This is a genomic window from Variovorax trehalosi, assembly GCF_051216415.1.
In the GTDB taxonomy this organism is placed as follows: Bacteria; Pseudomonadota; Gammaproteobacteria; order Burkholderiales; family Burkholderiaceae_C; genus Variovorax.
Map to the genome: position 1 here is coordinate 776,603 of NZ_JBPJZG010000002.1, position 53,627 is coordinate 830,229.

The window sequence follows — 53,627 nt, forward strand, 5'->3', positions numbered from 1 at the left end:
CAGGCCGATGGTGCGGGCGGGTTCGTCGCATCGCTCGATGGCGATCTGCAGCTGTCGGCCGGCAAGCTCCTCCTGGCCTTCGGTGTGCAGGATGGCTTTCCGGACGGCATCGCCGGCATGCGCGAACGCTGGGGCACCAGCGTGCTGCACTGCCCCTATTGCCACGGCTACGAATTCAGCGGCCGCAGGCTCGGTGTCCTGGTCGAAGCCCCGCACCCGCCGGAGCACGCGATGCTGATCGCCGAATGGGGCCCGACCACGCTCTTCCTGAACGGCAACAACACGGCGGACGACGAGACGCGGGCCAAGCTGCAGGCGCGCGGCGTGACGATCGAGCCGGGCCGCATCGCCGCGCTGGAGGGGCCGGCAACGGACCTGTCAGGCATTCGCCTCGAAGACGGCCGCATCGTGCCGGTCGAGGCGCTGTTCATGGTGCCCCGCACGCGTCCGTCGAGCCTCATTGCCGAACAGCTGGGATGCGCGTTCGACGACGGCCCGGCCGGCCCGGTGATCCGCATCGATGCGATGAAGATGACCACCGTGCCCGGCGTGTTCGCCGCGGGCGATGCGGCCATGCCGATGCACAACGCCACGCTCGCTTCCGCCGATGGCGTGATGGCCGGCACGTCGATGCACCGCGCCATGGTGTTTGGCGCTTGACCCCACTTTTTTCTCGGGCTCGGGAAAAACGGGCTCCGAGCCCTCTATAATTCGACGCTCGAAATGCGGGAATAGCTCAGTTGGTAGAGCGCAACCTTGCCAAGGTTGAGGTCGAGAGTTCGAGACTCTTTTCCCGCTCCACATTTCATGCAAAAGGCCACCTCACCGGTGGCCTTTTCTTTTGCGCCGCGTCGGACGCGCGTTCAGCCCTTCGCCGGCAACACCGTGCCGCGGCTCTCGCCGAACCCGATGCGCGCATGCCCCGGCTTCTCGCACCAGCCGCGCAGCAGCACCGCGTCGCCATCCTCGATGAATGCGCGCTGCTCGCCATTGGCCAGCGCCACGGGGCTCTGCCCCGCACGCGCCAGTTCGATGATCGCGCCGGCCTCGCCTGGGCCCGGCCCCGAGATCGTCCCGCTACCGAACAGGTCGCCCGCATTCAGCTTGCAGCCACCCATCGTGTGGTGCGCCACCATCTGCGCCACGCTCCAGTACTGGTGCCTGAAGCTCGTGCGCGACAGCCGCGAAGGACCGCTCTTGTCATCGCGCGCCTTCCCGCTTTCGAGCCACACCTCCAGGCTGATGTCGATCGCGCCGCTTTCGCGATTCGCCTTGCTCTCCAGATAGTCGAGCGGCTGGGGCTCGTCGGCCGGCCGCGTCCAGGCCTGGCGATAGGGGGCGAGTGCTTCCATCGTCACGATCCACGGCGATATGGTGGTCGCGAAATTCTTCGCAAGGAAGGGCCCGAGCGGCGCCATCTCCCAGAACTGGATGTCGCGCGCCGACCAGTCGTTGAGCAGGCAGATGCCGAAGATGTGCTCCTCGGCGCGTTCGAGCGGAATCGGCTCGCCCGCCGCATTGCCTTCGCCGATCCACACGCCGAGTTCGAGTTCGTAGTCGAGCCGGGCGCACGCGTGGTACGTGGGCGCCTTCGCGCCCGGTGCCATCGTCTGTCCCATCGGCCGGTGAAAGCGCTGCCCGCTCACGCCGATGGTCGAGACGCGCCCGTGGTACGCCGTCGGAATCCAGCGGAAGTTCGGCGTCACGTCGCCCTCGGGGTTGAACAGGCGCGTGATGTTCAGCGCATGGTCGATCGATGTGTAGAAGTCGGTGTAGTCGCCGATGCGCGCGGGCACGGTGTATTCAACGTCGGTTTGCGGCACCAGGCACTTGTGCAGGTCGTCCACCGTCGCGGCGGGCGCATCGCTTCGCAGCAGCGCGAAGACCGCATGGCGCAGGGCCTGCCAGGCGGAGGGGCCGAGCGCGAAGAAATCGTTGAGGGCGGGCAGGGCGGCGACCCGCGCCGCATCGAGCGCGAGCCCGTCGACATGCGAGCCCGCGGCCAGCGCCGCGAGGTCGAGCACCTGGTCGCCGATGGCCACGCCGCCGCGAAACGGCTCGGGGCTGCCGATGCGGCGGAACTCCGCATACGGCAGGTTCTGGATCGGGAAGTCGGTGCCCGCCGCGTTGGCGGTGTCGACCCAGCTGCGGGCGCTGGCGTCGTGCGTGTGGTTGAGTTCGATCATGGGCGAGGTTTTCTTTCGTTCAGACCGACGCCATCAGCGCGTCGTCGAAGATCGCAACCGCACGCGTCCAGCCCGCCGAGGCCCCGCGGATCTTGTGCGGAAAGCAGCTGATGAAAAAGCCTGTGGGCGGCAACACCTCCAGGTTGTGCAGTTTCTCGATGTGGCAATAGCCGATGTCTCGGCCGGCCTTGTGACCTTCCCAGATCAGTGAGGCGTCGTGCGTCTCGCCGTACTTCTTCGCGGTGTGCACGAAGGGCGCGTCCCAGCTCCATGCGTCGGTGCCGGTGAGGCGCACGCCGCGCTCGAGCAGATACATCGTCGCTTCGTAGCCCATGCCCGCACCGGCCGAGACGTAGTCGTTGTTGCCGTAGCGGGAGCCCGCGCGCGTGTTGACCACCACGATCTCCAGCGGGCTCAGCGTGTGGCCGATGCGCTTGAGCTCGGCCTCGACATCCTCGGCTGTGACCACATAGCCATCGGCGAAGTGGCGAAAGTCGAGCTTCACACCGGGCTGGAAACACCATTCGAGCGGCACGTCGTGGATGGCGATGGCGGGCTTCTTCTCGCCGAGCGCCTTGTCCATGGTCGAGTGGAAGTGATAGGGCGCATCCAGGTGCGTGCCGTTGTGCGTAGAGAGTTGCACCAGCTCCACGGCCCAGCCTTCGCCGTCGGGAAGGTCCTTCTTCTTCAGGCCCGGGAAGAAGGGCTCGATCTGCTCGTAGGTCTGCTCGTGCGTGAAGTATTGGATCTTCGGCGCGAAGGCGGGCGGGTCGGAGAGCACATCGTTCTCGAGAAAGATCGAGAGGTCGACGAATTTGCGTGGCATGGCGGGGCTCCTTGTGGGGTGTTGGTGTTGGCTTGAAGGAATCGATCGGTCAGGGTTGCTGCCAGCGCAGCAGTCGTTTTTCGGCAAAGGCCAGCAGCGCATTGCTCACGAAGCCGATGAGCCCGAGCAGCACGATGCCGGCGAAAAGATCGCTGGCGCGAAAGGCACGCGCAGCCAGCAGGATGGCCTGCCCCAGGCCGCTCTGCGAGGCGATCATTTCGCCCACCACCGCGACGATGAGTGCAATGGTCAGCGCCAGGCGCATGCCGGCCAGGATGTCGGGCATCGCATTGGGCAGGCCCATCTTCCAGATGTACGCCGTACGCGACATCTGCAGGCAGCGCGCCACTTCCGCCAGGCGTGGCTCCACCGCCGCGAAGCCGTGCACCGTGGCCAGCAGCACCGGCCACATCGCGCCGAACGCGACCACGAACAGCACCATGCCGGGGTTGAGCCCGAAGATCGAAATCGCGAGCGGCAGCAATGCCGATGCGGGCAGCGGGCGAATGAATTCGAGCGTCGGCTGCACCCACGCACGCACCGCAGGCGACACGCCGATGGCCGCGCCCAGCACCACGCCGAACAGCGAGGCCAGCAGCCAGCCTTCGACCATGCGGCCGATCGTGGCCTGCGTGAAGGCGAGCAGTTCGCCATTGCCTGAATCGCCGGAGAGATTGAGCCCTTCGAGCAGGCTTGCAAAAGTGGCTTGCGGCGTCGGCAAAAACACCCGGCTGACCCAGCCCGCGTTGCTCGCGACCCACCAGAGCGCGACGAGCGCGCACAGCACGGCGAACGAACCGAGCCAGTTCAAGCCCGAGGGCGCACTGTCATTGCCGTTCATGCCATCACCCCCATGCGCCGCGAGACCGCGCGCTGCAACAGCACCATGCCCGCGTTGACCGCGAAGCCCACCACGCCGATCCAACCGAGCCACGCGAGCATCAGCGCGGGGTCGAAGCTTTGCTGCGCAATCATCATCGCGTAGCCCATGCCGTTGGGGTTGGCGGCAATCTCCACCGTCACGGCCACCACCAGCGCCACCGCCACGCCCAGGCGCAGCGCGACGAACAGGCGCGGCACGATGGCCGGCAGCACGATCTTGAACGCACGCTCGCGCGTCGAAAGGCCGAGTACGCGGCTCACTTCGAGCAAGCGCGGCTCGATCTGCTGCACCGCCGACTGCACCAGCACCAGCAGCGGCCAGAAGGTGGCGAAAGCGACGATGGCCAGTTCCATGCGTACGCCGAAACCGAAGGCCAGCATCGCGAGCGGAATCAGCGCGACCGAGGGCACGGGCCGCAGCACCTCGATGGAGACCGAGCCCAGCTGCGCCGCGCGGCGCGAGAGACCGAGCACCAGGCCCAGCGCAATGCCCAGCACGGCGCCGATCAACAAACCGAGGGCCGCAGTGCCAAGCGTGAAGCCGGTGGCATGCCAGAGCGAGCCGTCGAGCGCAGCGTTGATGAAGGCCTTGGCGGCTGCGCTGGGCGGCGCGAGCGCATCGCTGCCCAGTGCCGCAGCGCGTCGCGCGTACCACTCGAAGGCCCCGACCAGCACCGCGGGAAACACCCACGGCCGCAGCCAGCGGAAGAAGCGGCCTTCAGTCATGACCTTGCTCGATGAAGGCGAACAGCTCACGCCGCAACTGCAGGTATTCAGGATGCTCCTTGGTCGTGAGCTGGTCGCGCGGGCGCGGGATCTTCACGTCGATCATCCGCGCAAGGCTCGGCCGCCCGGGGCCGGGATTGGCCTGCAGCGCGATCACGCGGTCGCCGAGGTAGATGGCTTCTTCGAGGTCGTGCGTGACGAACAGCACCGTGAGCCCGTCGTCTCGCACCAGCCGGGCGAGCTCGTCCTGCAGGCTCTGGCGGGTGAGCGCATCGAGCGCACCGAAGGGCTCGTCCATCATCATGAGTTCGGGCTTCTGCGCGAGGCAGCGCGCGATCTGCGCGCGCTGCTGCATGCCGCCCGAGAGCTGCACCGGAAACTTCTGCGCATGCTTCGCGAGGCCGACCTTGCCGAGCACATCGGCGATGCGCGGCGCGCGTTCGGACGCGGGCACGCCGGCCGCTTCGAGCGCGAGGCTCACATTGCCCTCCACCGTGCGCCACGGCAGCAATGCACGGCCGTAGTCCTGGAACACGAAAGCCACTTCGCGCGAAGGCTCGGTCATCTTCACGCCGTTGCGGCGCACTTCACCGGCACTGGCCGTGACCAGGCCGCTGGCCGCGCGCAGCAGCGTGGTCTTGCCGCAGCCGCTGGGGCCGACGATGCAGACGAACTCGCCGCGCGCCACGTCGAACGAAGTGGGCGACAGGATCTCGCGTCCGCCAAGGCGGATGGCGACGCCGTCGAAGCGCAGGAAGGGTGTGGCTTGCATCGTGGAACTCGTCGGCGAACGCGCGGCGTTTGCGGAAAGCGCGGCGCGCGCGGTGATCGGAGCAGGAGCGGAAATCACTTGGTGATCAGCTTCGCAACATCGATGTTCGTCTTGAGCATGTCCTGCTCTTTCATCAGCCCGGTCCAGTAGCCCAGCTGCTTGTCGGTGACGACCGGACCGGGCGGCGAAACCTGCACCTTGGCCAGCACTTCGGGTGGCAGCTTGATGTACTTGCCGATGGCCGCGCGCACTTTCGCGTCGTTCTTTGCCTGCTGCATGAAGCCGGCGGACTCGACCAGCGCTTCGCGAAAGGCACGCGCCGTCGCGGGGTTCTTCGCGACCCACTCGCGCTTGGCCGCATGCACGATGGTCTGGTTGTTCTCGGGCAGGAAGGTCGAGTAGTAGGAGGCCACGTAGCCGGCACCGCTCTCGGTGATGCGGCTCATGAACGGATCGGCCGACACCACCGCGTCCACCGAGCCGCCGCGCAGCAGGTCCGCGTGCTGCGGGAACGAGGCTTCGACGAAGTTGACCTTGCGGTAGTCCACGCCGCTGTCTTTCAGCCATGCGCGGAAGGTCACGTGCAGGAACGCACCGAGCCCCGGCACGCCGATCTTCTTGCCCACGCAGTCCTGCGGGCTCTTGATGCCCGAGCCCGCGCGCGCCACCAGGCCGAAGCCGGTGAAGGTCTTGGAGGTGAGGCCGCCGCCGGCCACCAGCACCAGGTCGAGCCCGCCGTCCACCGCTTGCAGGAACACCGAGGGCGTGGGGCCGCCGATCTGCAGCGAATCGGACTGCAGCGCTGCGGGAATCGTGGAGTTGAGCGGAATGAACTTGAGCTCGACGTCGAGGTTGCGCTTCTTGAAGTAGCCCTCCTCGGCCGCGACGAAGACGGAGGCGAAGTCGCTCACGGCCGTGTAGCCGAACACGATCTTCGGATGGGACTGCTGCGCGCGCGAAGGCAGCGCAGCGGCAGCCGATGCGGCCGCGAGCGCCGACAGCAGGGTGCGTCGTTTCATCATGTCTTTTGTCTCCGGGTGGGGGTCTTCTGTGTACGCGGGGTCTTGGGCCTGGGCAGCGCGGCGCGCAGGCCGCCGACGATGAAGTTCACCAGCATTGGCGCCACGGCCGGGTCGGCACGCTTGTTCTCGCCGCGAGAGAGCCGTTCGATGCGACTGTCGTTCAGGTGGTGCAGCAGCGCGCCGAGCGCGAACTGGTAGCCCCACGCGACCTGCGCGCGCGTGGCGTGCGGCAGCGCGACGTGCAGCGCATCGATGTAGGCGGCGGCCAGCGGGTCGAAGTAGCCGCGCAGCACGCGGTCGGCTTCCTCGGTCGCGTGGTAGAGCTCGCGCGCCACCAGCAGCGCGTAGTACTCGCCCTCCGAACTCGCGCGCAACGCGAGCACGGGCGCGGTGAAGGCTTCGATGATGCGCGGCAGCGTGTGCGCGTCGTCGGGGTCGTTGTCCACTTCCGCGAGACGCGTGAGGCGCTCCTGGATGGTGTGGCTCCAGTGTTCGAAGATGGCGTGAAAGAGCTCGTGCTTCGGCCCGAAGTAGTAGCCCACCAGCGCGAGCGGCACGCCGGCTTCCTCCGCGATCTGCCGGATCGTCACCGGGTGGTAGCCGTGCTGCGCGAACAGTTTCTCTGCGGCCAGCAGGATGGCCTGGCGGCGGTCGGGCCGCCCGGCTTCGGCGGAGATGGCCGCGGCACGCGGGGCATTGCGTCTGGCGGTCGGGGTGCGGGTGTTCATGGGAGCGTATTGAACGCCTGTACAAAAATGTTGAACACACGTACAAACCCTGAGGTCAACCCTCATTGAGCACGGTCGTTCGCGGCGCTACGCTCGGTTCATGCCTGCTCCCAACATCCCCCAGATTCGTCTTTATCAAAACTGGCTGCGCGAGACACGCGGCCTCTCGTTCGACACCTACGACGCGCTGTGGCGCTGGTCCGTCACCGACCTGGATGCCTTCTGGCAAAGCATCTGGGACTACGCCGACTTGCAGTCGCCCACGCCGCACAGTGCTGTGCTCGCCGAAGCCCGCATGCCCGGTGCGCGATGGTTCCCCGGTGCGCAGGTCAACTACGCGCGCGAGGTGCTGCGCCATGCCGATGCGGCGCACGCGGCCGGCATGCCGGCCATCGTGAGCGACAACGAACTCGGAGAAGTGCGCGAGCTGTCGTGGTCCGAGATGCGCCGCCAGGTCGCCGCGGTCGCGCTCACGCTGAAGTCGCTCGGCGTGCAGCGCGGCGACCGTGTGGCGGCCTACATGCCCAACGTGCCCGAGACCATGGTTGCGTTCCTCGCGTGTTCCAGCATCGGCGCGATCTGGAGCGTGTGTGCGCCCGACATGGGCACGGCCGCGGTGGCCGACCGCTTCCGCCAGATCGAACCCAAGGTGCTGATCGCCGTCGACGGCGTGCACTACGGCGGCAAGCCCCTCGACCGCAGCGCCGTCCTGCAGGAGCTGCGCGCCCAATTGCCGAGCGTGCAGAAACTGCTGCTCGTGAAGACGCCCTTCGCCGCAAGCCCCGTCGCGCACGATGTCGACTGGACCGAAGCCACCGCGCGCAACGACACCGAAGTCGCCGCCTTCGAACCCGAGTGGTTGCCCTTCGACCACCCGATCTGGATCGTCTATTCGAGCGGCACCACGGGCCTGCCCAAGCCCATCGTGCACGGGCAGGGCGGCATCCTGCTGACGATGCACGCCTGCGGCTTGCACAACGACGTGGGCGCGAGCTACGGCGCCAACAACTTCGGCGAGCGCTACCACTGGTACAGCTCCACCGGCTGGGTGATGTGGAACTCGCAGCTCTCGGGCATGGCCTTCGGCGCCACCATCTGCATCTACGACGGCAACCCGGCGGGCAGCAAGGAGAAGCCCGACTGGAGCGTGCTGTGGCGCTTCGTCGCGCGGCACAAGGTCACCTTCTTCGGCGCGGGCGCGGCCTACTTCACGAACTGCATGAAGGCTGGCATCGTCGCGAAGGAATGCGGCGACCTGTCCCGTGTGCGCGCGCTCGGCAGTACCGGCTCGCCGCTGCCCGACGAGGTGCAGCGCTGGGGCTCGCAGCAGATCCTCGATGCGGGCTCGAAGGAGGTCTGGTGGTGCAACATCTCCGGCGGCACCGACTTCTGCGGCGCCTTCGTCGGCGGCAACCGCGAGCTGCCCGAGGTGCCGGGCCAGATGCAGTGCCGCGAGCTTGGCCATGCGGTCGAGGCGTGGAACGAGCAGGGCCTGCCGGTCATCGGCGAGGTCGGCGAGCTGGTCTGCACGAAGGCCATTCCGTCGATGCCGCTCTACTTCTGGGGCGACGAGGGCAACGCGCGCTACGTGTCGAGCTACTTCGACACCTACCCCGGCGTCTGGCGCCACGGCGACTGGATCAAGATCGGCGAGGACGGCGGCTGCATCATCTACGGCCGCAGCGACGCCACCATCAACCGGCAGGGCCTGCGCATGGGCACCAGCGAGATCTACAGCGCGGTCGAGGGCCTGCCCGAAGTGCTCGACTCGATGGTGGTCGATCTCGAATACCTGGGCCGCGACAGCTACATGCCGCTCTTCGTGGTGCTGCGCCCGGGCATTGCGCTCGACGAGGCGATGCGTACCCGGCTCAACAACGCCATCAAGACCTCGCTCTCGCCGCGCTTCGTGCCCAACGACATCTTCCAGGTGGCAGAGATTCCGCGCACGCTCTCGGGCAAGAAGCAGGAGCTGCCGATCAAGAAGCTGTTGCTGGGCCAGCCGATCGAGAAAGTGGTGAACCGCGAGGCGATGGCAAACCCCGGAAGCCTCGATTGGTATGTCGCGTTTGCTGCGCAGCGTGCCTCCGCATAATGAGCGGGATGAAAAGACGTACCAGCCTTCTCCTGCTTTCCGCCGCAGCCGGCGCCTCGTTGCTGAGCGCCTGCGCATCGCCTTCATCTGCATCGAAACCCGCACCGCCCGCAGCTTCGTCGCTGCGCGTGAGCGGCACCGTCGCGTACCGCGAGCGCATCGCCCTTGACCCCTCGGCCGAGGTCGTGGTGCAGCTGCTCGACGTGTCGCGCATGGATGCGCCTTCGGTCACGCTCGCCGAGCAGCGCATCAAGGCCAATGGCAAGCAGCCGCCCTTCGCTTACGAGCTGCAGGTTGATGCCGCGCGCATCGATCCGCGCATGCGCTACGCGGTGTCGGCGCGCATCCTGCGCGGCGAGCAATTGCTCTTCATCAACGACACGCAGTACCCGGTGCTCACGCAGGGCAACGGCACCACTGCCGACCTGGTGCTGGTGCGCGTCACACCGTCGCCGCGCTGAACGACGCTCAAGGCTTCATCAGCTCGTAGAGCACCATGCGCGTCTGGCGGCCGCGCAGTTCCACCAGCTCCTCGATGCGGCGCGTGCTCAGGCGCCCCTTCAGGCCGGCGAAGGTGTCTTCCGACACCAGCGTCTGCGTCCCCAGCTGCTTGTTGATGCCCTCGATGCGGCTCGCCACGTTGATGACGTCGCCGAACGCCGTGTACGACAGCCGGTCGTTCGAGCCCAGCACCCCCGCGATCACCACGCCGGTGTGGATGCCGATGCGGGTGCGGAACTCGGGCAGACCCCGGGCGCGCCACTTGTTGTTGAGATCGGCCATCTGCACATGCAGCTGCAGCGCGGCCAGGCAGGCGCGGTACTCCGCATCCTTCAGGTCTGCGGGCGCGCCCCACAGCACCATGATGCCGTCGCCGATGAACTTGTCGACCACGCCGCCGTAGCGCGCGAACACGCCGGTCGCGAGGTTGAAGTACTCGGTCAGCATGCCCACCAGCACGTCGATGGGCAGCGACTCCGAGATCGAGGTGAAGCCCTCCACGTCGGTGAACATCACCGTCACGCGGCGCGATGCGCCATTGGGCGCGAGCGAATGCCCTTCGGCGACGAGCTGGTTGATCACGTCCACCGGCACGAACTTGCTGAATGCCTTGAGGCTGCGCGCCGAGTCGTCCAGCGCCTGGTCCAGGTGCTGTATCTCCAGCACGCGGCTGGGTTCGCGCGGCAGGTTGTCCAGCTCCAGGAGGCCGATGCGGCGCGCGATGCGCGAGAGGTTCTCCACCGGCGAGGTCACCAGCTTGGAGAGCTTGAGCGACATGAACAGCGCCAGCGCCAGGAACATCAGCGCCAGCAGCAGCCCCCAAAGCACCGCGCGGCGCAGGTCCCCCAGCACCATGTCCTCGGGCACCCAGCTCACCAGCTCCCAGCCCGTGGACGGGATCAGCGAGGTCTGCACGAGGTAGCGCCTGCCGTCGAAGTCGACGGAGAAGGTCGCATCGCTGTTGCCGTCCGTGGTGCCATCGGCCGCCGTGTGTTCGTGCATTTGCGCATGCAGCGCGCCGAGGACGCCCGTGGGCGGCTCCAGCCGGTGCAGCACGCCCGGCGTGTCGCTGCGCGCCAGCACCTGGTGGTCGGCACTCAACAGGGCGCTGTGGCCATAGCCGTTGCTGCTGAAGAGCCGCACGAACTCCGACAGGCGCCCGAGCGAAACGTCGCCTGCCACCACCAGCGCCTTCGGGCTGCCCTCGGTGTAGCGGCGCTCGCTCGGCTCCGCGTAGGTCACGCCCAGTTCCTGCGCCGCGGCGAACACATAGGGCTGCGTCCATATCGGCCCCTGCATCTTGTTGGCCTGTCGGAACCAGCTGCGGGCGGTCGGGTTGTAGCTGCTGCGAAAGGACTCGATGCGCTGCGTGGCAAAGCGCTGCTGCGCATCCAGCTCCGCGCCGAGGGGCCGCTTGTACTGCCAGGTCTCGGTGGTGAATTCCGCGCCGAGCGCGATGTGCCGGATCGCGGGCACCGGATAGCGCAGCGCCATCAGCATCTGCCCGCTTTCGTTGGCCACGTACAGGCTGTCGAGTTCGGGGGACTGCTGCAGCAGTGTCCAGAGCAGTTCGGCGGTGCGCTCGGAATGTTCGCCCGCCGGGCTCAAGCTCGGCGCGCTTGCGACGGCGCCGACCACCGACTCGGCCTTCGCCAGGAAGGCGAGCACCTTGTCCTCGGTCCGGTCATGGGCGGCCCGGTGCGCGGAGGTGCCGATGTTCGACACCAGCCGCTGCGAGCCCCAGTAGCCGAGCGAGACCAGCAGCAGCGACTGGGCCAGGGCCACCGCGCTGACGATGGTGCCCACGTCGACCCTGAAATGGCGCGAGCGCCGGGGTGGGGCCTCGAGCCCGGCGGCCGGCGGCATGCGCACGCCAGCGGGTTCAAACGGCGGCTTTCCCGCCACATCCGGAGATCCGGACGAGTTCATGTTCATACAGCTCCCTGTCGACCACTCGAGCACATCCGCTGCGGGTCGGCCGCGGATCGGCGCCAGGATTGCCCGCCGTTCCGATCGTTGGGTGTCGGAAATTCTGGCGGACGCGCCTGGCGCGACAGGGATTTTGCGCGACTTCGGCTTTTTCGTGCATTAGTGCACGGTCGTGCGGGAGCTGGGAGTTGTCAGCGCGCGTCGTGGAAGATGAGGCCCACCGTGTGCCGGCGCCCCGAGCGCAGGCGGCTCACGCCGTGGCGCATCGTCACGCGGTAGGTGCCGCGCGTGCCCGCCACCGGGCGCTGGTTGACCGCGAAGATCACGGCCTCGCCCTGCACGAGCGACACCACCTCGGCGCGCGACTGCATGCGCGGCCGCTGCTCGGTCAGCACGAACTCGCCGCCGGTGAAGTCCTCGCCCGGCCGGCTCAGCAGCACCGTGAGCTGCAGCGGAAACTGCAGGTCGCCGTACAGGTCCTGGTGCAGGCAGTTGTAGTCGCCCTCGTCGTAGCGCAGCAGCAGCGGGGTGGGGCGCAACTGGCCCGCCGCATGGCAGCGCGCGAGATAGGCGGCGTGATCGGGTGGGTAGTCGGCTGGCTGGCCCATCGCGCTCGCCCAGGCATTGGCCAGTGGCGCAAGGCGTTCGTACAGCGCGCTGCGCCACGTCGCGATCAGCGATGGCAGGGGGTTCGCGAAGTACTGGTACTCGCCCTGGCCGAAGCCGTGGCGCTGCATGACCACGCGGCTGCGGAAATGGCCGCTCTCGTCGTACATCGCGGCGAGCTGGGCGCACTCCTTCGGGGTGAAGAGCTGGCCGGTGACGGCGCAGCCGCGGGTGGCGAGATCGGTCTCGATGCGGGGCCAGTCGAGCGCATCGATGCGGGAAACGGGGGGTGTCGTCATGTCCGCAGTGTCACGCCGCGCCGCGAGCATGGCTCGCCGTTTTCGGACGCCGGTATGTCATCGCGGCCTTTGGCACGCAGGGGAGTGGGCATCGGCGCTTTTGAGCGATCATCCGGCCATGGCAAGAGAAAAAACCACGGCACGCGAAAGTGCCACCGCGCAGCTGGTCCAGGGCCGGCCGGTGGCGACGCTGGGGCGCGGCATGACCTTGATCAAGACCGGCAGAACACCACGTCCCGTCGTCCGTCCCGAGGACAACACGACCGTGCTGCTGAAGAAGGCGGCCCGCGCGCTCAACAAGCCCGGCATCGACAGGTCGGTCGTTTTCCGCGGGCCCAACGCGGCCCGGATATTCGCCTACTACGCCGACCCGCAGGACCCGACCCGGGTCGTTCGCGAAGCGGCCGACGGCACGAAGGTCGTCGGCAGCCTGGTCGACGGAAAGTTCCGCGCGAGCAAGGCGTGAGCCGCCGTCCCCCGACGCTGGAAAAGCTCCTCGACCAGACGCGGGGTCCGCGTCCGGTGGCCTTCGTTCTGGCCGGCCACAACGGCGCTGGCAAATCCACGCTCTGGTATTCGCGCCTGGCCGGGTCGCTGCGCATGCCGCTGATCAACGCCGACCGGATGATGATGTCCATCCTGCCGGACGCCGACCCCAAGACCGGCCACATCCCCGCCTGGGCCCAGCAGCTGCGCGACGACGACGAGAAATGGCAGGTGCTGTCGCAGGAGGGCGTGCGTGCCTTCAAAAGCCTGGTGATGGACCAGCGCATGCCCTTCGCATTCGAGACGGTCTTCTCGCATTGGCAGCCGTTGCCCGGCGGCGGCCACGCATCGAAAGCCGACGACATCCGCGCGATGCAGCAGGCGGGCTACTTCGTGGTCTTGCTCTTTGTGGGGCTGGTCTCGGTGGACATGTCCGTTTTTCGCGTGAGCACCCGCAAGCAGCAGGGCGGTCATGACGTGGACCGCCAGAAGCTCGTCGAGCGATTTCCCCGCACGCAAGCTGCGGTCGGGCATGCGACGCAGATCGCGAACATGACGCTCATGTTCGACAACAGCCGCTCCGAGAAAAATGCGTTCGCGCTGGTGCGGGCGCAGGCCCGCAAGAAGATCCTGTTCGACGCGCGAGACCCGCAGTTCGACGTCGATCCGGCACTGCGGGCCGTCTGCGATCCGTGGCTCGGGAAAGTCACCGGGCCTTTCAAGGCGCGCCGAAAACCCCCAGTGAAACCACCGGCGAAAAAGGCGACACCGCCGGTTCCATCAAGCACCAAGAAGTAATCCCATGAGCACACCTGGACACACGGCCGATCAAGGCACCGACGACTGGCAACTCCCCTGGGAAGGCGGCTGCCGCTGCGGCCAGGTGCGCCTTCGCATCACGGCGCCGCCGCTGCTGTCGATGGCCTGCCACTGCACCGGCTGCCAGCGCATGAGCGCGAGCGCCTTCTCGCTGTCGCTCGCCGTCCCGACGCCGAGCTTCGAAGTCGTCGCGGGCGAGCCCGTCATCGGCGGCCTGCACGGCGACTCGCATCACTATTGCTGCCCGCACTGTAAGAGCTGGATGTTCACCCGCACCGAGGGCATGGACGAGTTCGTCAACATCCGGCCCACGATGCTCGACCGCCATGAATGGTTCGTGCCGTTCATGGAAACCTGGACCGACGAGAAGCTGCCCTGGGCCACAACGCCCGCGGTGCACAGCTTCGGCAAGCTGCCCGACTTCGAGGCCTTCCCGGCGCTGATCCAGGCCTATGCGAAAGAGGGCGCGCGGCCGATCAGCCCTGGCGCGCCTGCCCCAGCAGCCAGTCGCTGAAGAACTTGAGCAGCGGCCGCTGGTCGGCGCGCTCCGGCGTCACGAGGTAGTAGTTGCGCTCGCCCGAGAGCGGTCGCGCGCATGCCACCACCAGCTCGCCGCGCGCGAGCTCGTCGGCCACCAGCATCGTCGGCATCAGCGCCACGCCGAGACCGTGCGACGCGGCCGCGGCGAGGATGGAGAACAGCTCGTAGCGCGGACCGCCGCGCGCGTTGGGCGCATCGATCTGCTGCGCATCGAACCACTGGCGCCAACCGTCGGGCCGCGTGCTCTGCTGCAGCAGCGGCATCTTCGCGATCGCCGCGGGTGCCACTGCCTTGCCGCGCGGCAGCAGCGACGGGCTGCACACCGGCACCACGTCTTCATGCATCAGCAGCAGCGCGCGCGTGCCGGCCCAGTTCTCGACCTGTGCGGGCGTGCCGGCGTAGAGCGCTGCATCGAATTCCGCGTCGGCAAAAAGAAAAGGGCGGGTGCGCGTCTCGATGTGCACCACCACGTCGGGCTGCAGCGCGGCGAATCCCTTCAGCCGCGGCATCAGCCAGCGCGTGGCGAAGGTCGGCACCGCGGCCAGCGAGAGCGAGCCGCCTTCGCCTTGATGGGCCATGGCATCGAGCGTGTCGCGCTCCATCGCTTCGAGCCGCTTGGTGATCTGCCGCGCATAGGCCGCGCCGCTCGCGGTGAGCGCCACGCCGTGCCGCGTGCGGCGAAAGAGGGCGACGCCGAGGAAGGCTTCCAGCGTGCCGATCTGCCGCGACACCGCGCTCTGGGTGAGCGCGAGTTCCTGCGCGGCGCGGGTGTAGCTCTCGTGGCGCGCGGCGGCGTCGAAGCACACGAGGGTTTGCAGGGGTGGGATCTTGCGGCGCATGTATGCCTCGGGTGTATGTATGGAGACATGGCCTCATCAATGGAGAGGCCGCTCGAACATCTTGCAAGACATTCTACAAGCGCATATCTGGGTGAGGATTCATCGTTTGCGCCCGCCCCCTCGCGTGGCTAGGATCGCTCCCATCCCCCTCTTTTCTCTTTTTTCCCTCTTTCCGGAGACAGCACATGGCCGCCAAAGCGCAATTCCACTGGGACGATCCCCTTCTTCTCGACCAGCAACTGACCGACGAAGAACGCATGATCCGCGACGCGGCCAATGCCTACTGCCAGGAGCGCCTGGCGCCCCGCGTCATCGAGGGTTTCCGCACCGGTGAAACCGACCCCGCCATCTTTCGCGAAATGGGTGCGCTCGGCCTTCTCGGCCCGACGATCCCCGAGCAGTACGGCGGCCCCGGCCTCAACTACGTGGCCTACGGCCTGATCGCCCGTGAAGTCGAGCGCGTCGATTCGGGTTATCGCTCGATGGCCAGCGTGCAGAGCTCGCTGGTGATGGTGCCGATCTTCGAATTCGGCACCGAAGCGCAGAAGCAGAAGTTCCTGCCAAAGCTGGCCACCGGTGAATGGATCGGCTGCTTCGGCCTGACCGAGCCCGACCACGGCTCGGACCCCGGCAGCATGGTCACCCGCGCCAAGAAGGTGCCGGGCGGCTATTCGCTCAGTGGCGCCAAGATGTGGATCAGCAACTCCCCCATCGCCGACGTGTTCGTGGTGTGGGCCAAGGAAGTCAGCGAAAGCGGCACGGTCGGCCCGATCCGCGGCTTCGTGCTCGAGAAGGGCATGAAGGGCCTCTCGGCCCCCGCGATCCACGGCAAGGTGGGCCTGCGTGCCAGCATCACCGGCGAGATCGTGATGGACGGCGTGTTCTGCCCTGAAGAAAACGCCTTCCCCGAAGTGCAGGGCCTGAAGGGTCCGTTCACCTGCCTCAACAGCGCCCGCTACGGCATCTCGTGGGGCGCCATCGGTGCCGCCGAAGACTGCTGGCACCGCGCCCGCCAGTACACGCTGGACCGCAAGCAGTTCGGCCGCCCGCTCGCCGCCAACCAGCTCATCCAGAAGAAGCTGGCCGACATGCAGACCGAGATCACGCTGGGCCTGCAAGGGAGCCTGCGCCTGGGCCGCATGAAGGACGAAGGCACGGCCTCGGTCGAGATCACCTCGATCATGAAGCGCAACAACTGCGGCAAGGCCCTGGACATCGCCCGCCTGGCGCGCGACATGATGGGCGGCAACGGCATCAGCGACGAGTTCGGCGTGGCGCGCCACCTGGTGAACCTGGAAGTGGTCAACACATACGAAGGCACGCACGACATTCATGCCCTGATCCTGGGCCGCGCCATCACCGGCATCGCAGCTTTCGCGAACTAAGAAAGAATGACCAAGCCCGCAGCCCTGGACGGCATCAAGGTCCTGGATCTGTCCCGCGTGCTCGCGGGCCCGTGGTGCACGCAGATCCTCGCGGACCTGGGTGCCGACGTCGTCAAGATCGAGCGCCCCGGCGTGGGCGACGACACGCGCACCTGGGGCCCGCCGTTCATCAAGGACGCGGACGGCAATGACACCGACCAGGCCAGCTACTTCACCGCCTGCAACCGCAACAAGCGCTCGGTCACGGTCGACATGGCCACGCCCGAAGGGCAGGCGCTGCTGCAGCAGATGGCGGCGCAGGCCGACATCGTGGTGGAGAACTTCAAGACCGGGGGCCTGAAGCAATACGGCCTCGACCAGGAAAGCCTGCGCGCGGCCAACCCACGCCTCATCTACTGCAGCGTGACTGGCTTCGGCCACGACGGTCCGTACGCCGAGCGGGCGGGCTATGACCTGATGATCCAGGCCATGACCGGCATGATGAGCATCACCGGCCGTCCCGACGACGTGCCCGGCGGCGGCCCGCTGCGCGTGGGCGTGGCGCTCACCGACCTGTTCACCGGCGTCTACGCGAGCACCGCGATCCTCGCGGCGCTGCAGGTGCGCGACCGCACCGGCGAAGGCCAGCACATCGACATGGCGCTGCTCGACGTAGGCATGGCCATCCTCGCCAACCAGGCGAGCGCTTTTCTCAACACCGGCAAGGCGCCGCAGCGACAGGGCAACACGCACCCGAGCCTTGCGCCCTACCAGGACTTTCCGACGCTCGACGGCGCGATGCTGCTGGCCATCGGCAACAACGGCCAGTTCGCGCGTTTCTGCGAAGCGGCCGGTCACGCGGAATGGGCGGCCGATGCACGCTTTGCGACCAACACGCTGCGCGTGAAGCACCGCGGCGTGCTCATTCCGATGATGGAAGAGCTCACCCGCACCCGCAGCACCGCCGATTGGGTCACGCTGCTCGAGGACAAGGCCGTGCCCTGCGGCCCGATCAACGACATCGCGCAGGCCTTCGACGATGCGCAGGTCAAGGCGCGCGGCTTGGCGGTCACGCTGCCGCGCGATGCGGGCGACGGCATCGCGAGCATCACCGGCGTGGCGAGCCCGCTGCGCCTCTCGGTCACGCCGCCCGTGCTGCGCCATGCGCCGCCGGCGCTCGGGCAGCACACGCGCGAGGTGCTCGCCGAGTTCGGCATCGACGCCGCGCGGTTCGACGCGCTGCGCTCGGCGGGCGTGGTCTGAACCCCATGTAGAAAGGACGCACGCGATGACCGACAGCACGACGCACAGCCTTCCGTTCTCGGTCCTGCGCATCGACCATATCGTGCTGCGCGTGAAAGATGCCGAGCGCGCGATCGCCTTCTACCGCGACGTGCTCGGCTGTGCAGTCGAAAAGCGGCGCGATGACCTGGGGCTCGTGCACCTGCGTGCCGGCACGAACCTCATCGACCTCGTGACGCACGATGGTCCGCTCGGCAGGCAAGGCGGCGCGCTCGCCGGCAAGGAAGGCCGCAATGTCGATCACCTGTGCCTGCGCATCGAGCCCTTCGATGAAGCGGCGATTCGCGCCTTGATGGCGCAGCACGGCGTGCCGGTGCACGGCGACGTGCAGAACAACTTCGGCGCCGAGGGCAACGGTCCGTCGATCTACATCGCTGATCCCGACGGCAACGGCGTCGAACTCAAGGGCGCGGCCGGCTGAGCGCCGTCCCTTCGTCCATCCCTTTTTCCGAATCGCAGCGCGGCCCGCGAGGGCCGATTTGTACGCCACTGTGTCCAGCCGGCGAAGCGCACACACGCGCATGCAAAACGGCCCGGATCCCGACACATCGCAGATACAGCCCGCCGATGTAATTCATTCATCGCCACACGGCATCCCGACGTAGCGATGAATGTCCCGACAGATCACTGACCGACTCACTCATTTACTTCTTTTGAAAGATACCGCCATGAAGACCACCAAGCTCCTCCTCGCCGCCGCTGTTCTCTCCGCTTTCGCCGTTGGCGCGAGCGCCGAGGAATACCAGGGCGTGCTGCAGTTCCAGTCGACCGCGAGCCGCGCCGCGGTGCGCGCCGATGCGGTCGTTGCATCGCACAGCCCCGACCAGTACGCCGAAGGCGCATCAGCCGGCGTGCCCGTCGCCATCGCGAGCGCCACCGATCGCGCCGCGGTGCGCACGCAGGCCGTCGCCGCCGCCCGCGCCGGCGACCTGTATGCCGAGGCCGCGTCGGCTGGCACCGTGCCGCGCCTGTCGAGCACGCTCGACCGCGCCACGGTGCGCGCCCAGGCCGTTGCCGTTGCGCACGGCATCGACACGCTCGGGCTGTAAGCCGATTGGTGTCATTGCATCTCCATGCAGAATCGGACGCGTGCCCCCAGAGGCGCGTCCGATTCACGAGGGAGATCACCGATGACCAATCACCTGTTCGCCGCGCGCATTGCCGCGCGGCTTTCCTTTGCAGTCGGCGCCGCCGCACTGCTCGCCGCCTGCGGCACACGCCAGCCGGCGCCCCCCGAGCCCCCGCCGCCTGAAGCCACCGCGCGCAACAGCGTGGTCATGCCCGCCGTCACCTATGGCACCACCGCCAAGGGCATCCAGCTGAAGAAGGAAGACGACGCGTGCGACGTTCCCGCGTCGCTCAAGCAGGCCGTGCAGGACCAGTTGCTCGAACCCTACGAATACCTTCTTGTTCCGCCGCCGGCCGCCAACGCGGAGGGCGCGCCAGTCCTCAAGGTCGAGATCACCGACCTGCTGGCCAATGCAGGCGGCCTCTACGGTGGCCCGAAGATCGTGCAGCTGCGCGGCACGCTGGAACGCAAGGGCGAAGCGCCCGCGCGCTTCACCGCCGAACGCCAGATGTTCATCTACTTCGGCATGCCGCGCAGCACCTGCAGCATGGTCGGCGTGGTGACCTATGCATTGGGCGAAGACATCGCGAAGTGGCTGCAAAAGCCGGTCGACGGCGCCCTGCTCGGCGAACTGGGCAGCGCCTCCAGCAAGCGCTGAGAGGCGTTAGCCCGCGCGTCCGATGGTCGCGACGGCGAACACCACCACGCCGAGCGCGAGGTTCAGGCTCACCAGCTTGCGCACCGTGTTGAGCCGCGCGGCCGCCACCGGCCACGCGCTCTCTTCGACCGCGCGGCGCAGCGCCTTGAACACCGAGGCGCGGATGTACACGTAGATGCCGGTCATCACGATGGCGATGCTCATCATCGCCTCGATGCGCCAGTGCAGGCCGCGAAAGCCGCCCGTCAGCAGGATCATCGCGACGCCGCTCACGAACAGCAGCGTGACGGACGCGTCCACCCCCACGAAGAAACGCCGCAGCGCCGCGGCCATGGTGCGCAGGCGCAGCGGCGGCTCCAGCGTGGCGACGGCGGCGGGGCGCACCGCGAAATGCATCGTGGCCATGCCGCCGACCCAGAAGGCGGCGGCGACGAGGTGAATGAAAAGCAGGATGGCGTAGGGCATGGGGGTCGATCAGAACACCGAAGGGCGCGAGCGCGCAACATCCGCGCCGTTGCGTTAAAACCCATCCTCCGCACAAAGCAAGAAAGATGAGGCCCCCATGACCCGCACCGTCGCCCAGAAACGCGCTGACTTCCGCGCGCTCCACGAACAAGGCTGCTTCGTCATCCCCAACCCCTGGGACACGGGCAGCGCGCGCTACCTGCAGGGCCTGGGCTTCAAGGCGCTGGCCACCACGAGCTCGGGCCATGCGTGGTCGCAGGGCCTGGCCGACGGTGCGCAATCGCGCGACACCGTGCTTGCCCACCTGCGCGACATCGTGGCCGCCACCGACCTGCCTGTGAACGCGGACTTCGAGAACGGCTTCGCCTCCGATGCGCAGGGCGTGGCCGAGAGCGTGCGCCTGGCGGTCGAGACCGGCGTGGCGGGCCTGTCGATCGAGGATTCGACAGGCGACGCGGCGAATCCGCTCTTTCCCATCGACGTTGCGGTCGAGCGCCTGCGCGCCGCGCGCCAGGCCATCGATGCGGCGGGCGGCGACACCTTGCTCGTGGGGCGCGCCGAGAACTTCTTCGCGGGCCGGCCGGACCTGGACGACACCATCGCGCGGCTCAAGGCCTATGCGGAGGCCGGGGCCGACTGCCTTTATGCGCCCGGCATCAAGACGCGCGAGCAGATCGCTGCCGTGGTCGCGGCCGTGGCACCGAAGCCCGTCAACCTGCTGGTCGGCGGAGTGAGCGAACTCACCATGAAGGACATCGCCGATCTCGGTGTGCGGCGCGTCAGCGTGGGCGGCGGACTCGCGCGCGCGGCATGGGGCGGCTTCGATCGCGCGGCGCGCGCGCTCGCCGAACACGGACGCTTCGACGGCTTCGAGGGGGCCGCCGCGGGTGCGGATCTCAATGGGTTCTTCGGCCGTTTCTCCAGTTAGCGGACCGGGCGGCGCCATGGACGCGCTGCTCACGGAAATCCGCAACTGCCGCGCCTGCGCCGCGCACCTGCCGCTCGGGCCGCGTCCCGTCGTGCAGGCCAGCGCCACGGCCCGCCTGCTGCTCGTCGGCCAGGCGCCGAGCATGACGGTGCACACCACCGGTGTGCCGTGGAACGACAAGAGCGGCGAGCAATTGCGCCGCTGGCTCGGCATCGACCGCGAGGTGTTCTACGACGCCGCGCGCGTCGCGCTCATGCCGATGGGCTTCTGCTACCCCGGCCGCGGCACCAGCGGCGACCTGCCGCCGCGCAGGGAGTGCGCCGAACTCTGGCAGGCGCGCCTGCTCGCAGAGATGAAGCAGGTCGAGCTCACGCTGTTGATCGGCCAGTACGCGCAGCGCCACTTTCTCGGCGAGACGCGCAAGGCCGGCGTCACCGAGACCGTCGAGGCCTTTGCGGAGTACGCACCGCGCTTCATCCCGCTGCCGCATCCGTCGCCGCGCAACACGGGCTGGTTCAAGCACCACCCGTGGTTCGAGAGCGATGTGCTCCCCGTGCTGCGCGAGCGCGTGCGGCAGGCGCTCGCGCCATCCTTCGTTCCATAGCGAAGCGAGGCGGCGCCGCGGCCGGCATCATCGAACGCATCTCTTTGCAGAAAGCCGCGTTCATGAAGAAAGAAGTCATCCGTGTCGAGCCCCTGTCGACCTACCTGGACAACCTGAAGGCGCCGACTTCAGTCGTCACACGGCATGGCGACACGGTCTATGTGTCGGGCCTCCCGCCGTTCGACCCGGCCACAGGCCGGGTGGCCGACGCGCCGATCGAGCGCCAGACTGAAATCGTGCTGGACCAGCTCAAGCTTTGCCTGGAGACGGCCGGCTCTTCGCTCGACAACGTGCTCAAGTGCAACGTGTATTGCACTTCGGTCGAGAAGTTCGCGGCCGTCAATGCGATCTACGCGCGCTACTTTCCGAAAGACCCGCCCGCGCGCATCTTCGTCTGCGTGCCCGCGTGGTTCGGGCCGTTCGACATCGAGATCGACTGCATCGCCGCCTGCTGATCAGCGGGCCGGGTGCGCGGCCTTCTTGCGTGCGCTGGGCCGCCGTGGCGGTTTCGCTTCCAGCACCAGTTCCGCGGGCAGCGTGTCGTTCCACGACTCGGTGAAGTACGCACGGTCGCTCGGCACGAGCTGCGGCAGTGCTTCGCGCAGCGCGCCCAGCGACTGCTCGGCCGTCTGCAGCTCGCCCGCGTGCGCCGCATACCAGGCGTGCTCGAACAGGAGGCTGCAATGCTGCAGGCCCGGGTAGCGCCGCCGCCCGGCCTGGTGATCGGCCAGCCGCGCCTGCGCCACATCGACCCAGCGCGCTGGCCAATGCGTGGCATCGAAGGCATCGGCCAGCGGCCCAGCGAGCTTCGAGATCGCAGCCGGGTCCAGCGGCTTCTGCGCGCGGAACTGCGCGAGCGTGGGTTGCTGCTCGGGCTTGCAATGGCCACGCGCGATGCGCATCAGGTAGATCGCGTTCCATGCCGAGCGCCCTTGCCCGTCGGTGTGGCCGCAAAGCCATTCGCTGAAGGCGATCCACTGCACCGCGCGGCGCGTGGTGTCGGCGTGACCGTCGTGTGCGAGCGCCGGAAGATCGGAGAGCCCCACGCGGTCGAACAGCCACGCGGCCATGCCCATGTTCGCGGCCACGTGCTGCGCCGCGTCGAACGAATGCGATTCGAAGGCCGCGGCCAGTGCCTCGCCAAAGCGTTGCAGCGACTCCTCGGCGAGCGCCGCGGCGGCCGGCTTGTCGTCGGCAGAAAGGCCGAGCGCGCGCGAGCGGCACACCAGCGCCCAGAGGTTGCACCACTCGAAGCGCACGTCGGGGTGATGCCGCAGCACCAGCCCGCGTGCCGCGTCCTCGGCCATGCCGCTCAGGAGCGACTGCGCGAGCGGCAGGTCGCGCGCGGTGTAGGCGCACCAGGCCGAGACGATGCATTCCATCGCGCCCAGGTAATCGTTGCCCGCCACGTGGTGGGCCAGGCGCTGCTTCTTGAGCGCCTGCAGTCGCCGACGCGCCTGTTCGTTGTCGCCGAGCCGGCGCCACAGCATCGCCTCGTTGAGCGTGACCAGTGCGCGCTGGAAATCGGTGGCGGCCAGCGTGCCGGCCAGGCGGATCGATTCCAGCGCGCTGGCCGGCAGCCCGGTCGCGCTGCCGCCAGCCGCGGATGCCACCGGCGTCATGAGCCGGCCCTGCCGCGCCGCCTGTTGCGAGGCGACCAGCTGCTTCCAGAACGCGGCGTCCTGCAGGTGCACCGCATCGGGCGGCGGCGAGCCGGGTTCCGCCGCACGGCGCTTGCGCGAGCGCAGGCCGAGAAATGAGGCCACTTCGGCGGCGGTGGCTGCGCGTCCGCCCACCAGCATCCGCACGCGCTTCGCCTCGGCGGCCGGCAGCCAGAACGGCCCCTGGCTGCGCCGCTCTGCGTTAAGGAAGCGCGGCTCGCGCTGCGTGTCCTCGCCCCAGCCGACCTCGATGTTCCACGCCTTGAAGTCGCGGAACGCGCGGCTCACGACCATGCGCAGCGTGCTCGCATCGGAGACTTCGCCGCGCAGGTCGGCCAGCCGCACCAGACCGCTTTCGGCGTCGTGCGCGTGCTGCATGCGCACCAGCAGCCAGAGCGACTGGAAGGCCGCGCGCTTGCCGTTGACCGACTGCGGCGAGGTGAGTTCGATGGAGAGCGGGGCGGGTGTCTTGAGTTGGGGCACGCCCCGGATTGAACCTCAAATTCCGGGGCGAAGGCTGAAGGCCGATGCCGCTTTCTTTCAGTGCCTGCTGCGGTCGATCAGCTCGTGCACTTCGCTTCGTCCGATGCCCAGGTCGCGCAGATCGTGGTCGCTCATGCCAGCCAGGTGCTGCGAGTCGGCACGGCTGCGGCGGCGCTGCGCGGCGCGGCGGCGCCAGTCGTGCAGGGCATGCATCAGGCGTTGATGAAAGGTCGAGGGCTTGGGCGCTGTCACGGTGGGCTCCTTGGTTGGAGCACTCATCTTCCGGCGCTGCGTGATATTGTGGAAGTTGAGATTCCTGAACCACACAATCAGCATTCCTGATGCGACAGCTCAACCTCGACCAACTGCGAACGCTCATCGCCATTGCAGACCTGGGCACCTTTTCCGCGGCAGCCAAGGCGCTGCACCTCGCGCAACCCACGGTGAGCCTGCACATCAGCGAGCTCGAATCGCGCCTCGGTGCGCAACTGGTGGTGCGAGGCAGCCGCAATGTCACGCCCACGGCCGCCGGCGCGGCGCTGGTGGAGCGCGGGCGCAGGCTGCTGCGCGACACCGACGAGGCCATCGATGCCGTCAAGCGCCAGACCGAAGGCCGCACGGGCCGCGTGCGACTGGGCACTTCAACTGGCGTGGTGGTCGACCTGTTGCCGCAGGTGCTCGAAGCGCTGGGCTCGGTGCATGCGGGCATCGACGTGGAGGTGAGCATCCTTGGCTCGTCCGAGGCAATGGCGCGGCTGGCAGCCGGCACGCTCGACATCGGCCTGGTCGCGATGCCCCAGCCGCCGCTGCGCGACCTGGTCGTCACGCCATGGCGCGACCAGTCGATGATGGCGTTCGTGCCGCCGCGATGGAAGGCCCCGAAGCGCGTGACGCCGGCGTGGCTCGCGGCGCAGCCGCTGATCTTCAACGACGCCACCACCCACATGTACCGCCTCACGATGGAGTGGTTCGCCGAGGCCGGCTTCGCGCCGCGCGCGCGCATCGAGCTCAACTACGACGCCGCGATCCAGAGTCTCGTTGCCGCCGGTTATGGCGCGGCATTGCTGCCGCTGCAGCAGACCCTCGACGAGGCACTCAACAAGCGCATGCAGGTGCTGCCGATCACCCCGAAGCTCACACGCCGCCTGGGCATCGCGCACCGGCAGCCGAGCGTGCTCGACGGTGCGACGCAGAGCGTGCTGAAGGTGCTGACGACGTTCCGCCAGCTCTGATTCGTCAGCTTTGACCGGGCTTTCGCGTGCTCAGCGAGAGGATTTCGTTGGCGTTGACGATGGCCGCGGCGATCTCTTCCATGGTCGTGCGCTTGCTCATCGCCTGGTCGCGGATCAGGTCGTGCGCCTGACCTTCGGAGACGCTGTGCGTCTTCATGAGGATGGTCTTGGCCTCAGCCAGTTGCCGCACGCCGAGCAGCTTGGCCTCGACCTTGCGAAGGCGCCGCGCGAGCGAGCGGCTTTCCTTGTGCGCCTCGCGCGCCACCACCAGCGCGGAGAGCAGCCCGAACGAGCGCACCGGCGAAGGCAGCACGGCCTTGGCGCCGATCTCCAGCACCGCCTCGACGATGGTCGGGTTCTCGTAGCTCACCACCGCGATGATGGCGGGCGCGTCTTCGCGTTGGGTCCACTCGAAGCGCAGGTTGATGAGGTCGGGTTGCACCGCCATGAACGCCACGTCGATGCCCTCGGGCAGCACCTGCACCGGCGGCCAGAGGGCCTGCACCTGGCAGCCGATGCGCTGCAGTTGCTGCGTGAGCTGGCGGCCGTCCGCGTCGTCGGGGTGGATCACCGCGATCTTCAGCAGGCGCAGCTCTTTCAGCTGCGGCGGCGTCACCCGCAGGGTGTGTCGCTTGGGGGCGGCGCCGTCCATCCTAGAGCTCCAGCGTGTCGAGCCTGGCCGTCCAGTCGCCCAGCGAGTGGGTGACGAGGTAGGGGTCCGGAACCACCGCCCGCGTGGCCTGCCGCACGATGGTGAATTGCCCGTGCGCATCGACCCGGCCGATGCGCGGGTAGAGGCAGGTGTGGTGATTCGCCGGATCGATCTTCACCCGGCCCTGCGGCGCATCGAACTCACTGCCCAGGATGTGCGGCAGGATCTCCGCGATGCCGTCGCTGCCCGACTGGCGGAACGCGTTGGCGAAGATGTGCATCTGGAAGTACGAAGCCTCCCAGCACAGATTGGGCACGCAGCCGTCGCCGAAGCGTTCGCGCAGGCGCGCCAGGCACCGGCGGTTGGCGGCCGAGTCGATCGACTGGAAGTACGGCGCCGCGGTGAAGTGCCCCGTGGCCACGCCGTGGCCCATCTGCGAGATCTCGGCCTCCGAGGTCGTGAGGCTCGAGATGGGCATGCACTTCGGATCGAACCCCGCCTCGGCATACGCACGGTACAGGCTAGCGGTGGAGTCGCCCACCACGGTCGAGAAGATGAAGTCGGGCTGCTTGTCACGGATGTCGTCCATGATCGCGCGATAGTCTTTTTCGGTGGCATCGAGCGCCACGTAGCGCTCGCCCAGCTTCTCGCTGCCCGGGCGCTGCATCACCAGCTCGCCCATGATGCGGTTCGACTCGTAGGGGTAGATGTAGTCCGAGCCGATCAGGTACACGCGCGAGCCGAAATTCGTGGTCATGAACTCGGCCAGCTGCACGCTGTTCTGGTTGGGCGCGGCGCCCGTGTAGATCACGTTGCCCGAGTACTCGAAGCCCTCGTAGAGGGTGGGATAGAAGAGCAGCTTGTTCCACTTCTCGATCACCGGGATCACCGCCTTGCGGCTGCTCGACATGTAGCAGCCGAAGATCACGTTGACGCGGTCCTGCACGATCAGCTTCTCGGCCAGCTGGGCGTAGCGCGTGGGGTTGGATTGCGGGTCGTAGCGCACCGCCACGATCTCGCGGCCGTCGACGCCGCCGGCTTCGTTGATCTCGGCGATGGCGAGCAGGGCGCCCTGCAGCTGCGACAGCCCGATCGTCGAGGTAACGCCGGTCTCCGAATAGAGAATGCCGACGCGAATGGGGTCCTTGTCAGCCACGGGGGTGTCTCCTGGATGTGTGAACCATCATTCTCCTCAGTTTGCGGCGGCCAGTCGTGCGCTCATGCGCGCAAGCCGCGCGGGCAGGCTGCGCGCATCGTCGGCGATGCAATAGTTGCGCCAGCCGAAGATGCGGCGCACATAGCCGTCGGCTGAGCCGTCGACCGCGATGCATGCGGTGCGCACGCCGGCCTCGCGCGCCTCGACGACGGCCATGCGGGCGTCCTCGATCAGGTAGCGAGGGTCGTGCACGTCGATGTCGGCGGGCGCGCCGTCGGTCACGACCAATATCGCGCGCTGACCCGCCGGCTCGGCGCGCAGGTGCGATGCGGCGTGGCGCAGTGCGGCGCCGATGCGCGTGGAGTAGCGCCCGCGCACCGCGCCGATCATCGCGCGCGACGGTGCCTGGAGCGGCTGGCCGAACTCGAGCAGGCGGTAGTAATACACCTCGGCGCGCGTGTTCGACGAAAAGCCGTGGATCGCGAGCCGGTCGATGCCGCGCGCGTTCGCGTCGGCCAGCATCAGTGCGGCTTGCTTCTCGATATCGAGCAGCGAACGCGCGCCGTCATGGCCGGGGTCGTTCACCGATTCCGAGAGATCAAGCAGCACCAGCACGCTGCTCGGGCGCGGCGCCTTGCCGGGGCGCATGAACAGGCGCGGGTCGGGGCGCAGCCGCAGGCGCCGGTCGACCAGCACTTCGATGGCGGCGTTCAGGTCGACGTCGTCGCCCTCCCATTGGCGGCGCAGGCGGTGCGTGCGGTCGAGGTGGCGCGCGCGGGGCAGGGCGAGCGGGGCGAGGCGCTCGCTGCTTGCCGATGTCTGCTCGCGGGTCGCAGAGATGCCTTGCCATGCGGGCAGCTTCTCGATCACGGTGCACCAGTCGGGGCGCAGGCGTTCGAGCTTGCGGTCCCATTCGGGGTAGCTGTAGCGACCCAGCTCCAGATCCGGTTCTGGTTCCGCGCCGCCTTCGGGAGGCGGCCCGCCATGGTCGGCAGGCGGCGGCCGTGCGCCGGACTGCTGGAGCGCGATCGCTTCGTCGGGCGGCGTCTCGGCGCCGCCGAAATCCCAGAGGTAGCTGTTGTCGTCGCGATACGGCGCGGGCACCACGTAGTGCTGCGGATCGAAGCGCACGCGCATCTGGCCGAGGTCGTTGGCGAGGATCGATGCGATGGCGCGGAAGGCGTCGTAGTCCTCGAGTCCCGCGGAAGCCGCCGTCTCGTCGAACAGGTGGCGCGCCTTGTTGACCCAGTGGTTGTCGTCCTGCCACGCGGGCAGCATCAGCATGCGGTCCATGCGTGAGACGAAGGCCGCGAAGCCCAGGTCCAGCGGGTCCGGCGGCGGTGCGAGCGATTCGGCGAACCAGCCGTGCAGGCCGGGAAATTCGCGCCGCAGCAGCCGCTCGACGCGCGCATCCTCGATGGCTGAGACGACCGCGATGCCCATCGGCTTGAGCGTGCGCGCGGGCCGTGCGGGCACCGAGTGGCGCAGGTGCGCGACGGCATGCGCGACCATGGCGCGGTGCAGTCGCGCGTCGGCGCTCGCGGGCAGCAGTAGCCGCCGGCCCACGAGCACCGCACGCGTACCGGCGCTCCCTTCGAGCGATTGCACCTGCACGTCCACGCCCGCCAGCCCGCGGGCAAGCAGGGCCAGCGACGCGTGGCTGTCTTTCATCCGAACTGCGCCTGGACGAACCCCTGCAGCGCGCTCGCCATGTCGGGGTCGTCGGTGAGTGCGCGCGTCATCGTCATGTCGCAGCTGTCGCGCGGCGACACGCCGTCGCGGATCAGCACGCCCGCGTAGATCAGCATGCGCGTGGACACACCTTCGTCGAGCCCGCGGTGCTTGAGCTCGCGGGAGCACCGCGCAATCGCCACCAGCTTGGCCGCCAGCTCGATGGCAACCTCGGCCTCGTGGGCGACGATCTCCGCTTCGAGCGCGCTGTCGGGGTAGTCGAACTCCAGCGCCGCGAAGCGTTGCCGCGTCGAGGGCTTCATGTCCTTCGCGCTGCTCTGGTAGCCGGGGTTGTACGACACCACGAGCTGGAAGTCCGGATGCGCGCGCACCAGCTCGCCCTTCTTGTCGAGCGGCAGGATGCGGCGCGCATCGGTCAGCGGGTGGATGACTACGGTGGTGTCCTGCCGCGCCTCCACCACTTCGTCGAGGTAGCAGATGCCGCCGTGGCGCACGGCAAGCGTCAGCGGCCCGTCGTGCCACGCGGTGCCGTTCGCATCGAGCAGGTAGCGGCCCACGAGGTCGGAGGCCGTCATGTCCTCGTTGCAGGCGAGCGTGACCAGAGGCCGCCCGAGCGACCACGCCATGTGCTCCACGAAGCGTGTCTTGCCGCAGCCGGTGGGCCCTTTCAGGATCAGCGGCATGCGGTGGCGGTAAGCCTGCCGGTAGAGCGCCACCTCGTTGCCCGCGGGCCGGTAGAAGGGCTCGGTCTCGATGCGATAGCTCGCGAGCGGGTCGGGGACGGCGGCATTCATGGCGTGCGTTGCCTCTTCAGCGGTGCTTGGCCGGCTCGTTCGGAATGCCCTCGATGGGGCACTCGGGCGTGCCGACCGTGCTGCGCGTGAACGACTCCACCATCTCGCGCGTGCCCTCGGGGTCGTTGATCCACTGCGTGTAGAAGTTGTAGGGGCAGGCCGCCACGCCCTTGTCGCCATCGCCCGAGTTGATGGTGCCGGTGTAGCCGCGGTGCACGAGCTTGAAGAGGTGGTTCTGCGACTGGCCGTTCTTGCGCGCATCGCGGATGAGGCCCATCGAAAGCTCGGCGTAGTTGATGCCCATCTCCTCCTCTCCGCACTCGCCGAGCGTGCGGCCGTCGAAGCCGATGAGCGCCGAGTGGCCGAAGTACGAGTACACGCCGTCGAAGCCCGCCGCATTGGCCACCGCCACGTAGGTGTTGTTCATGAAGGCCATGGCCTTGGACACCATGATCTGCTGCTCCTTGGCCGGGTACATGTAGCCCTGGCAGCGGATGATGAGTTCGGCGCCGCGCATCGCGCAGTCGCGCCAGATCTCGGGGTAGTTGCCGTCGTCGCAGATGATCAGGCTCATCTTCATGCCCTTGGGGCCGTCGCTCACGTAGGTGCAGTCGCCCGGGTACCAGCCCTCGATGGGCACCCACGGCATGATCTTTCGGTACTTCTGGACGATCTCGCCCTGGTTGTTCATGAGGATCAGCGTGTTGTAGGGCGCCTTGTTCGGGTGCTCTTCATGGCGCTCGCCGGTGAGCGAGAACACGCCCCACACGTTGGCGCGGCGGCAGGCGTCCGCGAAGATCGCGGTCTCCTCGCCGGGCACCGTGGCAGCGGTGTCGTACATCTCCTTCGCGTCGTACATGATCCCGTGCGTGGAGTACTCCGGAAAGATGATCAGGTCCATGCCCGGCAGGCCTTTCTTCATGCCGACCAGCATCTCGCCGATCTTGCGGGCGTTGTCCAGCACCTCGGCCTTGGTGTGAAGGCGGGGCATCTTGTAGTTGACGACCGCGACGCCGACGCAATCGTTGCTGCTCGAAATATCACCATGTCTCATGACGTTGCTCCTGAAGGGTGGTTGAAGGGGAAAGGGGGAAGGGGTCTCACACAGTCAGGAACGACCTGACCTTGTCCTGGTCGAGCGTGGCGCGCGCTTCGTCGTGCACGATGCGGCCGCGGTCGATGACGAGAAAGCGGTCGGCCAGGTCGAGCGCGAAGCTCAGCACCTGCTCCGACACCACGATCGCGAAGCCGCGCTCGGCGCGCAGCACGTTCAGCGTCTGCGCGATCTCCTTGATGATCGAAGGCTGGATGCCCTCGGTGGGCTCGTCCAGGATCAGCACCTTGGGCTCGGAGATCAGTGCGCGCGCGATCGCCAGCATCTGCTGCTGGCCGCCCGAGAGGTTGCCGGCGCGGCGCTGCTTCATGTCCTTGAGCACCGGGAAGAACGTGTAGAGGTACTCGGGCACCGTGCGGTGGCCCGACTTCGCGGCGCCCGAGAGGATGTTCTGCTCCACCGTGAGGAACGGGAACACCATGCGCCCCTGCGGCACGAAGGCCAGGCCCTGTGCCACGCGCTGGTAGCTGGGCAGCTTCGTGAGGTCGGCGCCGCCCAGGCGGATGCTGCCGCCGCGCGCGGGCAACAGGCCGATGAGCGACTTCAGCAGCGTGGTTTTGCCCATGCCGTTGCGGCCCATGATGGCGACCGCCTCGTCGGGCGCGACGCACAGCGACACATCGCGGATGACGTGCGACTCGCCGTACGCCACGTTGAGTCCGGAGACTTCGAGCATCTGTGTTTCTCCTTTTCTCAATGGCCGAGGTACACGTCGATCACGCGCGGGTCGGCCTGCACCTGGGCGGCCGTGCCTTCGCTGAGCAACTTGCCCTGGTGCAGCACGGTCACGCGGTGCGCGATGCGCTTGACGAAGTCCATGTCGTGCTCGATCACGACCACCGACTTGCCCGCAGAAATGCGCCGCAGGAGGTCGCCGGTCTGCTCGCGCTCGCGCGGGCTCATGCCGGCCACGGGTTCGTCGAGCAGCAGCAGTTCGGGCTCCTGCATCAGCAGCATCCCGATCTCCAGCCACTGCTTCTGGCCGTGGCTCAGCTGCCCGGCGCGGTGGCCGAGCCGCTCGGCGAGGAAGACCTGCTCGGCCATCGCATCGATGCGCTCGCGCAGCGCGGGCGTGCGGCGAAAGGTCAGCGACTGCAGCAGGCCGTGCATGCGCGGCAGCGAGATCTCGAAGTTCTCCAACACCGTGAGGTCTTCGTAGACCGAGGGCGTCTGGAACTTGCGCCCCACGCCGGCGCGCACGATCTCGTACTCGTTCAGCCGCCCGAGGTCCTGGCCGTTGAAGAGCACGCGGCCGGCGCTGGGCTTCGTCTTGCCGCAGATCATGTCCAGCAGCGTGGTCTTGCCCGCGCCGTTCGGGCCGATGATCACGCGCAGCTCGTTGCGCTCGACCGAGAGGCTCAACCCATCCACGGCCTTGAAGCCGTCGAAGGAGACGGTGAGGTCCTCCACGCGCAGGATCTGCTCGTTGGAGTGCGAAAACGCCGAGGCCGCTTGCGGCAGGCCGCCGTTGGGCATCGTCATCGTGGCGTTCATGGCGCTGCCTCCGCGCCGCGGCGGCGCACGAGCTTCGCGCCCAGGCCCGCGAGCCCGTTCGGCATGGCCCACACCACGAGGATGAACACCGCGCCGAGGAAGTACAGCCAGCCTTCGGGGAAGGTCTCCGACAGGTACGACTTGAGAAAGCCGATCAGGAGCGCGCCGATCACCGCGCCCGGGATCGACAGCCGCCCGCCGACCGCCGCGTAGATCACCATCTCCACCGAGGCGACCACGCCGATCACGCCCGGCGCGATCAGCCCCACCTGCAGGCTGTAGAACGCGCCGCCGATGGCCGACAGCATCGCCGCCACCGCGAAGACGAAGGCCTTCATGTGCGCCGTGTTGTAGCCGCTGAAGCGCACGCGGTCCTCGCGGTCGCGGATGGCGATGAGGATCTTGCCGAACCGGCTGCGCACGATCACGAGCGACACCGCCATCACGAGCGCGATGGCCAGCACTTCGATGAAGTACATGACGCGCTTGGCCTCGTCGCCCGCGATGTCCCAGCCCAGCAGCGTGCGGAAATCGGTGATGCCGTTGGCGCCGCCGGTGTCGCCCTGCTGGCCGACCACCACCACGGTGAGCGTGAGTGCCAGCGAGAGGGTGACGATCGCGAAGTACACGCCGCTCACGCGCCGCTTGAAGATCGCGTACGAGAACACGTACGCCAGCACGGCGGGAATCACGAGGATGCCCACGACCGTCCAGCCCAGCGAGTGGAACGGCTGCCACCACGCGGGCAACTGCTCGACGCTGCTCCACACCATGAAGTCCGGCAGCTCGGGCGCCGAGGCCTCGAGCTTGAGGAACATCGCCATCATGTAGCCGCCCAGGCCGAAGAACATGCCCTGGCCCAGGCTCAGGACGCCACCGTAGCCCCAGGTGAGCACCACGCCCACCGCGACGAACGCGAAGGCCAGGTACTTGCTGATGAGGTTCAGGCGGAACGGATCGAGCGTGAGCGGCAGCACCACGGCCAGGAGCAGCAGCACGGCCGCCATGCCGGCGAGGTCGCCCTTGCGTTGGGGAGAGAGCTTGAACATGCCTTCAGCTCCTCGAACGCGTGGCGAAAAGCCCGTTGGGCCGGAAGTACAGCACCGCGATCACCAGCAGGAGGATCGTGGCCTTGGCCATCGAGCCGCTCATGAGGTATTCGAGCCAGGTCTGCGACTGCGCGATGGCGAAGCCCGAGAGCGCGGTGCCCACCAGGCTCTGCACGCCGCCGAACACCACCACGATGAACGAGTCGACGATGTAGAGCTGGCCGGTGCCGGGGTTGGTCGAGCCGATCATCGTGAACACCGCGCCCGCGATGCCCGCCAGGCCCGAGCCGAGCGCGAAGGTCATCGCGTCGACGCGGTGCGTGTCGATGCCCACCGCGCCGGCGATGGCGCGGTTCTGCGTCACCGCGCGCACCTTCAGCCCCCACGGCGTGCGGTACAGCAGCAGGTACACGCCCACGGCGACGATGGCCGTCAGCCCCACGATGAAGATGCGCGTGAGCGGCAGCTGGATGCCCGCCGTCGGCTCCCACGCCCCCGCGAGCCAGGAGGCCAGCGGCACGCTCACCTCCTGCGCGCCGAAGATGGAGCGGTAGGCCTGCTGCAGGATGAGGCTCAGGCCCCAGGTCGCGAGCAGGGTGTCCAGCGGCCGGTCGTAGAAGAAGCGGATGAAGCCCCGCTCCAGCAGGTAGCCGAACGCGAAGGTCACGGCGAACGCGAACGGGATCGCGGCGAACAGGTAGAGGTCCATCCAGCCCGGCGCGAAGTGTTCGAAGAAGCGCGCCGCCAGGTAGGTCATGTAGGCGCCCAGCGCCATCAGCTCGCCGTGCGCCATGTTGATGACGCCCATCAGGCCGAACACGATGGCCAGCCCGATGGCCATGAGCAGCAGGATGGTGAACAGGCTCACGCCGTTGAACACCTGCATCACCGCGATGTCGAAGGTCATCGCCGTCAGACCTTCGGGAAGGGATTGGGCTCGACGGGCTGGGGCGATTCCCACACGATGTCGAACTGGCCGTCGGGGCGCGCCCGGCCCACGCGCACCTTCTTCCACACATGGTGGTTGGTGGCGTGCACGCGCACCGTGCCCTCGGGCGCCTCGAGCTCCACGCCTGCGGCGGCGGCCGTGACCTTGTCCACGTCGAAGGACTTGGCCTTCTCGACCGCCAGCTTCCAGAGGTAGACGCAGTTGTAGGCCACCTCCATCGGGTCGCCGATCACGCGCTCCTGCCCGTACTTGGCCTTGAAGGCCTTCACGAACTTCTCGTTGGCCGGCGACTTGATGCTCTGGAAGTAGCCCATGCAGGCGTAGTAGCCGGCGGCGTTGTCCTTGCCGATGCCCTCGATCTCGTTCTCCGACACCACGGTGGAGAGCAGCACCTGCTTGGCGCCGTCCAGGCCCGCCGCGCGCAGCTGCTTGTAGAGCGCCACGTTGGAGCCGCCCACCACCGTGCTGTAGATGCAGTCGGGCTTGGCTGCCTTGATCTTGTTGATGATCGAGGAGAACTCGGTGTGGCCGAGCGGTGCGTATTCCTCGCCCACCACCTTGCCGCCGGCCTTGGCGATGGCGGGCTTGGCGATCTTGTTGCAGGTGCGCGGATAGATGTAGTCCGAGCCCACGAGGAAGAAGCTCTTGCCCTTCTCGCGCGCCATCCACTCCACGGCCGCGATGACCGATTGCGTGGCTTCCTGCGAGGGGTAAAACACGCGCTTGTCCTGCTCCTGGCCCTCGTAGTAGGTCGGATAGAACAAGAGCCCCTTGGCCTGGTTGAGCACCGGCAGCAGCGCCTTGCGCGAGGCCGATGTGTAGCAGCCGATGATGGCCGCGACCTTGTCGCGCTCCAGGAGCTTGCGGGCCTTCTCGGCGAAGACGGGGTTTTCGCTCGCGCCGTCTTCCACCACGGCCTCGATCTTCTTGCCCAGCACGCCACCGGCGGCGTTGATCTCCTCGATGGCGAGCTTCTCGGCATCGACCAGCGAGGCCTCGGCGATGGCGATGGTGCCCGAGAGCGAATGCAGCAGGCCCAGCTTCACCGTCGTGCCTTCCTGCGCGGCGGCGAGGCCGGCCACGCCGCCCGCGGCGCCCAGCACGATCATCGAGCCGCCGGTCTTCACGAGCTGGCGGCGGTTGAGGGAAACGTTCGTCATGTCAAATTCCTTTGCTTTGGTTTTGTGCGAGTCATCAGGAACATCCGACCTTCGAAGCCGTGCGTTGGGTGTCTCCTCCCGCGGCGCGGCCCCTGCAAACGAGCGCTCGTTCACCAGTGCTTTTTCTCGGGGCAAAGCTGCGCCACCGGATGACGCGCATCCGTTTTGAAAAGGCTTCGTTGCGACCGAGAAAACAAAAAAGCCCGAACCGGTGGTGAAACCGATTCGGGCTTTGTTGCCCGACCCCTCGCTGGCAGCACTGGCAGCGGGCGTCGTATGAATGAAGGACTGGTAACGATTGCTCGTTGGGGCGGATTCTTCTCAACTCACCCCGCGGCGACCATACGTTCTTTCGCTGATTGGCGGATGCGCATCGCCTGTGGTATTCGCGCGCACACCGGCGCCGGGGCGGCTAGCGGGGGCGGGCGAAATCCGCTTCGATCCAGGCGGTGGCGCTGCCCGAGGTGAGCCTGAAGGCCGGCGAGACATTCACGCTCGCCAACTCGCTGTCGTCTTCGTCGTCGTGGGCGCTCAGCGTGGCCGAGGGGTTGTCTTCGTCGGGCACGATGGCTAGCGAGACGCGAACACGCCGGCCGTCGCGCGCCGTCACGGTCACGCTCTTGTTGAGCGTTGCGTGCAGCTGCTGCTCGTGGCGGCGGATCACCTCGGCGGCCGTTTTCACCAGCGTGGAGAAGGCGGGGCCATCGAGCGGCTTCGGGTTCTTCTTGTCGCGGCCCATGGTCCATGGGCCGACCAGCGCGGGCTCGGGGTCGCCGTGGCGAGTCATCTCGACGGCCCAGCCGTCGTCTTCCTCGTTCTTGATCACGCGGGCGGTCCAGAGGTCGTCGCGCCAGAGGCGGGGTTCCTGGAGGGGGAGGTTGTCTGTGTCGGTCGGTTCGGTCATTCGGAGGCTTGTGTTCGTGCGCGGCCTATTTTCCCCTGTGTCCCTTGCGTGGGTGCGCCGATGTATCGCTGCAGCCCATCGACCAGTGCATCGAAGGTGGCGCGGCAGCGCGGGCTGTTGCGCAGGTCCTCATGCATCGTGATCCAGGTCTCCAGCTTCATCGAGAAGGTGCGCGGCATCAGGCGCACCAGCGCGGCATCGCGCCGGGCGAGGCCGGCCTGGCAGATGCCGATGCCCGCACCGGCGCGGATCAGCGCGAGTTGTGCGAGGTCGCTGTCGGTGCGCAGCGAGAAAGCCTCGCGGCCATAGCCCGGGAGCGCCTTGCCCGCGTTGCGCACGAACGCCGAGGGCTGGTCGTAGCCGATGACGGCGTGCGCCGCGAGGTCTTCCAACTTGCGCGGCGTGCCGTGGCGGCCCAGGTAGTCCTTGCGCGCGTGAAAGCCCAGCTCGATCTGCCCGACGCGGCGCGCGACCAGCTGCTCCTGCTTCGGCCGGACCATGCGCACGGCGATGTCGGCTTCGCGCCGCAACAGGTCCTGCACGCGGTTGGTCAGCACCAGCTCGACCTTCAGCGCCGGGTGCGCTTCGCGCAGCCGCGCGACGATGGGCGGCAGCACCTCGACGCCGATCACCTCGCTGGCGGAGATGCGCACGACGCCGCGCACGCCTTCGCCCTGACTGGTGGCGGCGCGCTCCAGCGAGGCGGCGGTGCTTTCCATAGCTTCGGCGTGGGTCTGCAACGCCAGCGCGACTTCCGTGGGCAAAAGGCCCACCTGCGAGCGCGTGAACAGGACCACGCCGAGCGCCGATTCGAGCGCCGCAACATGGCGCCCCACCGTCGGTTGCGTGATGCCCAGCGCGCGCGCCGCGCCGGAGAGCGAGCCCTCCCGCAGGACGCCGAGGAACGAGCGGTACATCTCCCAGCCGATGTTCGAAGTCATACGTAAATGTATAGCTGCTGTCTCATGCTCGGCAATTCCAATGGAACAGGCATCGACTCAGAATTCAGCCATCGACAACGTTTTCAGGAGCATTTCATGGCACACGACAACACGGTCCTGGTTCTCGGCGCGACAGGCGGCATCGGCGGCGAGGTGGCGAAACAACTCCGCCAGGCGGGGTGGACGGTGCGGGCGCTCAAGCGCGGCTTGGCGCAACCGATGACGCAAGAAGACGGCATCACCTGGCTGCGCGGTGACGCGATGGACAAGCAGGCCGTGATGGACGCCGCGAAGGGTTGCTCGGTCATCGTGCATGCGGTCAACCCGCCCGGCTACCGCAACTGGGCGCAGCTGGTGCTGCCGATGCTCGACAACACCATCGCCGCGGCAAAGGCCGAAGGCGCGACCATCGTGCTGCCGGGCACGGTCTACAACTACGGTCCCGATGCCTTCTCCGGATCGATCGGCGAAGACGCGCCGCAGCATCCCGTCACCCGCAAAGGCGCGATCCGGGTCGAACTGGAGCGGCGCCTCGAAGCAGCCAGCCGCCACGGCGCCCGCGTGCTGATCGTGCGTGCCGGCGACTTCTTCGGTCCGAAGGCCGGCAACAACTGGTTCTCGCAGGGGCTGGTGAAGGCGGGGCTGCCGGTCAAGGCCGTGAGCTACCCGGGCCGCGCGGACACGGCGCACCAATGGTCGTACCTGCCGGACGTGGCCCGCACCATGGTCGCGCTGCTGGCGCGCCGCGACCGGCTCGAACCTTTTGCGCGCTTCCACATGGCCGGCCATCGCGATACCGACGGCACTCAGATGAGCAACGCCATCCGCAACGTGGTGGCGCGCCGCACGGGCACCACGCCGCGCGTGACGGCCTTCCCGTGGTGGCTGATGACGCTGGCCTCGCCCTTCGTCACCACCTTGCGGGAAATGCGCGAGATGCGCTACCTGTGGCAGACGCCGGTGCTGATGGACAACGCGAAGCTGGTGGCCTTCCTCGGGCACGAGCCGCACACGCCGCTGGAAGAGGCGGTCGAGGCCTCGCTGGAAGGCATGGGCTGCCTCGGCACCGCACCGGCAGCCGTGGCTGCCTGATCGATCAGAAAACCGAGAGCCCCGTGCGCGTCACGAACAGCTCCAGCGCCTTCATGCCCAGCAGTGAGTTGCCGGTGGCGTCCAGCGCCGGCGACCAGACGCAGAGCGTGAGCTTGTCGGGCACGACCGCCACGATGCCGCCGCCCACGCCGCTCTTGCAGGGCAGGCCGATGGAGAACGCCACGTCGCCCGCGGCGTCGTAGGTGCCGCAGGTCAGCATCAGCGCGTTGATGCGGCGCGTCTGGCGCTCGCCGGTGATCTCGGGCTCGCCATCGATCGGATGTGCGCCGTCGCGGCACAGGAAGGCCGCGGCGCGGGCGAGCTGGCGGCAGCTCATGCGCAGCGAGCATTGGTGAAAGTAGGTGTCGAGCACCGTGCCGACGTCGTTGTCGATCTTGCCGAAGCTCTTCATGAAGTTCGCGAGCGCAACGTTCCGGAAACCCGTGTCGGCTTCGGACTTCGCCACTTCTTCGTCGAACGAAATCGGCTCCCCGCACAGGCCGCTCATCAGCGCGAGGATGTCCGCCTTCGCGCTGCCGCCATTGGCAGCCGCCTGGCCTACCAGCCGGTCGGCCACCGCGATCGCGCCTGCATTGATGAACGGATTGCGCGGCTTGCCCTGTTCGTTCTCCAGCTGCACGAGCGAATTGAACGGATTGCCCGAGGGCTCGCGCCCGATGCGCTCCCACAGCGCATCGCCCATGCGCTGCATCGCGAGTGTCAGCGTGAAGAGCTTCGAGACGCTTTGGATCGAGAACGGCACATCGCCGTCGCCCGCCGAGGCCTCCACGCCGTCGCAGGTGCGCAGCGCAATGCCGAACTGCCGCGCATCGACGCGCGCCAATGCCGGGATGTAGCTGGCCACGGTGCCGCCCTGGCCGAGCTGTGGGCGCAGGGTGGCGACGATGTCGTCGAGGACGTGCTGGAAGTTCATGGCTGCGCTCATGCCGTGCGTTGCACCGCGGGGCGCCGGTTGACCAGCACGATGCCCAGCGCCACGCCGATCAGCGCCACGACCAGTTGCGCCGTGAGCGGTTCCTTGAGCAGCACCACGCCGAACACCAGCGCGAACAGCGGCGTGAGAAAGGTGAAGGACGACATCTGCGTCGCCGGGTAGTGCCGCAGCAGCCACATCCAGGTGAGGTAGCTCGCGAACGCGCCGATCACGGTCTGCAGGCCGATCGAGGTCCAGGCCCAGCTGGAGTACGAAAAGCTCCAGGTCTCGCCGAGCGCGAGCGACAGCACCGGGCACACCGCCGCAGTCACCGCCACTTGGTAGAACAGCGTCTTCTCCGCGCTCGCGGTGGCGAGCTTCGTGGTGCGCAGTGTCAGCGTCGTCAGGCCCCAGAGCATGCCAGCCGCGAGACCCATCGCATCGCCGATCAGCTGCGACGAACTCATGTGGCCGAAGCCCTCGCTGAATGCGAGCACCACGCCCGAGAACGCGATGAAGAGGCCGAGCCATTGAAAGCCGCGCAATCGCTCGGCGGGCACCCAGCGTGGCAGCAGCAGAGAGACCCAGAACGGCGCGGTGTACAGGAACACGGTGAGCCGCGAGGCGCTGGTGTGCTGCAGGCCGAGGTAGATGCCGGCGAACTCGCCCGCGAAGAGCGCCCCGGCGAGCAGGCCGGGCCACAGCGTGCCATCGCGGTTGAACAGCGGCACGCCGCGCGAGGCGCACCACAGCCACAGCAGCACCGTGGCGCCGATCATGCGGATCGAGGCCTGCCACATTGGCGGCACTTCCGTCACGGTCGTCTTGATGAGGATCTGCTGCAGGCCCCAGAACGCGCAACACGCGATGAGAAGGCCGATGGCGAGGGAGTCGAGGTGGGTCTTGCGCTGGATCATTCGTGTCTTGCCTGACGAGTCCTGCCTGGGTCACGGCGAAGGAAAAGCCCGAGGCCATTGATCGTAGCGCGTGACCTGTCGCATCGGGGTTCCGGTCGATGCGTGCGTTGCACGCCCGTTAGTATTCGCCTTCGTTTCGGGTACCGCTCCTTCTTGCTGCCTTGCATCCGGTATAGGTGCAGGGTGCGAGAGGTATTCATGAGCTTGCAGGCTTTCTCCTGGTTGTTGCTGGCGGCCAGCGTCGTGGCGGAGGTTGTCGGAACGATCGCACTTCGATATGCAGATGGATTCACGCGCCTCGCGCCCTCTCTGGCAGTCGGGGTTTCCTATGCGGCGGCGATCTGGCTCATGTCGATTGCGGTCAGGCAGCTTGAAGTCGGATTGGCGTACGCCGTGTGGGCGGGCTGCGGGATCGCTTTGACGGCGGCAGTCGGCATGCTCTGGTTCGGCGAGCCGGCGACGCTCTTGCGGATCGGCGGCATGACAACGATTGTTGTCGGCGTTTTCATGATCAATCTTGCAACGCATCAATCCTGACGCAACGCCGCCGCCTGCCTCACAAGGGATGTTCCGTGTAGAACCGCCCGCCGTGAAACAGCAGCGGCGAGGCGCCCGCGTTGTGGGTGCAGCGCTCGACCTCGCCCACGAAGATCACATGGTCGCCTTCGTCGTAGCGGCTGCGGTTGAAGCACTCGAAGCTCGCTGCCGCGCCGACCAGCACCGGCGCGCCGCCGATGCCCCGGGTGAATTCCACATCGGCCCAGCGGTCGATGTTCTTGGTGGCGAAGCGCTCGGCCAGTTGCTTCTGGCTCGCGGCCAGGATGTTGATGGCGTAGTGCGAGCCGGTACTGAGTGCGGGCATCGACCCCGCCGCGCGGGCCAGGCTCCACAGCACCAGCGGCGGCGTGAGCGACACCGAATTGAAGGAGTTGGCCGTAAGGCCCACCAGCGTGCCGTCGGCCGCGCATGCGGTGACGATGGTCACGCCCGTGGCGAACATGCCGAGCGCTTCCCGGAACTCGTCGGGCGAAAAGGTGGGCGGCTGGGCCCGGCGGGGAGTGGTCACGAAAGGGGCTGGGCGGTGGTCGGCAGGGAGACCATTTTGGCTCACTGCCCGGCGGGCTGCTTGGGGCGCGCCATCAACTCTGTCACGAGGCGGGTATAGACGGTAGCAGCAGCCGAGGGCGTGCGGCCCGCGAGCGTCACCAGGCTGTAGTGGGTCTGCATGCGGGCGAAGCCGGCGATCGGCAGGGGCACGAGGGCGTCGGTGTCGGTGTTCAGGGCGGGCGCATGCGGCGCGAGGATCACCGCGTTGGCGGTGAGGGCAAGGTGGCGCAGGGTGCCCGCGTCGTCGCAGGTGACGTTGAACACGCCGCGGTCGTCGCGTTGGATCTGGCGGTCGAAATATGCGGCCACTTCGGCGGGCAGGTTGGGGCCGGCGAGGGGATAGGCCATGGCCTTTTCCAGCGTGACCTGCTTCAGGCGACGCAGCGGGTGCTTCGGTTGCACGAAGAACGAGACCGGCAGGTCGGGCAGGCGTGTGAGCTTCAGGCCGGGCTGCTTCTTCAGGTCGCGGGTGTCGGCGATGAACAGGTCCAGCTGCCGCCGGTGCAGGCGCTCGCCGAGCGTGGCGGTGTCGGCCACTTCCATGCGCATGAGGAGCTGCGGATGGCGCTGCGTCATCAGCGACAGGGCCATGCGCCCGAGCGTGCTGGCGGCGAAGGGGCCGAGCCCCACGGCGAGGCTGCCGATGGCCAGGCCTTCGAGCTGCAGCACGTCGCGCTGGATCTGCTGCGCATCAGCGAGGAGTTCGCGGGCGCGCGCGAGCACCAGTTCACCGGCCTGCGTGAAGCGCACGGTGCCGTAGGCACGGTCGACCAGGCGGGCCTGCAGCTTGTCTTCGAGCATGTCGATGCTGCGCGAGAACGCAGGCTGCGACAGGTGCACCGCCTGTGCTGCGCGGCCGAAGCTGCCTTGCTCGGCAAGGGCGGCCAAGTGCTGGAGCTGGCGCAGCTGCATTTTGCGTTTTCCGTAAAAAGGACCAGCACATTTTGCATTTGCCAATGCTTCGGGTGGTTCGGAAAATCGCGCGTTGTTCCTGCTTCACCGAAGACAAAGAGACGCCGATGACCCCTTCTTCCTCCTTCTCCGTGGCCCTGGTCGCATGGGCCTGCACCTTCGGCGGCGCCCAGGCGTTCGCGCAGATCGCACCCAAGCCGCCCGAGGCCGCCACCCTGAAAGCCAATGCCGACATGGCGAAGACGCTGCCCTTCGCCAACCGGCAGGACTTCGAGGACGCGATGCGCGGCTTCATCGGCACCGTGCCCGATGCGCTAGTGCCCGGCGCCGGCCCGCGCCCGGTCTGGAGCATGAAGCCCTACGACTTCCTGAAGGCGAACGAGCCGGCCGACTCGGTCAACCCGAGCCTGTGGCGGCAGGCGCAGCTCAATGCGATCCACGGCCTTTTCAAGGTGACCGATCGCGTCTACCAGGTGCGCGGTTTCGACATTGCGAACATGACCATCGTCGAAGGGGATACCTCGCTGATCGTCATCGACCCGCTGCTCACCGCCGAGACGGCACGCGCTGCGCTTGAGCTGTACTACCAGCACCGCCCGAAGAAGCCGGTCGGCACCGTGATCTACACGCATGGCCACGCCGACCATTTCGGCGGCGTGAAGGGCGTGGCCAGCGAGGCCAACGTGGCCGCGGGCAAGGTGCAGGTGATCGCGCCCTCGGGCTTCATGGAAACCGCGGTGGCCGAGAACATCCTCGCGGGCAACGCGATGAGCCGGCGCTCGCAGTACCAGTTCGGCTCGCTGCTGCCGCCGGGCGCGCGCGGGCAGGTCGACACGGGCCTGGGCAAGGCGCTCGCGCGCGGCACCATCACGCTGATCGCGCCGACCTCGACCATCGACAAGACCACCGAGGAGCGCACCATCGACGGCGTGCAGTTCGTCTTCCAGCTGGTGCCGGGCTCCGAGGCGCCGTCGGAAATGCTCATGTACCTGCCGCAGTTCCGCGTGCTCAACATGGCCGAGGACGTGACGCACACCATGCACAACCTCTACACGATCCGCGGCGCCGAGGTGCGCGACGGCAACCTGTGGGCGAAGTACATCGACCAGGCGCGCGTGGCCTTCGGCGACAGGACCGACGTGCTGATCGCCCAGCACCACTGGCCGACGACAGGGCAGGGGCGCATCGCCGACCTGCTGAAGAAGCAGCGCGACATGTACAAGTTCATCAACGACCAGTCGCTGCGCCTGCTCAACCAGGGCTACACCGCGGCCGAGATCGCCGAGAGGCTGCGCATGCCCGCGAGCCTGGAGCAGGAATGGTCCACGCGCGGCTACTACGGCACGCTCAGGCACAACGCCAAGGCGGTCTACCAGAAGTACCTGGGCTGGTACGACGCGAACCCCGCCAACCTGAATCCGCTGCCGCCGGTGGACTACGCGAAGAAGACGGTGCAGTACATGGGGGGCGCGGATGCGGTGGTCGCGCGGGCGCGGGATGACTTCAAGAAAGGCGAGTACCGCTGGGTGGCGAGCGCCATGAGCCAGGTCGTCTACGCCGACCCCGCGAACCGCGCGGCACGCGAACTCGGCGCCGATGCGTTCGAGCAGCTCGGCTACCAGTCGGAGGCCGGCACCTGGCGCAGCGCCTACCTGGTGGGCGCGATGGAATTGCGAAATGGCGTGCCGAAGATACCGGGCGGCAGCAGCTCGAACGCCGACACGCTCAAGGCGGTGAGCAACGACCTCTTCTTCGACTTCCTGGGCGTGCGGCTCGATGCGGCCAAGGCCGAGGGCAAGACGATGGTCATCAACTGGAATTTCACCGATTCGAACCAGCAGTTCGTGCTGACGCTGGAGAACTCGGCGCTCACGCACATCGCCGGCCGGCAGCCCGGCGCCGACGCCACGGTGACGCTGAGCCGCGCCACGCTCGACGCGATCACGCTGAAGGAAACGAGCTTTCCCGCGGCGGTGATGTCGGGCAAGGTGAAGATCGAGGGCGACCGCGCGAAGCTCGGCGAGCTGATGTCGATGCTCGATACCTTCGAGCCGATGTTCCCCGTGGTGGAGCCGCGCAAGTGAGCGCGGTTCAGCCGAAGAACCAATAGCAGACCGCAATCGCCGCGACCACGCCCGCCAGCTCGGCCAAGAGCGCACAAGACACCGTGTGCCGTGTGCGCTGGATGCCGACCGCGCCGAAGTACACAGCCAGCACATAGAAGGTGGTCTCGGTGCTGCCCTGGATGGTGGCGGCCACCAGCGCGGGGAAGCTGTCGACGCCCTGGCTCTTCATGGTTTCGATCAGCATCGCGCGCGCCGCGCTGCCCGAGAAGGGCTTGACCAGCGCGGTGGGCATGGCGTCGACGAAGCGTGCGTCCCAGCCGCCCGTGGTCACCAGCCAGCGCAGGCCGCCGAGGATGAAGTCGAGCGCGCCCGAAGCCCGCAGCACACCGACCGCACAGAGCATGGCGACGAGGTACGGCAGCAGGTTCTTCGCGATGTCGAAGCCTTCCTTGGCGCCCTCGATGAAGCATTCGTAGACCTTCACCCGCCGGATCGCGCCGGCGGCCAGGAACACGATGATCACGCTGAAGAGCGCGAGGTTGCCCATCAGCGAGGAGAGCGATGCGATCGCCGCCGCCGACAGCGTGCCCAGCAGCGCCATGAAGCCGCCGAGCACCAGCGCGCCCGGGATCAGGTAAGCCAGCACCACCGGGTCCCAGAGTCGCAGGCGCTGCGCGATGGCCACCGTGAGCAGCCCGACCAGCGTCGATGCGCTGGTGGCCAGGAGGATTGGCAGGAACACCATCGTCGGGTCGGGCGCACCCTGCTGCGCGCGGTACATGAAGATGGTGACGGGCAGCAGCGTCAGCGACGAGGCATTAAGTACAAGAAAAAGAATCTGCGCGTTGGTGGCGGTGACCGGGTCGGGGTTGAGCCGCTGCAGTTCGCGCATCGCCTTCAGGCCGATGGGCGTGGCGGCGTTGTCGAGGCCCAGTGCATTGGCCGCGAAATTCATCGTGATCAGGCCGAGCGCCGGATGCCCCGCGGGCACGCCCGGCATGAGCCGCCGGAACAGCGGGCCGAGTAGCCGCGCGAGCCAGCCGACCAGCCCCGCGGCCTCGGCGATCCGCAGGAACCCGAGCCACAGCGTGAGCGTGCCGAACAGCAGCACCATCACCTCGACCGCGAGCCGCGCCATGGCGAACAGGCTCTCGACCAGCGCCGCGAACACGGTCGGATCGCCGCCGACGAGCCACCGCACCAGCGCCGCGAGCGCCGCCATCCCGAAGAAACCCAGCCACAAGCCGTTGAGCACGCTTTTTTCCTTTTGTCGGCGCGATCATAGGTCGCCGCGCATGCGCGCTGCGCGCTACAGTTCGGCCCATGCGCGCCTCCCTCGTTCGCAGTTTCACCGCCCTCCTGGGGGTGCTTGCGGCCGCGTGGCTGACCGGTTGCGTCAGCCTGCCGCCGCCGGAGCCGCGGGCGCCTGTCACGGCCTTCACCGACGTGGGGCAGACCGAACTCGGGCAGCTTGCGGCCAAGGGTGTGCCGGGCGATTCCACCGCGCTCTCGGGCTTCCGGCTGCTGCCCGAGGCGGCCTTCGCGTTCGATGCGCGCATCTCGCTCGCGCGCCACGCCGAGAAATCGCTCGACGTGCAGTACTACCTGATCCAGAAGGACGACGTCGGCCTGCTGTTCCTGAAGGAGTTGCGCGAGGCCGCGGCGCGCGGCGTGCGGGTGCGCCTCCTGGTGGACGACCTCTACACGGCCGGCGAGGACGAGGTGTTCAGCACTTTCTCGGCCTTTCCGAACGTCGAGGTGCGGCTCTTCAACCCGCTGCCGTCACGGGCCAATTCGCTGACCGCGCGGCTCCTGCTGTCCCTCACCGATTTCGGCCGCATCAACCACCGCATGCACAACAAGATGCTGATCGCGGACAACAGCTTCGCGGTTTCGGGCGGACGCAACATCGGCAACGAATACTTCATGCGCAGCACGGCCGCGAACTTCATCGACATGGACGTGATCTCCAGCGGCCCGATCGTGCGGCAGATGTCCGAGGGGTTCGACCGCTACTGGAACAGCTCGCACGCCTGGCCCATCGAGCGCATCGCGCCGATGCGCTCGACGCCCGAGGCCGCGCAGCGCCGCTTCGACGAGATCGTGCGCACGGCCGTGCCCGACGTGCCGATCCGTCCGCGCGACGTGCTGAACAAGTCGCCCGTCGGCGAGCAGCTGATCACCGGCAAGATCGACCGTTACTGGGCGCTGGGCACGCTGTTCATCGACGACCCCGAGAAGATCACGCGCAAGGCCGAGGAGGCCTACGCGGGCAGCGTGACCGAAGGTGCGCTGAGCGTGATCAACGCGGCGCGGCGCGAAGTCACCATCGCTTCGCCGTATTTCATTCCGGGGCCCAAGGGCATGGAGGAGATGCGCGCCTGCATCGCCAAGGGTGGGCGCATCACGGTCGTGACCAACTCGCTGGGCGCGACCGACGAGCCGCTGGCCTATGCGGGCTACGAGCGCTACCGCGCCGACATGCTGAAGATCGGCGTGACCATCTTCGAGATCGCGCCCACGCTCACCGGCCGCTCGGGCCGTTTCGGCGATTTCGGCAAGTCGATCAGTCGGCTGCACGCCAAGCTCGCGATCGTCGACGACGAGCGCTTCTTCGTCGGCTCGATGAACCTCGACCACCGCTCCGCCGCTGTCAACACCGAGGTCGGCCTCGTCATCGACAGTCCGGATCTGGTGCGCGACTACCACCAGCTCATGACGGGCGAGCGCGTCAACCTCGGCTACCGCCTGCGCCTGGGCCCCAACGGCCGGCGCGTGCAGTGGCTCGAATACGACGACGCCGGCGGCGACATCGTCCACGAGGACGAGCCCGGCGAATTCCTCTGGCTGCGCTTCAAGAACTGGCTGCTGCTGCCCATCGTGGGCGAAGAGCTGCTGTAGCTGGCTGTCATCTCCGGCACGGTGACGTGCGTTACATTTCTGATTGAAATGTGTACTTTTGTCACCGAATTGGGGAGACCTTGACCATGACCGTTCCCGAGCAGCGCGTGTTCCTCGCGCCGCCCACCACCAGCCGTCGCCGTGTGCTGACCGGTCTGGCCGCAACCGCCGCCGCGGGCCTGGGCATGCCGGCCTTTGCGCAGGGCAAGCCGATCCGCATCGGGACCACCTTCGACAACAGCAGCGTCGAGAAGGCCAACGGGCAGGGGCTTTTCCAGGGTTCGAGCGCGTTCTTCAATGCGCTGAACAAGTCGGGCGGCATCAACGGCACCAAGGTCGACCTGGTCATGGCCGACGACACCTTCAAGCCCGATGTGGCCAAGGCCAACGCACTGGCCTTCGAGAAGGACAGCTCGGTGCTCGCGCTGCTGCACCCGCTGGGCACGCGCCAGACCTCCGAAGTGATGGACGCCGTGCCCGGCATGGCCGTGGTCGGCCCGATCACCGGCACCGTCGCGCTGCGCAAGAAGACCGCGCCCAACACCTTCTGGGTGCGCGTGAACTACGACCAGGAAGTCGAGAAGCTGGTGACCACGGCGGCCGTGCTGGGCCAGACCCGCATCGGGCTCGTGCATTCGAATGACCCGCTGGGCCAGTCGGTGCTCGCGGCGTTCAAGGCCGCGCTGGCCAAGGCGAAGCTGGAGCCCGCGGTCATCGCGACCACGCCCAACACGACGAGCATGGAAGTCGGCCCCGCGGCCGAAGCCATCGCCAAGGCCAAGCCGCAGGTCATCATCATCGGCCTGGCCGGCACGGCGCCGGTCTTCATGAAGGCGCTGCGCGATGCCGGCGGCAACAGCTCGGCCTACGGCCTGTCGATCACCGCCAGCGCGCTGGCCGCAATGGGCGACCTCGCGCGGGGCCTGGGCTTCGTGATCGTGGTGCCCTCGCCGTACTCGACCAAGTTCGAGATCGTGCGCCGCTACCAGGCCGACATGGTGGCCAACGGCACCAAGGACTTCTCGCTCACGAGCCTGGAGGGCTACATCAACGCCGCCGTGCTCGCCGAGGGCCTGCGCCGTGCGGGCGGCTCGCCCACGCGCGCCTCGGTGATGGCGGGCATGGCCAGCATCGAGAACTTCGACCTGGGCGGGCTGAAGATCAACTACGGCCGCACGAACCGCGAAGGCGGGCATTTCGTGGACGTGGCGGTGATCGGCAGCCGCGGGCAGATGCTGAGCTGACCTGCGCGGTAGCGTCCACCGGTACTTCGGTGGACGCCGGGTCGTTTCCGGGAGGTGCGACCTTACAGTGCAGGCATGGTCCTCGACTTCTGCATTTCCTTCGGCCTGGCCGCCCCTGTGGTGCTGAGCGTCGTCCTTTACCAGGTCGTCCACCGGGCCGTGGCGCAAGGGCGCATGGGTCCGCTGGCTGCCAGCCTCGCCTACGGCCTGTGCGTGGCGGCGCTGCCGCTGGCCGTGTGGTGGGGCGTCCACGCCCTCGCGGAGTTCTACATCGTCGGCGAGGGCACCTCGTTCTTGAAGTCGGTACTGCAGATCGGGCTGGCCTTCCTCATGTATGCGTACCTCTGCATCTCGTGGGCCCTGAGCGTCGTGGCCGCGTGCTTGGCCGCATGGCGGTTCACGGTCTGCGCGAAGCGCTTGAAGCAGCAGGCCGTGGCCTGACGCCGGGCCCGTCGTTCAGCCCGCCACGCCCTCGGCGATTCCCACGCCCAGCAGCCCTTCGAGCAATCCCTTGTCCGCCGCGAGCCCCGCGCTCGGGCCGGCGTGCACCACGGTGCCGCGCTCCAGCACGATGGCCTGGTGCGTCATCTCCAGCGCGAGCACCGGGTGCTGCTCGACCACGATCGACGCCAGGCCTTCCGATTCGCAGAGGCGCCGAATCGCCGCGGACAGCTCCTCCACGATGATCGGCGCGAGGCCTTCCATCGGCTCGTCGAGCAGCAGCAGCTTCGGGTTGGTCATCAGCGCGCGGCCGATGGCCAGCATCTGTTGCTCGCCGCCCGAGAGCTGGTTGCCGTAGTTGCCGCGGCGCTCCCGCAGGCGCGGAAAGAAGTCGTAGACGCGCTTCAGGTTCCAGCCGCCCAGTCGCGCGATCACCGTGAGGTTTTCTTCCACGGTGAGCGAGGGGAACACTTCGCGCTCCTGTGGCACCCAGCCCAGGCCCGCGCGCACGCGCTGGTGCGACGGCCAGCGCGTGATGTCCACGCCCTGCCAGCGGATCGCGCCCTGCATCACGCGGGTGTTGCCCATCAGCGTTTCGAGCAGCGTGGTCTTGCCCACGCCGTTGCGCCCGAGGATCGCGAGGCTCTCGCCCTGCTGCAGGGAAAAGTCGAGACCGTCGAGCACCACGGCGTTGCCGTAGCCGGCGGTGACGTGGTCGAAGGCGAGCGCTTCAGGCATGGTGATGGGAGCTCCCAAGGTAAACCTCGCGCACGCGCGGATCGGCGCCAATTTCGGCGGGCGTGCCTTCGGTGAGGATGCGGCCGCCCACCAGCACCGAGATGCGGCGGGAGAAGCGGAACACGAGCTTCATGTCGTGCTCGATGAAGAGCACGCTGATGTCGCCGGGCAGCGTCGCGATGGCCTCGAAGAGCTCGCCGCTTTCGCCTTCGGGCACGCCGGCCGCGGGTTCGTCGAGCAGGAGGATGCGGGGCCTGGCGGCGAGCGCGAGCGCGATCTCCAGCAGCCGCTGCTTGCCGTAGGCCAGCTCCGAGACCGGCACGTCGGAAAGGCTGTCGAGCTTCAGCGTGCCGAGCAGCGCATGCGCCTCGTCGAACACCGCCGTGCAGCCCCTGAGCGGTCGCCACCAGGTCGCGCCCAGCCCTTCGCGCTCGCTGATCGCCAGCACCACCGACAGCAGAGGCGTGAGGCTGGGGAACAGCGTGTTGATCTGGAAGGTGCGCGCGAGGCCCATGCGCGCGCGTTTGTCGCCAGAGAGGCGCGTGATGTCGCGATCGCCCATGTGGATCGACCCGCTCGTGGGCTTGAACACGCCGGTGAGCAGGTTGATGAGTGTGGTTTTTCCCGCACCGTTGGGCCCGATCAGCGCTTGCCGCGCGCCGGGTTCGAGCGAGAGGTTCACCTCGCTCACCGCCTGGAAGGCGCCGAAGCGGATGCCCAGGTCGCGGGTGCGCAGGGTGTGGGTGGAGCTCATCGCGCCTTCCCCATCCGCACGAAGCGCGAGAGCGCCCCCATGATCCCGCCGCGTCCCAGCATGACCGCCGCGATCAGGAAGATGCCGAGCCAGAACATCCAGTACTGCGGATTCATGTCCGCGAACCCGTCGTGCACCAGCATGTAGACGATGGCGCCGATCATCCCGCCGTACAGGCGGCCGGTGCCGCCGAGCACCAGGATGATCAGCACCTCGGCCGAGCGGTTGAAGCCGATCGATTCGATGCCGACGAACTGCGTGGTCTGCGCGAGCAGCGCGCCCGCCACGCCGGCCACCGCGGCCGAGAAGGCGTAGGCCATGCGCAGCCGCGCCTCCACCGGCGAGCCGATGGCCGTCATGCGCTTGCGGCTGTCGTGGATGCCGCGCAGCGTCAGCCCGAACGGTGAGCGCAGCACCAGCCGCACCACGAGGAACATCGCGAGCACCACGCCGAAGGCATAGCAGAAGGCGGTCTTGCCGTAGAGGTCGAAGTCGAAGAAGCCGAGCACCGGCGCGATGACCACGCCCTGCAGCCCGTCGGTGCCGCCGGTGATGCCCGAGAGCCGGTTGGCCAGCTCGTACAGCAGCACGCAAACGCCGATGGTGATCATCAGCCGCGTGAGGTCGGCGCCGCGCACCACGAGGTAGCTCAGCACATAGCCGAGCAGGCCGCTCACGACCAGCGCGAACGCGAGGCCGGTGAAGGGCTCGCTCCAGCCGTACTTGGCGAGCAGGCCGGCCGCGTACGCGCCCGCGCCGAAGAAGGCGGCATGGCCGACGGTGAGGATGCCCGCGTAGCCGAGCGCCATGTCGAGCGACACGGCGAACAGCCCGAAGATCATGATCTGGCTCATCAGCGTGAGCTTGTCGGGCAAGAGGAAGAAGCTGGAGGCGAGCGCAAGCCAGAAGGCGACTTCGGCGATGCGCAACTGCGCCGGAGAAACAGTGAGGGCTTTCATGCGATCCCCTTCTTCGCAACGATGCCGTTCGGCCGCACGAGCAGCATGACGATCATGAAGACGTAGATGAGAAAGGCGCCCGCCTCGGGCCAGTAGTACTTGCCCGCCACGTCGACGATGCCGACCAGCAGCGCCGCGATGAAGGGCCCCGTGACGGTGCCCGCACCGCCCACGCACACCACCATGAGGAAATAGACGAGGTACTTGAGCGGGAACGACGGCTCCAGCCCCAGCATGCCCAGGCTCAGCGCGCCGCCCAGGCCCGCGAGGCCGCAGCCCAGCGAGAAGGTGAGAAAGAAAAGGCGCTGCACATGGATGCCGGTGCCGCCGGCCACGCGCTGGTTGTCGACCGCCGCACGCACCATCGCGCCGTAGCGCGTCTTGCCCAGCACCAGCAGCAGGGCAGCCAGCACGGCCACGCCGCAGACGATCAGGAAGAGCCGGTAGCGGCCCACCTCGAGTCCGCCGATGGCAACCTGCCCGTCGAGCACCGGCGGCAGCGTGAACGGCTGCATCGTCGGCCCGAAGAAATAGGTGAAGGCCGCGATCGACACGAACACCACGCCGATCGACAGCAGCACCTGGTCCAGCGGATGCGCGCGGTACAGCCGCCGATAGAACACGAATTCCAGCACCGCGCCCACCAGGGCCGCGGCCACGAAGGCGGCCGCGAGAGAGAGCCCGAAGCCGAGCCCCCAGTGGTTCATCAGCAGGCTCGCCGCATAGCCGCCCACCATCGCGAAACTGCCGTGCGCGAGGTTGACAAAATTCATCAACCCCATCGTGATGGACAGGCCCACGCCGATGAGGAACAGGAGCATGCCGTAGGCCACCCCGTCGAAGATCACGATGCCCATGGGCCTCCTGTTGCTGGCTGCGCTGCTTGCTGGCGTTCGGATGGGCTTAGTTCGAGCTTTCCTTGGCCGGGTCCTTCACGCGGTCGAACTTGTCGAACTCCACGTTCACCAGCTGGCCGTTCACGCGCTCGGTCTTGCGGATGTAGACGGTCTGCACGATGTCGCGGGTGAGCGGGTCCACCTCGATCGGGCCGCGCGGGCTCTCGAAGCGCAGGCCGCGCAGCGCGTCCATGAACTTGTCGCCGCTGGCGTCGCCCTTGGTCTTTTGCAGCGTGAGGTCGATCGCGGCCATGGCGTCGTAGGCGGTCACGGCGAAGTAGCTGGGGCGCAGCTTGGTGCCGTTGTCGGCGGCGAAGTCCTTCACGAACTTCTGGTTCTTGGGCGAGTTGTGCGCGAACGAGTAGTGGTGGCTGGTGACGAGGCCCAGCGCCACGTCGCCGGTGGCGTCGAGGTAGCTGTCGTCGGTGGCTTCGCCGGTGGCGTAGAGCTTGATGCCGGCCTGCTCCATGCCGCGCTCCTTCCACACCTTGAGGAAGGCCGGCGGCATCACGCCCGAGGGGAAGAAGAAGAACACGGCCTGGGGCTTGGCATCCTTGATGCGCTGCACGTAGGCCGAGAAGTCGGGGTTGTTCATCGGCGTGCGCACCTCGCCCGAGACCTTGCCGCCGCCGGTGGTGAAGGTTTTCTTGAAGGCGGTTTCGGCATCGACGCCCGAGGCGTAGTCGGCGACCACGGTGTAGGCGTCCTTGATGCCCTCCCTGAGCATGAAGCGCGCCATCGGATCGGTGACCTGCTGCACGGTGAACGAAAGACGTGCCACGTAGGGCGAGCTGCTGGTGATGGCCGAGGAGGCCGCATTCATCACGATGGTCGGGATCTTCGCCTGCGTGGCGATGGCGCCCACGGCATACGCGTTGGGGCTGAAGTCCAGGCCGGTGAGGATGCTCACCTTGTCGCGCACGACGAGTTCCTGCGCGATGCGCTTGGCGGCATCGGGCGCGGGGCCGGCGGTGTCTTTCTTGATGATCTCGACGGTGCGCCCGCCCACCTTGCCGCCGTGCTCCTTGAGGTACAGCGCGATGCCGGCATCGAACTGGCGGCCGTAGTCGGCGTAGGGGCCGGAGTAGGTGGCAATGAGGCCGATGCGCAGCGGCTCGTCGGCAGCATGCGCGGCCACGGTGCCCAGCATGCCGAAGCCGGCGAGCAGGAGGGTCGAGAGAACGGTTCTCTTCGTCATCGTCGTCATGGAAAAACGCCTTTCAGGTGGAATGGATGCGGAGCGGGCGAGTGTGCGTCAGACCTGTGTCTCTGGAACGCGCACCCTCAGGCCATCGAGGGCTGCTGTCACGTTGAGCTGGCAGCTCAGGCGCGAATTGGGTTGGCGCTCGGAGGCGACGACTTCGAGCAGCGCGCTCTCCATGTCGTCGGGCGGCGGCAGCAGGTCGGCGAAGGCGTCGTCCACATAGACGTGGCAGGTGGCGCAGGAGCAGCAGCCGCCGCATTCGGCGTCGATGCCACGCACGTTGCCGCGGATGGCGGTCTCCATGACGCTGGCGCCGATCTTGGCGTCGACCGCGCGTGCGGTGCCGTCCTTGAGGATGTAGTGGATCGTGGGCATGGGGAGCAGGGGGTCAGAACATGTCGAAGTACTCGCGGTGTTCCCACTCGCTGACTTCGAGGTTGAAGCGGGCGATTTCCGCTTCCTTGATGTGGCAGAGGTAGTCGATGAAGACCTTGCCCATCTGCGTGTTGAGCATCTCGTCGCGGCGCAGGCACGC

Annotated in this window: 58 protein-coding genes and 1 tRNA gene (2 of these 59 running past the window's edge); 22 read left to right on the forward strand and 37 right to left on the reverse strand. The window is 67.6% G+C overall.

The window, feature by feature from the left end; genetic code table 11:
- Positions 1-660: the 3' portion of an NAD(P)/FAD-dependent oxidoreductase gene (locus ACSFA7_RS11685; RefSeq protein WP_435499492.1), read on the forward strand. It extends 246 nt beyond the left edge of the window; 660 of the gene's 906 nt are visible here — the last part of the coding sequence; its start codon lies off the left edge, out of view; its stop codon occupies positions 658-660.
- Between the two features lie 65 nt (positions 661-725).
- Positions 726-801, forward strand: a tRNA-Gly gene (locus ACSFA7_RS11690).
- Between the two features lie 62 nt (positions 802-863).
- Here ACSFA7_RS11690 and fahA read toward each other — a convergent pair.
- From fahA to ACSFA7_RS11725, 7 genes are read right to left on the reverse strand one after another with little or no spacing between them, the layout of a single operon-like run.
- Positions 864-2,186, reverse strand: a complete 1,323-nt coding sequence (fahA, locus tag ACSFA7_RS11695; RefSeq protein ID WP_435499493.1) for a fumarylacetoacetase — start codon at positions 2,184-2,186, stop codon at positions 864-866.
- A gap of 19 nt (positions 2,187-2,205) precedes the next feature.
- Positions 2,206-3,012, reverse strand: coding sequence for a cyclase family protein (locus ACSFA7_RS11700; protein WP_435499494.1), 807 nt, complete (start codon positions 3,010-3,012; stop codon positions 2,206-2,208).
- Positions 3,013-3,061: 49 nt separating this feature from the next.
- Positions 3,062-3,853 carry an ABC transporter permease gene (locus ACSFA7_RS11705; RefSeq protein WP_435499495.1) on the reverse strand — a complete coding sequence of 264 codons (792 nt, stop codon included), beginning with the start codon at positions 3,851-3,853 and terminating at the stop codon, positions 3,062-3,064.
- Positions 3,850-4,620 carry an ABC transporter permease gene (locus ACSFA7_RS11710; RefSeq protein ID WP_435499496.1) on the reverse strand — a complete coding sequence of 257 codons (771 nt, stop codon included), beginning with the start codon at positions 4,618-4,620 and terminating at the stop codon, positions 3,850-3,852. The genes ACSFA7_RS11705 and ACSFA7_RS11710 overlap by 4 nt, the downstream gene beginning before the upstream one ends.
- Positions 4,613-5,470 carry an ABC transporter ATP-binding protein gene (locus ACSFA7_RS11715; RefSeq protein ID WP_435499497.1) on the reverse strand — a complete coding sequence of 286 codons (858 nt, stop codon included), beginning with the start codon at positions 5,468-5,470 and terminating at the stop codon, positions 4,613-4,615. Before ACSFA7_RS11715 ends, ACSFA7_RS11710 begins: the two co-directional genes overlap by 8 nt.
- Positions 5,467-6,414, reverse strand: coding sequence for an ABC transporter substrate-binding protein (locus ACSFA7_RS11720; RefSeq protein WP_435499498.1), 948 nt, complete (start codon positions 6,412-6,414; stop codon positions 5,467-5,469). Before ACSFA7_RS11720 ends, ACSFA7_RS11715 begins: the two co-directional genes overlap by 4 nt.
- Entirely contained in the window at positions 6,411-7,142 is a 732-nt protein-coding gene (locus ACSFA7_RS11725) for a TetR/AcrR family transcriptional regulator (protein WP_435499499.1), read from the reverse strand. Before ACSFA7_RS11725 ends, ACSFA7_RS11720 begins: the two co-directional genes overlap by 4 nt.
- A 100-nt stretch (positions 7,143-7,242) precedes the next feature.
- Between ACSFA7_RS11725 and ACSFA7_RS11730 the strand changes: the two genes are divergently transcribed.
- Both ACSFA7_RS11730 and ACSFA7_RS11735 read left to right on the forward strand, forming a co-directional pair.
- Entirely contained in the window at positions 7,243-9,237 is a 1,995-nt protein-coding gene (locus tag ACSFA7_RS11730) for an acetoacetate--CoA ligase (protein WP_435499500.1), read from the forward strand.
- A gap of 8 nt (positions 9,238-9,245) precedes the next feature.
- Complete coding sequence (locus ACSFA7_RS11735; protein WP_435499501.1) at positions 9,246-9,698, forward strand: YbaY family lipoprotein; 453 nt, start codon at positions 9,246-9,248, stop codon at positions 9,696-9,698.
- Between the two features lie 7 nt (positions 9,699-9,705).
- Here ACSFA7_RS11735 and ACSFA7_RS11740 read toward each other — a convergent pair whose 3' ends face one another.
- Both ACSFA7_RS11740 and ACSFA7_RS11745 read right to left on the reverse strand, forming a co-directional pair.
- Complete coding sequence (locus tag ACSFA7_RS11740) at positions 9,706-11,673, reverse strand: adenylate/guanylate cyclase domain-containing protein (RefSeq protein ID WP_435499502.1); 1,968 nt, start codon at positions 11,671-11,673, stop codon at positions 9,706-9,708.
- A 185-nt stretch (positions 11,674-11,858) separates the two neighbouring features.
- On the reverse strand, positions 11,859-12,572 hold the full coding sequence (locus tag ACSFA7_RS11745) for a 2OG-Fe(II) oxygenase (protein ID WP_435499503.1): 714 nt from the start codon (positions 12,570-12,572) through the stop codon (positions 11,859-11,861).
- A 118-nt stretch (positions 12,573-12,690) separates the two neighbouring features.
- Here ACSFA7_RS11745 and ACSFA7_RS11750 point away from each other — a divergent pair, with 118 nt between their 5' ends.
- The 3 genes from ACSFA7_RS11750 to ACSFA7_RS11760 are packed head-to-tail and all read left to right on the forward strand — an operon-like array spanning position 12,691 to position 14,391.
- Positions 12,691-13,038, forward strand: a complete 348-nt coding sequence (locus tag ACSFA7_RS11750) for a hypothetical protein (RefSeq protein WP_435499504.1) — start codon at positions 12,691-12,693, stop codon at positions 13,036-13,038.
- The gene (locus tag ACSFA7_RS11755) at positions 13,035-13,856 is read left to right on the forward strand and encodes a zeta toxin family protein (protein ID WP_435499505.1); all 822 of its coding nucleotides are present in this window, start codon (positions 13,035-13,037) and stop codon (positions 13,854-13,856) included. Before ACSFA7_RS11750 ends, ACSFA7_RS11755 begins: the two co-directional genes overlap by 4 nt.
- Positions 13,857-13,860: 4 nt before the next feature.
- On the forward strand, positions 13,861-14,391 hold the full coding sequence (locus ACSFA7_RS11760; protein ID WP_435499506.1) for a GFA family protein: 531 nt from the start codon (positions 13,861-13,863) through the stop codon (positions 14,389-14,391).
- Here the strand turns inward: ACSFA7_RS11760 and ACSFA7_RS11765 are convergent.
- On the reverse strand, positions 14,354-15,256 hold the full coding sequence (locus ACSFA7_RS11765) for a LysR substrate-binding domain-containing protein (RefSeq protein ID WP_435499507.1): 903 nt from the start codon (positions 15,254-15,256) through the stop codon (positions 14,354-14,356). The two genes, ACSFA7_RS11760 and ACSFA7_RS11765, sit on opposite strands and share 38 nt — an antisense overlap.
- Positions 15,257-15,441: 185 nt before the next feature.
- On the opposite strand from ACSFA7_RS11765, the gene ACSFA7_RS11770 reads away from it, so the two are divergent.
- From ACSFA7_RS11770 to ACSFA7_RS11790, 5 genes are all read left to right on the forward strand, one after another.
- The gene (locus tag ACSFA7_RS11770) at positions 15,442-16,641 is read left to right on the forward strand and encodes an acyl-CoA dehydrogenase (RefSeq protein ID WP_307604197.1); all 1,200 of its coding nucleotides are present in this window, start codon (positions 15,442-15,444) and stop codon (positions 16,639-16,641) included.
- Positions 16,642-16,647: 6 nt separating this feature from the next.
- Positions 16,648-17,883 carry a CaiB/BaiF CoA transferase family protein gene (locus tag ACSFA7_RS11775; protein ID WP_435499508.1) on the forward strand — a complete coding sequence of 412 codons (1,236 nt, stop codon included), beginning with the start codon at positions 16,648-16,650 and terminating at the stop codon, positions 17,881-17,883.
- Positions 17,884-17,908: 25 nt separating this feature from the next.
- Positions 17,909-18,343: a VOC family protein gene (locus tag ACSFA7_RS11780; RefSeq protein WP_435499509.1), complete on the forward strand. Its 435-nt coding sequence runs from the start codon at positions 17,909-17,911 to the stop codon at positions 18,341-18,343.
- A 247-nt stretch (positions 18,344-18,590) separates the two neighbouring features.
- The gene (locus tag ACSFA7_RS11785) at positions 18,591-18,971 is read left to right on the forward strand and encodes a helicase SNF2 (RefSeq protein WP_435499510.1); all 381 of its coding nucleotides are present in this window, start codon (positions 18,591-18,593) and stop codon (positions 18,969-18,971) included.
- Positions 18,972-19,052: 81 nt separating this feature from the next.
- The gene (locus tag ACSFA7_RS11790) at positions 19,053-19,649 is read left to right on the forward strand and encodes a hypothetical protein (RefSeq protein WP_435499511.1); all 597 of its coding nucleotides are present in this window, start codon (positions 19,053-19,055) and stop codon (positions 19,647-19,649) included.
- Positions 19,650-19,655: 6 nt separating this feature from the next.
- Here the strand turns inward: ACSFA7_RS11790 and ACSFA7_RS11795 are convergent, their stop codons facing one another.
- A complete protein-coding gene (locus ACSFA7_RS11795; protein ID WP_435499512.1) occupies positions 19,656-20,114 on the reverse strand; it encodes a CopD family protein in 459 nt (152 codons plus the stop codon).
- Positions 20,115-20,211: 97 nt separating this feature from the next.
- Between ACSFA7_RS11795 and ACSFA7_RS11800 the strand changes: the two genes are divergently transcribed.
- The 3 genes from ACSFA7_RS11800 (at position 20,212) to ACSFA7_RS11810 (ending at position 22,101) form a co-directional block, all read left to right on the forward strand.
- On the forward strand, positions 20,212-21,042 hold the full coding sequence (locus ACSFA7_RS11800; protein WP_435499513.1) for an isocitrate lyase/PEP mutase family protein: 831 nt from the start codon (positions 20,212-20,214) through the stop codon (positions 21,040-21,042).
- Positions 21,043-21,058: 16 nt separating this feature from the next.
- Entirely contained in the window at positions 21,059-21,646 is a 588-nt protein-coding gene (locus tag ACSFA7_RS11805; protein ID WP_435499514.1) for a uracil-DNA glycosylase family protein, read from the forward strand.
- A 62-nt stretch (positions 21,647-21,708) separates the two neighbouring features.
- Positions 21,709-22,101 carry a RidA family protein gene (locus ACSFA7_RS11810; RefSeq protein WP_435499515.1) on the forward strand — a complete coding sequence of 131 codons (393 nt, stop codon included), beginning with the start codon at positions 21,709-21,711 and terminating at the stop codon, positions 22,099-22,101.
- Here ACSFA7_RS11810 and ACSFA7_RS11815 read toward each other — a convergent pair whose 3' ends face one another.
- The gene (locus ACSFA7_RS11815) at positions 22,102-23,790 is read right to left on the reverse strand and encodes a hypothetical protein (protein ID WP_435499516.1); all 1,689 of its coding nucleotides are present in this window, start codon (positions 23,788-23,790) and stop codon (positions 22,102-22,104) included.
- Between the two features lie 57 nt (positions 23,791-23,847).
- Complete coding sequence (locus ACSFA7_RS11820) at positions 23,848-24,042, reverse strand: DUF1127 domain-containing protein (RefSeq protein WP_206176563.1); 195 nt, start codon at positions 24,040-24,042, stop codon at positions 23,848-23,850.
- An 89-nt stretch (positions 24,043-24,131) separates the two neighbouring features.
- Here ACSFA7_RS11820 and ACSFA7_RS11825 point away from each other — a divergent pair, with 89 nt between their 5' ends.
- On the forward strand, positions 24,132-25,022 hold the full coding sequence (locus ACSFA7_RS11825; RefSeq protein WP_435499517.1) for a LysR family transcriptional regulator: 891 nt from the start codon (positions 24,132-24,134) through the stop codon (positions 25,020-25,022).
- A gap of 4 nt (positions 25,023-25,026) precedes the next feature.
- Here ACSFA7_RS11825 and ACSFA7_RS11830 read toward each other — a convergent pair whose 3' ends face one another.
- The 12 genes from ACSFA7_RS11830 to ACSFA7_RS11885 all read right to left on the reverse strand — a co-directional run bounded on the left by ACSFA7_RS11830 (position 25,027) and on the right by ACSFA7_RS11885 (position 36,927).
- Positions 25,027-25,674 carry an ANTAR domain-containing response regulator gene (locus ACSFA7_RS11830; RefSeq protein ID WP_435499518.1) on the reverse strand — a complete coding sequence of 216 codons (648 nt, stop codon included), beginning with the start codon at positions 25,672-25,674 and terminating at the stop codon, positions 25,027-25,029.
- 1 nt (position 25,675) lies between these two features.
- Complete coding sequence (locus tag ACSFA7_RS11835; protein ID WP_435499519.1) at positions 25,676-26,830, reverse strand: transporter substrate-binding domain-containing protein; 1,155 nt, start codon at positions 26,828-26,830, stop codon at positions 25,676-25,678.
- 36 nt (positions 26,831-26,866) lie between these two features.
- Positions 26,867-28,501 (reverse strand): nitric oxide reductase activation protein NorD, encoded by a 1,635-nt coding sequence (locus ACSFA7_RS11840; RefSeq protein WP_435499520.1) that lies wholly within the window; start codon positions 28,499-28,501, stop codon positions 26,867-26,869.
- Complete coding sequence (locus ACSFA7_RS11845; protein WP_435499521.1) at positions 28,498-29,316, reverse strand: CbbQ/NirQ/NorQ/GpvN family protein; 819 nt, start codon at positions 29,314-29,316, stop codon at positions 28,498-28,500. Before ACSFA7_RS11845 ends, ACSFA7_RS11840 begins: the two co-directional genes overlap by 4 nt.
- A 16-nt stretch (positions 29,317-29,332) precedes the next feature.
- Positions 29,333-30,370 (reverse strand): aliphatic amidase, encoded by a 1,038-nt coding sequence (locus ACSFA7_RS11850; protein WP_435499522.1) that lies wholly within the window; start codon positions 30,368-30,370, stop codon positions 29,333-29,335.
- A gap of 46 nt (positions 30,371-30,416) precedes the next feature.
- The gene (gene urtE, locus ACSFA7_RS11855; RefSeq protein ID WP_435499523.1) at positions 30,417-31,106 is read right to left on the reverse strand and encodes an urea ABC transporter ATP-binding subunit UrtE; all 690 of its coding nucleotides are present in this window, start codon (positions 31,104-31,106) and stop codon (positions 30,417-30,419) included.
- A gap of 17 nt (positions 31,107-31,123) precedes the next feature.
- Positions 31,124-31,906 carry an urea ABC transporter ATP-binding protein UrtD gene (urtD, locus tag ACSFA7_RS11860; protein WP_435499567.1) on the reverse strand — a complete coding sequence of 261 codons (783 nt, stop codon included), beginning with the start codon at positions 31,904-31,906 and terminating at the stop codon, positions 31,124-31,126.
- Positions 31,907-31,920: 14 nt separating this feature from the next.
- Positions 31,921-32,973 carry an urea ABC transporter permease subunit UrtC gene (gene urtC / locus ACSFA7_RS11865; RefSeq protein ID WP_435499524.1) on the reverse strand — a complete coding sequence of 351 codons (1,053 nt, stop codon included), beginning with the start codon at positions 32,971-32,973 and terminating at the stop codon, positions 31,921-31,923.
- Between the two features lie 4 nt (positions 32,974-32,977).
- The gene (gene urtB / locus ACSFA7_RS11870) at positions 32,978-33,880 is read right to left on the reverse strand and encodes an urea ABC transporter permease subunit UrtB (protein WP_435499525.1); all 903 of its coding nucleotides are present in this window, start codon (positions 33,878-33,880) and stop codon (positions 32,978-32,980) included.
- 5 nt (positions 33,881-33,885) lie between these two features.
- Positions 33,886-35,082 (reverse strand): urea ABC transporter substrate-binding protein, encoded by a 1,197-nt coding sequence (gene urtA, locus ACSFA7_RS11875; protein ID WP_198785594.1) that lies wholly within the window; start codon positions 35,080-35,082, stop codon positions 33,886-33,888.
- Between the two features lie 412 nt (positions 35,083-35,494).
- Complete coding sequence (locus ACSFA7_RS11880) at positions 35,495-35,986, reverse strand: hypothetical protein (protein WP_435499526.1); 492 nt, start codon at positions 35,984-35,986, stop codon at positions 35,495-35,497.
- Positions 35,983-36,927, reverse strand: a complete 945-nt coding sequence (locus tag ACSFA7_RS11885; RefSeq protein WP_435499527.1) for a LysR family transcriptional regulator — start codon at positions 36,925-36,927, stop codon at positions 35,983-35,985. The genes ACSFA7_RS11880 and ACSFA7_RS11885 overlap by 4 nt, the downstream gene beginning before the upstream one ends.
- A gap of 96 nt (positions 36,928-37,023) precedes the next feature.
- Here ACSFA7_RS11885 and ACSFA7_RS11890 point away from each other — a divergent pair, with 96 nt between their 5' ends.
- On the forward strand, positions 37,024-38,019 hold the full coding sequence (locus tag ACSFA7_RS11890) for an NAD-dependent epimerase/dehydratase family protein (protein WP_435499528.1): 996 nt from the start codon (positions 37,024-37,026) through the stop codon (positions 38,017-38,019).
- A gap of 4 nt (positions 38,020-38,023) precedes the next feature.
- Here the strand turns inward: ACSFA7_RS11890 and ACSFA7_RS11895 are convergent, their stop codons facing one another.
- Together ACSFA7_RS11895 and ACSFA7_RS11900 are read right to left on the reverse strand one after the other, a co-directional pair.
- The gene (locus ACSFA7_RS11895) at positions 38,024-38,953 is read right to left on the reverse strand and encodes a glutaminase (protein WP_435499529.1); all 930 of its coding nucleotides are present in this window, start codon (positions 38,951-38,953) and stop codon (positions 38,024-38,026) included.
- A gap of 8 nt (positions 38,954-38,961) precedes the next feature.
- Positions 38,962-39,870 carry a DMT family transporter gene (locus ACSFA7_RS11900; protein ID WP_435499530.1) on the reverse strand — a complete coding sequence of 303 codons (909 nt, stop codon included), beginning with the start codon at positions 39,868-39,870 and terminating at the stop codon, positions 38,962-38,964.
- A 198-nt stretch (positions 39,871-40,068) separates the two neighbouring features.
- On the opposite strand from ACSFA7_RS11900, the gene ACSFA7_RS11905 reads away from it, so the two are divergent.
- Positions 40,069-40,407: a DMT family transporter gene (locus tag ACSFA7_RS11905; RefSeq protein ID WP_435499531.1), complete on the forward strand. Its 339-nt coding sequence runs from the start codon at positions 40,069-40,071 to the stop codon at positions 40,405-40,407.
- Positions 40,408-40,426: 19 nt separating this feature from the next.
- Here the strand turns inward: ACSFA7_RS11905 and ACSFA7_RS11910 are convergent, their stop codons facing one another.
- Together ACSFA7_RS11910 and ACSFA7_RS11915 are read right to left on the reverse strand one after the other, a co-directional pair.
- The gene (locus tag ACSFA7_RS11910) at positions 40,427-40,936 is read right to left on the reverse strand and encodes a flavin reductase family protein (protein WP_206176579.1); all 510 of its coding nucleotides are present in this window, start codon (positions 40,934-40,936) and stop codon (positions 40,427-40,429) included.
- Positions 40,937-40,977: 41 nt separating this feature from the next.
- Entirely contained in the window at positions 40,978-41,889 is a 912-nt protein-coding gene (locus ACSFA7_RS11915; RefSeq protein ID WP_435499532.1) for a LysR family transcriptional regulator, read from the reverse strand.
- 107 nt (positions 41,890-41,996) lie between these two features.
- Here ACSFA7_RS11915 and ACSFA7_RS11920 point away from each other — a divergent pair, with 107 nt between their 5' ends.
- Positions 41,997-43,973 (forward strand): alkyl/aryl-sulfatase, encoded by a 1,977-nt coding sequence (locus ACSFA7_RS11920; RefSeq protein ID WP_435499533.1) that lies wholly within the window; start codon positions 41,997-41,999, stop codon positions 43,971-43,973.
- A gap of 7 nt (positions 43,974-43,980) precedes the next feature.
- On the opposite strand, the gene ACSFA7_RS11925 is transcribed toward ACSFA7_RS11920, so the two are convergent.
- Positions 43,981-45,210, reverse strand: coding sequence for a nucleoside recognition domain-containing protein (locus tag ACSFA7_RS11925; protein WP_435499534.1), 1,230 nt, complete (start codon positions 45,208-45,210; stop codon positions 43,981-43,983).
- A gap of 68 nt (positions 45,211-45,278) precedes the next feature.
- On the opposite strand from ACSFA7_RS11925, the gene ACSFA7_RS11930 reads away from it, so the two are divergent.
- The 3 genes from ACSFA7_RS11930 (at position 45,279) to ACSFA7_RS11940 (ending at position 48,541) form a co-directional block, all read left to right on the forward strand.
- Positions 45,279-46,856, forward strand: coding sequence for a phospholipase D family protein (locus ACSFA7_RS11930; RefSeq protein ID WP_435499535.1), 1,578 nt, complete (start codon positions 45,279-45,281; stop codon positions 46,854-46,856).
- A gap of 86 nt (positions 46,857-46,942) precedes the next feature.
- Positions 46,943-48,100 carry an ABC transporter substrate-binding protein gene (locus ACSFA7_RS11935; RefSeq protein ID WP_435499536.1) on the forward strand — a complete coding sequence of 386 codons (1,158 nt, stop codon included), beginning with the start codon at positions 46,943-46,945 and terminating at the stop codon, positions 48,098-48,100.
- Positions 48,101-48,175: 75 nt separating this feature from the next.
- A complete protein-coding gene (locus tag ACSFA7_RS11940) occupies positions 48,176-48,541 on the forward strand; it encodes a hypothetical protein (protein WP_435499537.1) in 366 nt (121 codons plus the stop codon).
- Positions 48,542-48,556: 15 nt separating this feature from the next.
- On the opposite strand, the gene ACSFA7_RS11945 is transcribed toward ACSFA7_RS11940, so the two are convergent.
- The 7 genes in view from ACSFA7_RS11945 to ACSFA7_RS11975 are tightly spaced (at most 48 nt apart) and all read right to left on the reverse strand, a layout consistent with a single transcriptional unit that may run on beyond the window.
- The gene (locus ACSFA7_RS11945; protein WP_435499538.1) at positions 48,557-49,279 is read right to left on the reverse strand and encodes an ABC transporter ATP-binding protein; all 723 of its coding nucleotides are present in this window, start codon (positions 49,277-49,279) and stop codon (positions 48,557-48,559) included.
- On the reverse strand, positions 49,272-50,033 hold the full coding sequence (locus ACSFA7_RS11950) for an ABC transporter ATP-binding protein (RefSeq protein WP_435499539.1): 762 nt from the start codon (positions 50,031-50,033) through the stop codon (positions 49,272-49,274). The genes ACSFA7_RS11945 and ACSFA7_RS11950 overlap by 8 nt, the downstream gene beginning before the upstream one ends.
- Positions 50,030-50,992 (reverse strand): branched-chain amino acid ABC transporter permease, encoded by a 963-nt coding sequence (locus ACSFA7_RS11955; protein ID WP_435499540.1) that lies wholly within the window; start codon positions 50,990-50,992, stop codon positions 50,030-50,032. The genes ACSFA7_RS11950 and ACSFA7_RS11955 overlap by 4 nt, the downstream gene beginning before the upstream one ends.
- Positions 50,989-51,849 (reverse strand): branched-chain amino acid ABC transporter permease, encoded by an 861-nt coding sequence (locus tag ACSFA7_RS11960; protein WP_435499541.1) that lies wholly within the window; start codon positions 51,847-51,849, stop codon positions 50,989-50,991. Before ACSFA7_RS11960 ends, ACSFA7_RS11955 begins: the two co-directional genes overlap by 4 nt.
- A gap of 46 nt (positions 51,850-51,895) precedes the next feature.
- Complete coding sequence (locus ACSFA7_RS11965) at positions 51,896-53,095, reverse strand: ABC transporter substrate-binding protein (protein WP_435499542.1); 1,200 nt, start codon at positions 53,093-53,095, stop codon at positions 51,896-51,898.
- Between the two features lie 48 nt (positions 53,096-53,143).
- A complete protein-coding gene (locus tag ACSFA7_RS11970) occupies positions 53,144-53,467 on the reverse strand; it encodes a 2Fe-2S iron-sulfur cluster-binding protein (RefSeq protein WP_435499543.1) in 324 nt (107 codons plus the stop codon).
- A 13-nt stretch (positions 53,468-53,480) separates the two neighbouring features.
- Positions 53,481-53,627: the final stretch of a glutamine synthetase family protein gene (locus ACSFA7_RS11975; protein ID WP_435499544.1), read on the reverse strand. The gene runs 1,308 nt beyond the window's last position; only the last 147 of its 1,455 coding nucleotides appear in the window; its start codon lies off the right edge, out of view — the gene reads right to left on this strand; the stop codon is at positions 53,481-53,483.

Bases quoted from the DNA above. Each gene is read 5' to 3' on its own strand.
- fahA (WP_435499493.1), bottom strand. From the start codon at position 2,186: ATGATCGAACTCAACCACACGCACGACGCCAGCGCCCGCAGCTGGGTC.
- ACSFA7_RS11700 (WP_435499494.1), bottom strand. From the start codon at position 3,012: ATGCCACGCAAATTCGTCGACCTCTCGATCTTTCTCGAGAACGATGTG.
- ACSFA7_RS11705 (WP_435499495.1), bottom strand. From the start codon at position 3,853: ATGAACGGCAATGACAGTGCGCCCTCGGGCTTGAACTGGCTCGGTTCG.
- ACSFA7_RS11710 (WP_435499496.1), bottom strand. From the start codon at position 4,620: ATGACTGAAGGCCGCTTCTTCCGCTGGCTGCGGCCGTGGGTGTTTCCC.
- ACSFA7_RS11720 (WP_435499498.1), bottom strand. From the start codon at position 6,414: ATGATGAAACGACGCACCCTGCTGTCGGCGCTCGCGGCCGCATCGGCT.
- ACSFA7_RS11725 (WP_435499499.1), bottom strand. From the start codon at position 7,142: ATGAACACCCGCACCCCGACCGCCAGACGCAATGCCCCGCGTGCCGCG.
- ACSFA7_RS11730 (WP_435499500.1), top strand. From the start codon at position 7,243: ATGCCTGCTCCCAACATCCCCCAGATTCGTCTTTATCAAAACTGGCTG.
- ACSFA7_RS11735 (WP_435499501.1), top strand. From the start codon at position 9,246: ATGAAAAGACGTACCAGCCTTCTCCTGCTTTCCGCCGCAGCCGGCGCC.
- ACSFA7_RS11740 (WP_435499502.1), bottom strand. From the start codon at position 11,673: ATGAACATGAACTCGTCCGGATCTCCGGATGTGGCGGGAAAGCCGCCG.
- ACSFA7_RS11745 (WP_435499503.1), bottom strand. From the start codon at position 12,572: ATGACGACACCCCCCGTTTCCCGCATCGATGCGCTCGACTGGCCCCGC.
- ACSFA7_RS11750 (WP_435499504.1), top strand. From the start codon at position 12,691: ATGGCAAGAGAAAAAACCACGGCACGCGAAAGTGCCACCGCGCAGCTG.
- ACSFA7_RS11760 (WP_435499506.1), top strand. From the start codon at position 13,861: ATGAGCACACCTGGACACACGGCCGATCAAGGCACCGACGACTGGCAA.
- ACSFA7_RS11765 (WP_435499507.1), bottom strand. From the start codon at position 15,256: ATGCGCCGCAAGATCCCACCCCTGCAAACCCTCGTGTGCTTCGACGCC.
- ACSFA7_RS11770 (WP_307604197.1), top strand. From the start codon at position 15,442: ATGGCCGCCAAAGCGCAATTCCACTGGGACGATCCCCTTCTTCTCGAC.
- ACSFA7_RS11775 (WP_435499508.1), top strand. From the start codon at position 16,648: ATGACCAAGCCCGCAGCCCTGGACGGCATCAAGGTCCTGGATCTGTCC.
- ACSFA7_RS11780 (WP_435499509.1), top strand. From the start codon at position 17,909: ATGACCGACAGCACGACGCACAGCCTTCCGTTCTCGGTCCTGCGCATC.
- ACSFA7_RS11785 (WP_435499510.1), top strand. From the start codon at position 18,591: ATGAAGACCACCAAGCTCCTCCTCGCCGCCGCTGTTCTCTCCGCTTTC.
- ACSFA7_RS11790 (WP_435499511.1), top strand. From the start codon at position 19,053: ATGACCAATCACCTGTTCGCCGCGCGCATTGCCGCGCGGCTTTCCTTT.
- ACSFA7_RS11795 (WP_435499512.1), bottom strand. From the start codon at position 20,114: ATGCCCTACGCCATCCTGCTTTTCATTCACCTCGTCGCCGCCGCCTTC.
- ACSFA7_RS11800 (WP_435499513.1), top strand. From the start codon at position 20,212: ATGACCCGCACCGTCGCCCAGAAACGCGCTGACTTCCGCGCGCTCCAC.
- ACSFA7_RS11805 (WP_435499514.1), top strand. From the start codon at position 21,059: ATGGACGCGCTGCTCACGGAAATCCGCAACTGCCGCGCCTGCGCCGCG.
- ACSFA7_RS11810 (WP_435499515.1), top strand. From the start codon at position 21,709: ATGAAGAAAGAAGTCATCCGTGTCGAGCCCCTGTCGACCTACCTGGAC.
- ACSFA7_RS11825 (WP_435499517.1), top strand. From the start codon at position 24,132: ATGCGACAGCTCAACCTCGACCAACTGCGAACGCTCATCGCCATTGCA.
- ACSFA7_RS11830 (WP_435499518.1), bottom strand. From the start codon at position 25,674: ATGGACGGCGCCGCCCCCAAGCGACACACCCTGCGGGTGACGCCGCCG.
- ACSFA7_RS11840 (WP_435499520.1), bottom strand. From the start codon at position 28,501: ATGAAAGACAGCCACGCGTCGCTGGCCCTGCTTGCCCGCGGGCTGGCG.
- ACSFA7_RS11845 (WP_435499521.1), bottom strand. From the start codon at position 29,316: ATGAATGCCGCCGTCCCCGACCCGCTCGCGAGCTATCGCATCGAGACC.
- ACSFA7_RS11850 (WP_435499522.1), bottom strand. From the start codon at position 30,370: ATGAGACATGGTGATATTTCGAGCAGCAACGATTGCGTCGGCGTCGCG.
- urtE (WP_435499523.1), bottom strand. From the start codon at position 31,106: ATGCTCGAAGTCTCCGGACTCAACGTGGCGTACGGCGAGTCGCACGTC.
- urtD (WP_435499567.1), bottom strand. From the start codon at position 31,906: ATGCCCAACGGCGGCCTGCCGCAAGCGGCCTCGGCGTTTTCGCACTCC.
- urtC (WP_435499524.1), bottom strand. From the start codon at position 32,973: ATGTTCAAGCTCTCTCCCCAACGCAAGGGCGACCTCGCCGGCATGGCG.
- urtB (WP_435499525.1), bottom strand. From the start codon at position 33,880: ATGACCTTCGACATCGCGGTGATGCAGGTGTTCAACGGCGTGAGCCTG.
- urtA (WP_198785594.1), bottom strand. From the start codon at position 35,082: ATGACGAACGTTTCCCTCAACCGCCGCCAGCTCGTGAAGACCGGCGGC.
- ACSFA7_RS11880 (WP_435499526.1), bottom strand. From the start codon at position 35,986: ATGACCGAACCGACCGACACAGACAACCTCCCCCTCCAGGAACCCCGC.
- ACSFA7_RS11885 (WP_435499527.1), bottom strand. From the start codon at position 36,927: ATGACTTCGAACATCGGCTGGGAGATGTACCGCTCGTTCCTCGGCGTC.
- ACSFA7_RS11890 (WP_435499528.1), top strand. From the start codon at position 37,024: ATGGCACACGACAACACGGTCCTGGTTCTCGGCGCGACAGGCGGCATC.
- ACSFA7_RS11895 (WP_435499529.1), bottom strand. From the start codon at position 38,953: ATGAACTTCCAGCACGTCCTCGACGACATCGTCGCCACCCTGCGCCCA.
- ACSFA7_RS11900 (WP_435499530.1), bottom strand. From the start codon at position 39,870: ATGATCCAGCGCAAGACCCACCTCGACTCCCTCGCCATCGGCCTTCTC.
- ACSFA7_RS11905 (WP_435499531.1), top strand. From the start codon at position 40,069: ATGAGCTTGCAGGCTTTCTCCTGGTTGTTGCTGGCGGCCAGCGTCGTG.
- ACSFA7_RS11915 (WP_435499532.1), bottom strand. From the start codon at position 41,889: ATGCAGCTGCGCCAGCTCCAGCACTTGGCCGCCCTTGCCGAGCAAGGC.
- ACSFA7_RS11920 (WP_435499533.1), top strand. From the start codon at position 41,997: ATGACCCCTTCTTCCTCCTTCTCCGTGGCCCTGGTCGCATGGGCCTGC.
- ACSFA7_RS11930 (WP_435499535.1), top strand. From the start codon at position 45,279: ATGCGCGCCTCCCTCGTTCGCAGTTTCACCGCCCTCCTGGGGGTGCTT.
- ACSFA7_RS11935 (WP_435499536.1), top strand. From the start codon at position 46,943: ATGACCGTTCCCGAGCAGCGCGTGTTCCTCGCGCCGCCCACCACCAGC.
- ACSFA7_RS11940 (WP_435499537.1), top strand. From the start codon at position 48,176: ATGGTCCTCGACTTCTGCATTTCCTTCGGCCTGGCCGCCCCTGTGGTG.
- ACSFA7_RS11945 (WP_435499538.1), bottom strand. From the start codon at position 49,279: ATGCCTGAAGCGCTCGCCTTCGACCACGTCACCGCCGGCTACGGCAAC.
- ACSFA7_RS11950 (WP_435499539.1), bottom strand. From the start codon at position 50,033: ATGAGCTCCACCCACACCCTGCGCACCCGCGACCTGGGCATCCGCTTC.
- ACSFA7_RS11955 (WP_435499540.1), bottom strand. From the start codon at position 50,992: ATGAAAGCCCTCACTGTTTCTCCGGCGCAGTTGCGCATCGCCGAAGTC.
- ACSFA7_RS11960 (WP_435499541.1), bottom strand. From the start codon at position 51,849: ATGGGCATCGTGATCTTCGACGGGGTGGCCTACGGCATGCTCCTGTTC.
- ACSFA7_RS11965 (WP_435499542.1), bottom strand. From the start codon at position 53,095: ATGACGACGATGACGAAGAGAACCGTTCTCTCGACCCTCCTGCTCGCC.
- ACSFA7_RS11970 (WP_435499543.1), bottom strand. From the start codon at position 53,467: ATGCCCACGATCCACTACATCCTCAAGGACGGCACCGCACGCGCGGTC.